The 42,333-nt window shown below is 71.2% G+C and carries 42 protein-coding genes; 23 read left to right on the top strand and 19 right to left on the bottom strand.

The window, feature by feature from the left end:
• Positions 1-128 precede the first annotated feature (128 nt).
• The 5 genes from ACZ6C6_RS00210 to ACZ6C6_RS00190 all read right to left on the bottom strand — a co-directional run bounded on the left by ACZ6C6_RS00210 (position 129) and on the right by ACZ6C6_RS00190 (position 4,954).
• Positions 129-884 (bottom strand): SDR family oxidoreductase, encoded by a 756-nt coding sequence (locus tag ACZ6C6_RS00210; protein ID WP_469197547.1) that lies wholly within the window; start codon positions 882-884, stop codon positions 129-131.
• Positions 885-888: 4 nt separating this feature from the next.
• Positions 889-2,715 (bottom strand): glycoside hydrolase family 15 protein, encoded by a 1,827-nt coding sequence (locus ACZ6C6_RS00205; RefSeq protein WP_469197545.1) that lies wholly within the window; start codon positions 2,713-2,715, stop codon positions 889-891.
• Positions 2,716-2,777: 62 nt separating this feature from the next.
• On the bottom strand, positions 2,778-3,581 hold the full coding sequence (locus ACZ6C6_RS00200) for an SURF1 family cytochrome oxidase biogenesis protein (protein WP_469197544.1): 804 nt from the start codon (positions 3,579-3,581) through the stop codon (positions 2,778-2,780).
• 71 nt (positions 3,582-3,652) lie between these two features.
• The gene (locus tag ACZ6C6_RS00195) at positions 3,653-3,886 is read right to left on the bottom strand and encodes a hypothetical protein (RefSeq protein WP_026171732.1); all 234 of its coding nucleotides are present in this window, start codon (positions 3,884-3,886) and stop codon (positions 3,653-3,655) included.
• A gap of 63 nt (positions 3,887-3,949) precedes the next feature.
• Entirely contained in the window at positions 3,950-4,954 is a 1,005-nt protein-coding gene (locus tag ACZ6C6_RS00190) for a DEDDh family exonuclease (RefSeq protein WP_469197541.1), read from the bottom strand.
• Between the two features lie 81 nt (positions 4,955-5,035).
• On the opposite strand from ACZ6C6_RS00190, the gene ACZ6C6_RS00185 reads away from it, so the two are divergent.
• Positions 5,036-5,749, top strand: coding sequence for a VIT1/CCC1 transporter family protein (locus tag ACZ6C6_RS00185; RefSeq protein ID WP_330311493.1), 714 nt, complete (start codon positions 5,036-5,038; stop codon positions 5,747-5,749).
• A 4-nt stretch (positions 5,750-5,753) separates the two neighbouring features.
• Here ACZ6C6_RS00185 and ACZ6C6_RS00180 read toward each other — a convergent pair whose 3' ends face one another.
• On the bottom strand, positions 5,754-8,858 hold the full coding sequence (locus ACZ6C6_RS00180; protein ID WP_469197539.1) for an NACHT domain-containing protein: 3,105 nt from the start codon (positions 8,856-8,858) through the stop codon (positions 5,754-5,756).
• 146 nt (positions 8,859-9,004) lie between these two features.
• On the opposite strand from ACZ6C6_RS00180, the gene ACZ6C6_RS00175 reads away from it, so the two are divergent.
• Genes ACZ6C6_RS00175 through ACZ6C6_RS00165 form a run of 3 tightly spaced genes read left to right on the top strand, consistent with a single transcriptional unit; the run spans position 9,005 to position 11,619 of the window.
• Entirely contained in the window at positions 9,005-9,898 is an 894-nt protein-coding gene (locus ACZ6C6_RS00175; RefSeq protein WP_469197537.1) for a sterol desaturase family protein, read from the top strand.
• Complete coding sequence (locus tag ACZ6C6_RS00170; RefSeq protein ID WP_469197535.1) at positions 9,895-10,554, top strand: lysoplasmalogenase; 660 nt, start codon at positions 9,895-9,897, stop codon at positions 10,552-10,554. Before ACZ6C6_RS00175 ends, ACZ6C6_RS00170 begins: the two co-directional genes overlap by 4 nt.
• A gap of 21 nt (positions 10,555-10,575) precedes the next feature.
• Positions 10,576-11,619: a zinc-dependent alcohol dehydrogenase family protein gene (locus ACZ6C6_RS00165; protein ID WP_469197533.1), complete on the top strand. Its 1,044-nt coding sequence runs from the start codon at positions 10,576-10,578 to the stop codon at positions 11,617-11,619.
• 57 nt (positions 11,620-11,676) lie between these two features.
• Here ACZ6C6_RS00165 and ACZ6C6_RS00160 read toward each other — a convergent pair whose 3' ends face one another.
• Positions 11,677-13,215 carry a S8 family peptidase gene (locus ACZ6C6_RS00160; RefSeq protein ID WP_469197531.1) on the bottom strand — a complete coding sequence of 513 codons (1,539 nt, stop codon included), beginning with the start codon at positions 13,213-13,215 and terminating at the stop codon, positions 11,677-11,679.
• Between the two features lie 286 nt (positions 13,216-13,501).
• On the opposite strand from ACZ6C6_RS00160, the gene ACZ6C6_RS00155 reads away from it, so the two are divergent.
• From ACZ6C6_RS00155 to moaA, 3 genes are all read left to right on the top strand, one after another.
• Complete coding sequence (locus ACZ6C6_RS00155) at positions 13,502-13,867, top strand: DUF485 domain-containing protein (protein WP_469197529.1); 366 nt, start codon at positions 13,502-13,504, stop codon at positions 13,865-13,867.
• On the top strand, positions 13,864-15,495 hold the full coding sequence (locus ACZ6C6_RS00150; protein ID WP_469197527.1) for a solute symporter family protein: 1,632 nt from the start codon (positions 13,864-13,866) through the stop codon (positions 15,493-15,495). Before ACZ6C6_RS00155 ends, ACZ6C6_RS00150 begins: the two co-directional genes overlap by 4 nt.
• A 150-nt stretch (positions 15,496-15,645) precedes the next feature.
• Complete coding sequence (gene moaA, locus ACZ6C6_RS00145) at positions 15,646-16,635, top strand: GTP 3',8-cyclase MoaA (protein ID WP_469197525.1); 990 nt, start codon at positions 15,646-15,648, stop codon at positions 16,633-16,635.
• A gap of 10 nt (positions 16,636-16,645) precedes the next feature.
• Here the strand turns inward: moaA and ACZ6C6_RS00140 are convergent, their stop codons facing one another.
• Both ACZ6C6_RS00140 and ACZ6C6_RS00135 read right to left on the bottom strand, forming a co-directional pair.
• Entirely contained in the window at positions 16,646-16,885 is a 240-nt protein-coding gene (locus tag ACZ6C6_RS00140) for a hypothetical protein (RefSeq protein ID WP_018104718.1), read from the bottom strand.
• A 197-nt stretch (positions 16,886-17,082) separates the two neighbouring features.
• Positions 17,083-17,451 carry a DUF3099 domain-containing protein gene (locus tag ACZ6C6_RS00135; RefSeq protein ID WP_469197523.1) on the bottom strand — a complete coding sequence of 123 codons (369 nt, stop codon included), beginning with the start codon at positions 17,449-17,451 and terminating at the stop codon, positions 17,083-17,085.
• A gap of 197 nt (positions 17,452-17,648) precedes the next feature.
• Between ACZ6C6_RS00135 and ACZ6C6_RS00130 the strand changes: the two genes are divergently transcribed.
• Positions 17,649-17,924: a GlsB/YeaQ/YmgE family stress response membrane protein gene (locus ACZ6C6_RS00130; RefSeq protein WP_383298628.1), complete on the top strand. Its 276-nt coding sequence runs from the start codon at positions 17,649-17,651 to the stop codon at positions 17,922-17,924.
• A 75-nt stretch (positions 17,925-17,999) separates the two neighbouring features.
• Here the strand turns inward: ACZ6C6_RS00130 and tyrS are convergent, their stop codons facing one another.
• The 3 genes from tyrS to ACZ6C6_RS00115 are packed head-to-tail and all read right to left on the bottom strand — an operon-like array spanning position 18,000 to position 22,233.
• Positions 18,000-19,268, bottom strand: coding sequence for a tyrosine--tRNA ligase (gene tyrS, locus ACZ6C6_RS00125; protein WP_469197521.1), 1,269 nt, complete (start codon positions 19,266-19,268; stop codon positions 18,000-18,002).
• A gap of 50 nt (positions 19,269-19,318) precedes the next feature.
• Entirely contained in the window at positions 19,319-20,713 is a 1,395-nt protein-coding gene (locus tag ACZ6C6_RS00120; RefSeq protein WP_469197519.1) for a metallopeptidase TldD-related protein, read from the bottom strand.
• Positions 20,710-22,233, bottom strand: coding sequence for a TldD/PmbA family protein (locus tag ACZ6C6_RS00115; RefSeq protein ID WP_469197517.1), 1,524 nt, complete (start codon positions 22,231-22,233; stop codon positions 20,710-20,712). Before ACZ6C6_RS00115 ends, ACZ6C6_RS00120 begins: the two co-directional genes overlap by 4 nt.
• 222 nt (positions 22,234-22,455) lie before the next feature.
• On the opposite strand from ACZ6C6_RS00115, the gene fabG reads away from it, so the two are divergent.
• The 3 genes from fabG (at position 22,456) to ACZ6C6_RS00100 (ending at position 24,500) form a co-directional block, all read left to right on the top strand.
• The gene (gene fabG, locus ACZ6C6_RS00110) at positions 22,456-23,175 is read left to right on the top strand and encodes a 3-oxoacyl-[acyl-carrier-protein] reductase (RefSeq protein WP_469197515.1); all 720 of its coding nucleotides are present in this window, start codon (positions 22,456-22,458) and stop codon (positions 23,173-23,175) included.
• Between the two features lie 5 nt (positions 23,176-23,180).
• The gene (fabI, locus tag ACZ6C6_RS00105; protein ID WP_073864775.1) at positions 23,181-23,948 is read left to right on the top strand and encodes an enoyl-ACP reductase FabI; all 768 of its coding nucleotides are present in this window, start codon (positions 23,181-23,183) and stop codon (positions 23,946-23,948) included.
• 168 nt (positions 23,949-24,116) lie between these two features.
• Positions 24,117-24,500 carry a hypothetical protein gene (locus tag ACZ6C6_RS00100; RefSeq protein WP_469197513.1) on the top strand — a complete coding sequence of 128 codons (384 nt, stop codon included), beginning with the start codon at positions 24,117-24,119 and terminating at the stop codon, positions 24,498-24,500.
• On the opposite strand, the gene ACZ6C6_RS00095 is transcribed toward ACZ6C6_RS00100, so the two are convergent.
• Complete coding sequence (locus tag ACZ6C6_RS00095; protein WP_469197511.1) at positions 24,497-25,171, bottom strand: FadR/GntR family transcriptional regulator; 675 nt, start codon at positions 25,169-25,171, stop codon at positions 24,497-24,499. The two genes, ACZ6C6_RS00100 and ACZ6C6_RS00095, sit on opposite strands and share 4 nt — an antisense overlap.
• 100 nt (positions 25,172-25,271) lie before the next feature.
• Here ACZ6C6_RS00095 and ACZ6C6_RS00090 point away from each other — a divergent pair, with 100 nt between their 5' ends.
• The 4 genes from ACZ6C6_RS00090 (at position 25,272) to ACZ6C6_RS00075 (ending at position 27,644) form a co-directional block, all read left to right on the top strand.
• Entirely contained in the window at positions 25,272-26,570 is a 1,299-nt protein-coding gene (locus tag ACZ6C6_RS00090; RefSeq protein ID WP_469197509.1) for a CynX/NimT family MFS transporter, read from the top strand.
• A 26-nt stretch (positions 26,571-26,596) separates the two neighbouring features.
• Positions 26,597-26,707: an SGM_5486 family transporter-associated protein gene (locus ACZ6C6_RS00085; protein WP_260697003.1), complete on the top strand. Its 111-nt coding sequence runs from the start codon at positions 26,597-26,599 to the stop codon at positions 26,705-26,707.
• Positions 26,708-26,852: 145 nt separating this feature from the next.
• Positions 26,853-27,053 (top strand): hypothetical protein, encoded by a 201-nt coding sequence (locus ACZ6C6_RS00080; RefSeq protein ID WP_469197507.1) that lies wholly within the window; start codon positions 26,853-26,855, stop codon positions 27,051-27,053.
• 72 nt (positions 27,054-27,125) lie between these two features.
• The gene (locus ACZ6C6_RS00075; protein ID WP_469197505.1) at positions 27,126-27,644 is read left to right on the top strand and encodes a SixA phosphatase family protein; all 519 of its coding nucleotides are present in this window, start codon (positions 27,126-27,128) and stop codon (positions 27,642-27,644) included.
• A gap of 78 nt (positions 27,645-27,722) precedes the next feature.
• Here the strand turns inward: ACZ6C6_RS00075 and serB are convergent, their stop codons facing one another.
• Positions 27,723-28,979, bottom strand: a complete 1,257-nt coding sequence (gene serB, locus ACZ6C6_RS00070; protein ID WP_469197503.1) for a phosphoserine phosphatase SerB — start codon at positions 28,977-28,979, stop codon at positions 27,723-27,725.
• A gap of 228 nt (positions 28,980-29,207) precedes the next feature.
• On the opposite strand from serB, the gene ACZ6C6_RS00065 reads away from it, so the two are divergent.
• Positions 29,208-31,751 carry an ABC transporter ATP-binding protein/permease gene (locus ACZ6C6_RS00065; protein ID WP_469197501.1) on the top strand — a complete coding sequence of 848 codons (2,544 nt, stop codon included), beginning with the start codon at positions 29,208-29,210 and terminating at the stop codon, positions 31,749-31,751.
• 85 nt (positions 31,752-31,836) lie between these two features.
• Here the strand turns inward: ACZ6C6_RS00065 and ACZ6C6_RS00060 are convergent, their stop codons facing one another.
• Complete coding sequence (locus ACZ6C6_RS00060) at positions 31,837-32,592, bottom strand: transglycosylase SLT domain-containing protein (protein ID WP_469197500.1); 756 nt, start codon at positions 32,590-32,592, stop codon at positions 31,837-31,839.
• A gap of 437 nt (positions 32,593-33,029) precedes the next feature.
• Here ACZ6C6_RS00060 and ACZ6C6_RS00055 point away from each other — a divergent pair, with 437 nt between their 5' ends.
• Both ACZ6C6_RS00055 and ACZ6C6_RS00050 read left to right on the top strand, forming a co-directional pair.
• A complete protein-coding gene (locus ACZ6C6_RS00055; protein WP_469197497.1) occupies positions 33,030-34,175 on the top strand; it encodes a GAF domain-containing sensor histidine kinase in 1,146 nt (381 codons plus the stop codon).
• Entirely contained in the window at positions 34,168-34,812 is a 645-nt protein-coding gene (locus tag ACZ6C6_RS00050) for a response regulator (protein WP_469197496.1), read from the top strand. The genes ACZ6C6_RS00055 and ACZ6C6_RS00050 overlap by 8 nt, the downstream gene beginning before the upstream one ends.
• Positions 34,813-34,854: 42 nt before the next feature.
• On the opposite strand, the gene ACZ6C6_RS00045 is transcribed toward ACZ6C6_RS00050, so the two are convergent.
• Positions 34,855-35,634, bottom strand: coding sequence for a hypothetical protein (locus tag ACZ6C6_RS00045; protein ID WP_469197494.1), 780 nt, complete (start codon positions 35,632-35,634; stop codon positions 34,855-34,857).
• A gap of 154 nt (positions 35,635-35,788) precedes the next feature.
• Here ACZ6C6_RS00045 and ACZ6C6_RS00040 point away from each other — a divergent pair, with 154 nt between their 5' ends.
• From ACZ6C6_RS00040 to ACZ6C6_RS00025, 4 genes are all read left to right on the top strand, one after another.
• Positions 35,789-36,586 carry an ABC transporter ATP-binding protein gene (locus ACZ6C6_RS00040; protein WP_469197492.1) on the top strand — a complete coding sequence of 266 codons (798 nt, stop codon included), beginning with the start codon at positions 35,789-35,791 and terminating at the stop codon, positions 36,584-36,586.
• 57 nt (positions 36,587-36,643) lie between these two features.
• Positions 36,644-37,075: an NfeD family protein gene (locus ACZ6C6_RS00035; protein ID WP_469197490.1), complete on the top strand. Its 432-nt coding sequence runs from the start codon at positions 36,644-36,646 to the stop codon at positions 37,073-37,075.
• Between the two features lie 74 nt (positions 37,076-37,149).
• Positions 37,150-38,079, top strand: a complete 930-nt coding sequence (locus tag ACZ6C6_RS00030) for an SPFH domain-containing protein (protein ID WP_365685898.1) — start codon at positions 37,150-37,152, stop codon at positions 38,077-38,079.
• A gap of 61 nt (positions 38,080-38,140) precedes the next feature.
• Entirely contained in the window at positions 38,141-38,908 is a 768-nt protein-coding gene (locus tag ACZ6C6_RS00025; RefSeq protein WP_469199247.1) for a sulfite exporter TauE/SafE family protein, read from the top strand.
• A gap of 61 nt (positions 38,909-38,969) precedes the next feature.
• Here ACZ6C6_RS00025 and ACZ6C6_RS00020 read toward each other — a convergent pair whose 3' ends face one another.
• From ACZ6C6_RS00020 to ACZ6C6_RS00010, 3 genes are all read right to left on the bottom strand, one after another.
• Complete coding sequence (locus ACZ6C6_RS00020) at positions 38,970-39,476, bottom strand: HNH endonuclease (RefSeq protein ID WP_073968443.1); 507 nt, start codon at positions 39,474-39,476, stop codon at positions 38,970-38,972.
• A 149-nt stretch (positions 39,477-39,625) separates the two neighbouring features.
• Positions 39,626-40,165 carry a YbhB/YbcL family Raf kinase inhibitor-like protein gene (locus tag ACZ6C6_RS00015; protein ID WP_469197487.1) on the bottom strand — a complete coding sequence of 180 codons (540 nt, stop codon included), beginning with the start codon at positions 40,163-40,165 and terminating at the stop codon, positions 39,626-39,628.
• Positions 40,166-40,208: 43 nt separating this feature from the next.
• Positions 40,209-40,991 (bottom strand): sporulation protein, encoded by a 783-nt coding sequence (locus ACZ6C6_RS00010; protein ID WP_469197485.1) that lies wholly within the window; start codon positions 40,989-40,991, stop codon positions 40,209-40,211.
• A gap of 73 nt (positions 40,992-41,064) precedes the next feature.
• On the opposite strand from ACZ6C6_RS00010, the gene ACZ6C6_RS00005 reads away from it, so the two are divergent.
• Positions 41,065-41,706, top strand: coding sequence for a DNA-3-methyladenine glycosylase (locus ACZ6C6_RS00005; protein ID WP_469197483.1), 642 nt, complete (start codon positions 41,065-41,067; stop codon positions 41,704-41,706).
• Positions 41,707-42,333: the final 627 nt, after the last annotated feature.

Below are 42,333 nucleotides of genomic sequence, written 5' to 3'. Positions count from 1 at the left end.
CCGCCGGCCCCCCGGCGGGCCCCCCCCCCCCCCCCCCGGGGCGCCCCCCCCCGCCCCCCCCCCCCGGGGGGGGGGGGGTGGGGGGGGGGGGGGGGGGGGGCGCGCCCCCCCCCCCCACCCCCCGCGGCTCAGAACCCGTGCCGGTGGCCGCCGTCGACCGGCACCATGATGCCCGTCAGGTACGAGGCGGCGGGCGACAGCAGGAACGCGGCCGTGCGGCCGAACTCCTCCGGGGTGCCGTAGCGGCGCAGCGGGATGTTCGCCTCGTTGGCGGTACGCGCGGCTTCCGCGTCGCCCGACAGCGCGTCCAGCTCCCGCACCCGGTCCGTGTCGATCCGGGCCGGCAGCAGACCCACGACCCGGATGCCGCGCGGGCCGAGCTCGTCGGCCATCGACTTGGCGACGCCGGCCAGGCCGGGGCGCAGCCCGTTGGAGATGGTCAGCCCGGGGATCGGCTCGTGGACGGAGCCGGAGAGCACGAAGCCGATGACCCCGCCCTCGCCGAGCGCCGCGGCGGCGGCCCTGGCCAGCCGTACCGCGCCCAGGAAGACGGACTCGAAGGCCGTCTGCCACTGCTCGTCGGTGTTGTCCGCGATCCCGCCCGGCGGCGGGCCGCCGACGCTGATGAGGATGCCGTCGAGCCGGCCCAGGCCCTCCCGGGCGGCCTCCACCAGCCGTTCGGCCGCCGCCGGGTCGGCGTTGTCGGCGGCGAGCCCGACGGCGTCCGGGCCCAGGTCGGCGGCGGCCTGCTGGGCGCGCTTCTCGTCCCGGCCGGTGATGACCACCTTCGCACCGTCCGTCACCAGGGCCCGCGCGGTGGCGTAGCCGAGCCCGCGCGTCGCTCCGGTGACGATGTACACACGGTCCTTCAGTCCAAGATCCATGGCCCTATCCTGCCGTGCCGTCCCCGGTGCCGTCCTCGGTGGCCCGTGCTTCGGCGGGCTGTGCCCCGGCCAGCGCGACCGCCGTGCCGACCAGGCCGATGTGGCTGAACGCCTGCGGGAAGTTGCCGAGCTGGCGCCCCGCCGCCGTGTCGTACTCCTCGGCCAGCAGGCCCACGTCGTTCCGCAGGTCCAGCAGCCGCTCGAAGAGCGCGGTGGCCTCCTCGTCGCGCCCGGTCAGGCGCAGGGCGTCGGCCAGCCAGAACGAGCAGGCGAGGAACGCGCCCTCGCCGCCCGGCAGTCCGTCGATCGAGCCGCCGTCCGTGCTGTAGCGGCGCACCAGGCCGTCGCTGCCCAGCTCCTCGCGCACCGCGTCCACCGTGCCGATCACCCGCGGGTCGTCCGGCGGCAGGAAGCCGGTCCGGGCGATCAGGAGCGTCGCGGCGTCCAGCTCCCGGGAGCCGTACGACTGGGTGAAGGTGTTGCGCACCGGGTCGTAACCCTTCTCGCACACCTCCCGGTGCACGGCGTCCCGCATCGCCCGCCAGCGGTCGGCGTCCCCGGCCAGCGAGGGGTCGTCCTCCAGGCTGCGCACCGCCCGGTCTGCCGCGACCCAGGCCATCACCTTGGAGTGCACGAAGTGGCGCCGCTGCCCCCGGATCTCCCACAGCCCCTCGTCCGGTTCGCGCCAGGTGGACTCCAGGAACCCGAGCAGGCTGAGCTGGAGGCTCCAGGCGTGCGGCTTGTCGTCCAGGCCCGCGTCACGGGCCAGCCGGAGCGAGTCGATGACCTCCCCGTAGACGTCCAGCTGGCGCTGGCGCACCGCCGCGTTGCCGATCCGGACCGGGGCGGAGTTCTCGTAACCGCGCAGCCAGGGCAGCTCGGACTCGGGGAGTCTGCGCTCACCGGCCAGCCCGTACATGATCTGCAGGTCCGCCGGGTCGCCGGCGACCGCCCGCAGCAGCCAGTCCCGCCAGGCGGCGGCCTCCTCCAGATAGCCGGCCGAGACCAGCGCGCCGAGGGTGAGCGTGGAGTCCCGCAGCCAGCAGAAGCGGTAGTCCCAGTTCCGTACGCCGCCGATCTCCTCCGGGAGCGAGGTGGTCGGGGCCGCCACGATGCCGCCGGTCGGGCCGAAGGTGAGCGCCTTGAGGGTGATCAGCGAGCGGATCACGGCGTCCCGGTACGGCCCCTGGTACTTGCAGCGGGCGGACCACTCGGCCCAGTCGCTCAGGGTGTTCTCCAGCGCCTCGTAGGGGTCGACGCGCTTGGGCCGGGGCGAGTGCGAGGGGTGCCAGGTGAGGACGAAGGCCACCTTCTCGCCCTCGGACACGGTGAAGGACGAACAGGTGGAGAACTGCTGGCCCCATGTCTTGACCGGCGGTTCGCTGCGCAGCCAGGCGGAGTCCGGCCCGGCGACCGCGACCCGGTGGCCGTCGGAGCGGCGCATCCAGGGCACGATGGACCCGAAGTCGAAACGCAGCCGGATCACGGACGACATCTCGACGGTGCCGCTGACCCCCTCGACGATCCGCATCACGTCCGGCTCCTTGTCGCGCTGCGGCATGAAGTCGACGACCTTGACGGTGCCCGTGCGCGTCTCCCAGTACGTCTCCAGGACGAGGGAGTCGCCCGCGTAGCCGCGCCGGGTGCAGGTGTCCGCGCCCTTGGGCGCGATCCGCCAGTGGCCGTTGTCCTCGTCGCCGAGCAGGGCGGCGAAGCAGGCGCCCGAGTCGAAGCGGGGCAGGCACAACCAGTCGACAGAACCGTTTTTGCCGACCAGGGCCGCGGTCTGGAGATCGCCGATGAGGGCGTAGTCCTCGATGCGTGGGGTCACGTTCAGGCGTCTTCCCGAACCCGGCCCCCGTTAAGCGGACTGTGTGCCGGGAGAGGCAGGAGTCACGCCTGGGCGGGCTCGGGCTCCGGTGCCGCGTCCTCGGCCGCGGCCGCCTGTGCCGCCGCGACCCGGTCGCGCTTCTCGCGCCGGGCCAGGACCACGAAGCCCACCGGGACTCCGGCGGCGAAGAGCCACCACTGCACGGCGTATGCCATGTGCGGGCCGATGGAGCTGTCGTCGGGGGCCTCGATCGGCTCGGGCGAGCCGTTCTTCGGGGCCGGGGCGGTCAGCTCGATGTAGCCGCCGAGCACCGGGCGGTCGAGCAGCCGGGCCTGCTGGGCGCTGTTGATCAGCATCACCTGACGGTCCGGAAGGTCCGAGATGTCCTTGATGCCGCTCGCGCCGGTCGTCTCGTCGGCCTTGAGCCGCCCGGTGACGGTCACCTCGCCCTTCGGGGCGGCCGGTACGTCGGGGAAGGCGTGCTGGTCGTCGGCGGACGGGACCCAGCCCCGGTTGACCAGCACCGTGCCGCCGCCCTTGAGGTCGAACGGGATCAGCACATGGACGCCGATGGAGCCGTCGGTGGCGGTCCTGCGGCGGACGACGACCTCGTGCTTCTCGTCGAACGTCCCGGTGGCCGTCACGGTGCGCCAGTAGTCCGAGCGCGGGACGGTGTGGCCGGGGGAGGTGAGCGCGGACACGGCGACCGGGTCCGCCTTCAGATTGCGCGAGATCAGGGCGTTCTGCGCGACCTTGTGCTCGTGCCGGTGCAGCTGCCAGAAACCCAGCTCGATCATCGTGGGGATGAGCACGAGCGAGAGGAGGGCGAGGATCAGCCACTGCCGGGTCATCAGGAAGCGGTACACCCCACGACGGTACAACCGGCCGTGGGGCGTCTCGCGCACGGGGTGGCCGAAGGGGTGGCCGCCCCACCTCCTCAGACCCGGTCGACGATGCCCACCTTCCCCTCCGCGCGGGCGCAGTGCCCGCCGCAGAACCAGTGCCCGTCGACCTCGACGCCCTGGCCGATGACCTGGACCCGGCAGTGCTCGCAGATGGGCGCCATGCGGTGGATGGCGCAGGCGAAGCAGTCGAAGACGTGCACCGCGCCCTGCGCGTGCACCTCGAAGGACATCCCGTAATCGTTTCCGCAGACCTCACAACGTGCCATGCGCCACAGGGTGGGACGCGGAAGCGGCGGCGGGTGGCCGGCGGGCGGCGAGTCGCCCCCGGTTCACTCCGATGACGGCGTGGGCGCCGGCACCTTCGCGACGGCCGGGGCGACATCGCGCAGCAGGTGCGTGAAGGCGCTCTCGTCCAGGATCGGGGTGCCGTACGCCTTCGCCTTCACCGTCTTCGACGTCGGCGAGTCCGGGTCGTTGGTGACGAGCAGGCTGGTCAGCCGGGAGACGCTGGTCGCCACGTGCAGCCCCGCCTCCACCGCGCGGTCCTCCAGCAGCTCCCGGTCGATCGAGGTGTCCCCGGAGAACGCCACCCGCATGCCCTGCTTGAGCGGTTTGTCCTTCTCGTACCGGCCCGGGTTCGGATACGGGCAGGCCGGACGCTTCCGCGAGGCGCGCCAGGTGGCGTGCCCCCCGTACGAGGAGGATCCGGACCGCGGGGTCACCGGCGAGTGCGACCACTCGGTCAGCGGCCGGCACTCCAGGAGCGGCAGCCGCACACCGCCCCGTGCCGCCGCGTGCAGGCTCGGGCGGAACGCCTCCGCCAGCACCCGCGCGTCGTCCAGCGCGTGGTGCGCGCGCTGCTGGACCACGCCGAAGTGCTCCGCGAGGGACGCCAGCTTGTGGTTGGCCAGCGGCAGCCGGAGCTCCTTGGCCAGCGCGATGGTGCACAGCCGCTGCCGCACCGGCGCGGTGACCGAGGCCCGCGCGTACTCCCGCGCCAGCATCGACCAGTCGAACGCGGCGTTGTGCGCGACGAGCACCCGGTCCGCCAGCCGTTCGGACAGCTCGGCGGCGATCTCGGGGAAGAGCGGCGCCCCTTCCAGCACGTCGCTCGTCAGCCCGTGGATCCAGACGGGGCCCGGATCGCGCTCCGGATTGACCAGCGTGTACCAGTGGTCCTCGACTTCGCCCCGCGCGTCCAGGCGGTAGACCGCGGCGGACACTATCCGGTCGTCCCGGGCGAGCCCGGTGGTCTCCACGTCGACAACCGCGTACCCCTGCGGGTAGGCGGCCGGCCAGGGCGCTGCGGTCTGCGGGTCGTCGAGCATGGTCACAGAGAATACGGGCCGTGTCGGACAGTCCCCTATTCGGTGCGGGTGCGTGCCCGGTGGCGCCGCGGGTGAGACCATCCCGGGATGACGCGAGCGCCTGAGCACGACGAACCTCACGGTGCCGGGCTGGGCGCCCGGCTCAACTGGCTGCGGGCCGCCGTGCTCGGGGCGAACGACGGCGTGGTGTCCACCGCCGGACTCGTCGTCGGTGTCGCCGGGGCCACCGACGACCGGGGTGCCCTGCTGACGGCCGGGCTGGCCGGGCTGCTCGCCGGGTCGCTGTCGATGGCGGCCGGCGAATACGTCTCGGTGTCCACCCAGCGCGACTCGGAGAAGGCCGCGCTGGCCACCGAGAAGCGGGAGCTCCAGGAAACCCCGGAGGCGGAACTCGCCGAGCTGACCGGGTTGTTGGAGGGCAAGGGGCTGAGCCGCGAGGTCGCCCATGAGGCCGCCGTCCAGCTCACCGAACGGGATGCGCTGCGCGCCCACGCGGAGGTGGAACTCGGCATCGACCCGGACGACCTCACCAACCCCTGGCACGCGGCGGGCGCCAGCTTCCTCGCGTTCACCGTGGGCGCGCTCCTGCCGTTGCTCGCGATCGTGCTGCCCCCGGCCACCGCCCGGGTCCCGGTGACCGTGCTCTCCGTCCTCGCGGTGCTGGCCGTGACGGGTTGGTGGAGCGCCCGCCTGGGCGAGGCGGCCCCGGGCCGTGCGGTGCTGCGGAACATGGGCGGGGGAGCGGTGGCCATGGCGGTGACGTACGCGGCGGGTCATTTGCTGGGGGCGGCGGGGGTTTAGGGCCTCAGCGCAGGCGCTTGATCCGGTCGGGCGGGAAGTGCTCCTCGCCGGTGGTGGGTGTGTCGGTGCCGAGGGCGATGGTGAGCCGTTCGAGACCGGCCAGAGGCGTCAGGTCGTAGACCCCTTGGGCATCGGGATTCTTCGGGTGGGAGAAGAGGGAAAGGCCGGTCAGCTCGGTCAAGGGCTCCAGGCCCCGGGAGAGCCCGCAGCGGTAGAGGCTGAGTGAGCCCAGGGACGACGCACCACACAGCAGCGTCAGGTCGAGCTCGTCCAGGCCGTCGAGAGCGAGGTGACGGAGACCCTGGAGAGATGTCGAACCGCTCAGGTACCGCAACTGGGCCGTGCTTTCGAGGTGGAGGGATTCCACCCCGGGCCACTGCTCGATTCCCTCCAGACTCAGGTCACCGGTCTGTGCCAGGAGGAGCAGGGTCTTGAGGCGGCTGCTCAGCGGCAACTCGCCGATGCATCCGACGGGGAAGCGGTGGCCCAGGACGAGGTAGGAAGCTTCCGTGAACGGCGCCAATTGCTCTGCCGGTAGATCCGGATGGAGCTGGACCACGGAAAGCCACGTCAGGGGCAGGCCGTGCAGGGGACTGAGATCGCGGACTCCGGGACACAGGCTGAAGCCTGCCTCGGCAAGCGAGGCGATCGAGGCCAACGGGGAGAGATCCGTCAGGTCGTCGTTGTCGAAGACGAAGAGCCTCTTCAAGCCGCGGCGGGAAGCCAGCGGAGTCAGGTCGGGCCGGATGCCCTGCAACCGTACCGAGGCGGCCTCCGGGACATGACGCAGAGCCGCGAACTGCTCCGCAGTGGCCGCAGAGAGGTAGTGCGCGTCCCAGCGTCGTGCCGCCAGGATCTCCTGGGCGTACGTGACGGTGTCGAAGGAGCCCCACGCCTCGCACAGCTCGGAACCCACCCAGACCCGCTCGTCCTCGCGATAGCGCCGGATGACCTCGAACGCCGCGTCCCCGCCCACCAGCCCGGCCGTTCGCACGACGTACCCCGCGGCATACTCGCTCTCCACCTCGTCCGGCCCCGGCAGCAGCTCCAACACCAGCTCCCCGACAGCCGCCAGCGCCTCCGCCTCCTCGCGGCTGCGGGGCGGCAGCAGCGCCTCCGTCCGGTCGCGGATGTCGGCCCGCAACGCGGGCCCCAGCTCCGGGGCGTGCTCCGCGCTCGCCGCAGCCAGCAGGACCAGGCGGTGACGGTGCCGGGGCGCTCGGTCCGCGCGCCGCAGCAACTGCCGCAGCAGCCGCTCCCGTTCGTCCGGCCGGGCGTGGCCCACCGCCATCTGGATCACGTCGTGCCACTGGTCGTCGTGCGCGTTCTTGACCAGGACGCCCAGGTCGCGGGCCTCCACCGCGGCCTTGGCACCCAGGTAGTCCTGGAACGTGCGGTGCACGAACCCGACCGCCCCCGGCGCGGGTTCGCGGAGCAGGCCGCTCCTGATGAGGAGGTGGGAGAAGACGTCCTCCGGGGTCGCCCGGATCTGGGACATCGCCGTCAGCCACTCGGTCACCAGATCGAGGGCCTCGCCCCGGTCCGCCTCCGCCAGGCCGTTGCGGATCAGCCAGTACGCCAGCCGTTGCAGCAGCGCGGTCTGCTCCTCGCGGGTCAGGTCGACGCCCTCGACGCCGGTGATCTCGCGTTCCGTGTCGCGGCGCACGAGGAGCATGTCCAGCGCGGCGTCGTACAACTCCTTCCGGGCCCTCGGCAGCTGCATGCGCCGGTCGCGGTTGAGCGCGCACAGCAGGGCGCACATCAGCGGGTTGGTGGCCAGCCTGCCCAGATCGCGCCGGGTGACCACGGCGTGCCGCAGCGCCTCCTCGTACGTGTCGAGCCGGTCGCGCTCCTCGTCGGACGCGCACTCCAGGCGGGCGGCCCGGTGCCAGTGCTCGATGAAGGCGCGGATGTCCTTCCCCCGCATCGGCAGCAGCGAGTGCGCCTCGAAGCCGGAGCCGGACAGCCAGCTCTCCGGGACCGCTGAGGGCCGGGTCGTCACCACGTACCGGGAGCGGGGATACGCGGTGATGAGGTCCTTCAGCCACCGCTCCGTGCGCTGCCGCAGCCGTGCCGGGACCTCGTCCACCCCGTCCACCAGGACGAGGCCGCGCCCCTCCGACAGCAGCCGGTCCGCCCAGCCCGCGGGCGCCGAGCCGTGCAGCGGGACGCCCGCCGCGCGCAGGAAGTCCTCCGGGCCCGGCAGCCGGTCGTCCGAGGTGAACGCGCGCAGGCGCAGGACGAACGGTACGCAGCGGTTCCAGTCCGCCAGCTCGCCGCCGAAGGACTGCCGGGCGGCGTTCACCGCGAGCCACTGCACCAGGGTGCTCTTGCCGGACCCGGCCGGCCCCCGCAGCAGCAGCCGCTCGCTCCCCGCGAGGCACTGCTCCACCTTGACCGTCACCCGCTCCGGACCCCCGGCCTCCCACCACTCCGGCACGCTGTCCTGGGAGCTCACCGCCAGGCTGATGTAGGCCGTCTCCAGCGGCCAGTCGCCGGCCGAGCGGCCCAGCGTGAGCCCGAACAGCTCCATCCGGCTGTGCGCCTGCGCGACGAACCGCGCGTAACGCCCCTCGAAGTCCAGGGCGGCGGCGTCCGGCGCCGGGCCGAGCCGTCGGCGTACGTCCTCCACCAGTTCCCGGGTGTGCTCCGTGGCGCGGGTCTGTTCCACGGCGGCACGCGCCAGGAACGAGGGCTCGGCGGTCAGTTGCTCGATCAGATGCGCGCAGCACCGGTCCAGCAGCTCCCCGTACAGGCTCCTCGCCCGCTCGGAGAGCCCCGGGTCCGGCGCCGGGAGCGTCGCCGCGAGCCGTTCCGGGTCGAGGCCCACGGCGAACAGCCGGTCCGCCGTCACCCCGTCCCCGGCCGCGAACGCGTCCCGTACCGCGTCCACGGCGGCCAGGCGCTCGTGACCGGGGAGATCCGCGTACGCCTCCGCCAGGCGTCCCCCCAGCACCTTCGCCAGCCGGTCCGGCTTCGCGGGGCGGGGGAGCGGGCGGACCGGGTCGGGGACGAGGCCGGCGCCGGGCTTCGGCGCCAGCAGTGACCTGGTCACCGTGCCGATCACCGTCGTCGCCAGCCTCAGCAACGCAACTTCCAGTCCCTGCACGGTAGTTCCTCCCCCAAGTCACGCCGGTTGAGCGATCGTACGTCGCCTCCCTGTCGGAAGGTGCCAAAGAGTGCTGACAGCCGGTCTCACATACTTGTTGGTAACAACATCTGGTCCCCGGCCGACCCCGGCCCTACCGTGCAGGCATGCCGACGAACCTGCCCGATGTAGTGCTCTGGTCCATACCGGCCTTCGTCCTGCTCACCGTCCTGGAGATGGCGCTGCACCACTTCCATCCCGACGAGGACGCCGCCGGGTACGAGGCGAAGGACGCCGCCACCAGCATCACCATGGGGCTGGGCAGCCTGGTCTTCGACCTGCTGTGGAAAGTGCCCATCGTCGCCCTCTACACCGCGGTGTACGAGCTGACGCCGCTGCGCGTCCCGGTCCTGTGGTGGACGGTCCTGCTGATGCTGCTCGCGCAGGACTTCTTCTACTACTGGTCCCACCGCGGCCACCACGTCATCCGCATCCTGTGGGCCTGCCACGTGGTCCACCACTCCAGCGAGAAGTTCAACCTCTCCACCGCGCTGCGCCAGCCCTGGACCTCGCTGACCTCCTGGCCGTTCTATCTGCCGCTCATCGCGTGCGGGGTGCACCCGGCGGCACTCGCGTTCTGCTCGTCGGCCAACCTCGTCTACCAGTTCTGGGTGCACACCGAGCGGATCGACAAGCTGCCCCGGCCCTTCGAGTACGTGCTCAACACGCCCTCCCACCACCGGGTGCACCACGCCTCGCAGGGCGGCTACCTCGACCGCAACTTCGGCGGCATCCTCATCGTGTGGGACCGCTGGTTCGGCTCGTTCGCCCAGGAGACGGTGCGGCCGGTCTACGGACTCACCAAGAACATCCGCACGTACAACCCGCTGCGCGTCGCCACCCACGAGTACGCCGCCATCGCCCGCGACGTCCGCGCCGCGAGCGGCTGGGGCGAGCGGGCCGGGCGGATCTTCCGCGGCCCGGGCTGGCAGCCGGCCGCGGCCCGTACCGCCCCGGCCGCCGCCCCCGTCGCCGCTCCCGCCCCGGAGGGCACCGCATGAACGAGCGGTACGCCCGGCCCCTGCTGATCGCCTTCCTCGTCGCGTGCGCCGTCGACCTCGTCGGCGTACTCACCGGACCCGGCTGGCTCCACCTCGGCGCCAAGCCGCTCCTGATGCCGCTGCTCGCCGGGTACGCCCTCGCCCGGCGAGGGCCCCGGCTGCTGATCGCGGCGCTGCTGTGCGGCTGGGCGGGCGATGTGTTCCTGCTGGCCGACTCCGACCTCGCGTTCCTCGTCGGGATGGCCGGGTTCGCCGCCGGGCACGTCTGCTACCTGGTGCTGTTCGGCCGGGCGCGCGGGGCGCTGCTCCCGGCGCTCGCGTACGCCGTCGTGCTCACCGCGTTCCTCGTCCTGCTCTGGGACGGGCTGCCGGGCGGGCTGCGGATTCCGATGGCCGGCTACAGCCTGCTGCTGACCGCCATGGCGTACCGCTCCGGCGTCCTCGGCCGGTACGCGGCCACCGGCGGGGCCCTCTTCCTCCTCTCCGACGCGCTGATCGCCACCGGCATCGCGGACCGGCCGCAGCCCCCGGCCCCCGGCTTCTGGGTGATGCTCACCTATGCCGCCGCGCAGCTCCTGCTCACCCTGGGGGTACTGGCCCCGGCCCGGGAGAAAGCCGGCCCGGGGGCGTACCGTGAAGGGAGTATCAGCATCTGAGATCAGCAAGGACCCCCACGCATGCGCGCCACCGTCATCCACGCCCCCCACGACATCCGCGTGGAGGAGGTGCCCGACCCGGTCATCCAGCAGCCCACCGACGTGGTGCTGAGGGTCCTGCGGGCCTGCATCTGCGGCAGCGACCTGTGGGCCTACCGGGGGGAGTCCGCCCGGCAGCCCGGTCAGCGCATCGGCCACGAGTTCCTGGGCATCGTGGAGGAGGCCGGGTCCGAGGTGCGCGGGTTCTCCGCCGGGGACCTGGTCGTCGCCCCGTTCGTCTGGTCCGACGGCACCTGCGCGTACTGCGCCGAGGGCCTGACCACCTCCTGCCCGCAAGGCGGCTTCTGGGGCTCGGTCGGCTCCGACGGCGGGCAGGGCGAGGCCGTCCGCGTGCCCTTCGCCGACGGCACCCTGGTCGCCCTGCCCGCCGCCGCGGCCTCCGACGACCGGCTGCTCACCGGGCTGCTGGCCCTGTCCGACGTGCTCGGCACCGGCCACCACGCGGCGGTCGGCGCGGGCGTACGGGCCGGATCGACCGTCGCCGTCGTCGGGGACGGGGCCGTCGGGCTGTGCGGCGTGCTGGCCGCCAAGCGCCTCGGCGCGGAGCGGATCATCGCGCTCGGCCGGCACGCGGCGCGCACGGACATCGCCCGTGACTTCGGCGCCACCGACGTCGTCGCCGAGCGCGGCGACGCGGCGGTCGCGGCCGTACGGGAGCTGCTCGGCGGCGAGGGCGCGCACTGCGTGATCGAGGCCGTGGGCACCGAGCAGTCGATGCGCACCGCCGTCGGCATCACCCGGGACGGCGGGGCGATCGGCTACGTGGGCGTCCCGCACGGCAGCGGCACCGGGCTCGACCTCGGCGACATGTTCGACCGGAACATCGCGCTGCGCGGCGGCGTCGCCCCCGTGCGCACGTACATCCCGGAGCTGCTGCCCGACGTGCTGGACGGCACCATCGACCCCTCGCCCGTCTTCGACCTGTCCGTCGGGCTCGACGGCGTACCGGCCGGCTACAAGGCGATGGACGGGCGCACGGCGCTCAAGGTCCTCATCACGCCGTGAATCGCCGGTGATCCGGCGGTCCGGGGGCCGTGACGCACCGGCCCCCGGACCCCGGGTTCACCAGCGCACGGCGTCCAGCGCGTCGACCACACCGGCCCCGTAGAAGCCGTTGCGGTTCTTGCCGCCTTCGCAGACCGCGTCGGCCGTGCCGTCACCGTCGATGTCGTACGGCTCGTCGCACGCCTTCGCGTCCGCCTCCAGCGCCAGCAGCGCCTTGACCGCGGCGGGCGTCGCGTACGGGTGCTTCGACTTGATCAGGGCCACGACGCCGGCGACGTGCGGGGACGCCATCGACGTACCGGCCTTGTAGCCGTACTTGCCGCCCGGCAGCGTCGAGAGGATGAGGCCGCTCGTCGCCGGGGGCTCGGGGGTCTGGTAGATCGTCGAGTCCCCGCCGGGGGCGGCCACGTCGATGACCCCGTTCCCGTAGTTCGAGTACGACGCCTTCAGGCCCTTCGCGCCCGTCGCCGAGACCGTGACGACGCCGGGCAGCATCGTCGGGATGTCCAGGCACTGGCGCGGGTCGACGGTCCGGCCGCCCGGGGTGGTGTCGTTCGGGCTGGTCGTGTCCTCGATGGAGTCCGCCGCCAGGTCCTCGGCGGAGTTCCCGGCGGCCGCGACGTTGACCGCGCCCTTCAGCTCGGCGTACCGGGAGGCCCGGTACACGGCCTCGACCAGGGCGCCCTGGTCCGGGTCGTTCTTGCAGTTGTACATCCACGGGTCGGTGTAATAGCTGTTGTTCGTGACGTCCACCCCGTGCTCGGCCGCCCAGACGAAGCCGCAGACGACGGACTCGGTGTAGAAGAAGCCGTCCGGGTTGGCGACCTTGATCCCGGACACCTTCACGCCCGGCGCCACACCCGTCACGCCGATGCCGTTCTTGGCCGCCGCGATGGTGCCGGCGACATGGGTGCCGTGGTCGCTCTCGCCGGGCTTCGGGCGCCAGGCGCCGTCCGTCGTGTCCGGGGCGCCCGACACGCAGTTCGCGGAGGCCGCGCGGTCGAAGTTGGGCGCGAGGTCGGGGTGGGTGTCGTCCACCCCGGTGTCGATGACCGCGACCGTCACCTTCGAGCTGCCCAGCGACTTCTTGTGCGCCTGGTCCGCCTTGATCGCCGGCAGGGCCCACTGCAACGGCTCCATCGGGTCCTGGTCCGCCGTCGCCTCCGCCGCCGCGGCCTTCTCCTGCGCGGCCGTCAGGGGCTGCTCGACCCCGATGTCCTTGGTGGCCTGGGGCACGATCGGGTTGGTGCGCGTGGCACCGGCCGACTGGACGCCCCTGACCTCCCGGACCGTCTTCGCGAAGTCCGGGTTCTTCGAGTGGACGACGATGACGCCGATCCGGTCGTAGGCGATCACCACCGTGCCGCCGGCCCGTTCTATCGCCTTGCGCACCTGCTTGACGGTGCCCGGACCGCCCTGGGTGTTGACCACGTACGACAGTTCGGGTCCGTCCGCCGGCACCGCCGCCGCGGGGGCACCGTGCCCCGCCGGGGCGGCGGAGGCGACCCCCGCCGGCAGGAAGCCGAGCGAGGCGGTGAGGGCCAATCCGACGGGCAGCGTCAGTGCGCGCGTCCGTCCGGATCCCAGATGAGCCATGGGGTCTCCACTTCATCCGTGTCAGCCGACCGGACACGGGGCGTGTCCGGTCGCGTACATGACCAGTGAAGCTAGCGCCGATCATCCCGGCACATCAATCGATTCGCACGAACACGTGCACATCGGACCCCCCGAAGGGGTGATGGAGAGAAGGCGCGAACCGAAGTGAACCGCTTCGCCGCGCGTTGCGTGCCGTTGTCAGGGGAAGCGCATCACCACCCCCGAACCCGAGGTCCCCATGCAACCGACCGTCCCCACCACCGCACCCGCGTCGCGAGGAGAATCCGTGGCTACCGATGCACCGCCGCCCGAGGGCAGTACCGAGAAGACCCCCGCCCAGCCCACGACCGAGGCGTTCATCGCGGAGCAGGGCGGCGCGGAGTTCGGCGAACTGCGCCGCTCCTACCGCTCGTTCGCCTTCCCGCTGACCGTCGCCTTCGTCCTCTGGTACCTGCTGTACGTGCTGCTCTCCAACTACGCGGGCGGCTTCATGGGCACCAAGGTGTTCAGCAACATCAACGTGGCCTTCGTCTTCGGCCTCGCCCAGTTCCTCACCACCTTCCTCATCGCCTGGTTCTACTCGCGGCACGCCAACGCGAAGCTGGACCCGAAGGCCGAGGCCATCAAGCACCGCATGGAGGCCGACGCATGAGCGCCGCGTACCACTCCCACACCGCCGTGACCCTCGCCGCCTCGTCCACCAGCGAGCACCGGCCGCTCATCATCACGCTGTTCGCGGTCTTCGTCGCCGCCACCCTCGGCATCACCGTCTGGGCCGGCCGCCAGACCCGCAGTGCCTCCGACTTCTACGCGGGCGGGCGGCAGTTCACCGCCTTCCAGAACGGACTCGCGGTCTCCGGCGACTACATGTCCGCCGCGTCCTTCCTCGGCATCGCGGGCGCCATCGCCCTCTTCGGCTACGACGGCTTCCTCTACTCCATCGGCTTCCTCGTCGCCTGGCTGGTCGCGCTCCTGCTCGTCGCCGAACCCCTGCGCAACTCGGGCCGTTACACCATGGGCGACGTCCTCGCCTACCGGATGCGCCAGCGCCCGGTGCGCACCGCGGCGGGCGTCTCCACCATCATCGTGTCGATCTTCTACCTGCTGGCGCAGATGGCGGGCGCCGGAGCACTGGTCACCCTGCTCCTCGGCATCAGCAGCGACGGCGGAAAGATCCTCATCGTTGCGCTGGTCGGCGTACTGATGATCGTCTACGTCACCATCGGCGGCATGAAGGGCACCACCTGGGTCCAGATGGTCAAGGCGGTCCTGCTCATCGCCGGCGCCCTCCTGATGACCCTCATGGTCCTGTGGAAGTTCGACTTCAACGTCTCGGACCTGCTGGGCACCGCCGCCGAGAAGAGCGGCCACGGCTCCGCCTTCCTGGAGCCCGGGCTGAAGTACGGCGCCACCGGCACCTCGAAGCTGGACTTCCTCTCCCTCGGCCTCGCCCTGGTCCTCGGCACCGCCGGCCTCCCGCACATCCTGATCCGCTTCTACACGGTGCCCACCGCCAAGGCCGCCCGTAAGTCCGTCAACTGGGCCATCGGCATCATCGGCGCCTTCTACCTGATGACCATCGCCCTGGGCTTCGGCGCCGCCGCGCTGATCGGCCCGAAGAACATCGCGGCCCCCGGCAACACCGCCGCCCCGCAGCTCGCCGAATACCTCGGAGGCGTCGGCACCACCGGCGGCGCGATCATGCTCGCCGTCATCTCCGCCGTCGCCTTCGCCACCATCCTCGCCGTCGTCGCCGGTCTGACCCTCGCCTCCTCGTCCTCCTTCGCGCACGACATCTACGCCAACGTCATCCGCAAGGGGCAGGCCACCGAGCAGGAGGAGATGAGGGCCGCCCGCTGGTCCACCGTCTTCATCGGCGCCGCCGCGATCGTCCTCGGCGTCTTCGCCCGCGACATGAACGTCGCCGGACTCGTCGCCCTGGCCTTCGCCGTCGCCGCCTCCGCCAACCTGCCGACGATCCTCTACAGCCTGTTCTGGAAGCGCTTCACCACCCAGGGCGCCCTGTGGTCGATCTACGGCGGCCTGGCCTCCTCCGTGATCCTGGTGCTGTTCTCGCCGGTCGTCTCCGGCAACGAGAAGTCCTCGATGTTCAAGGGCGTCGACTTCGCCTGGTTCCCGCTGGAGAACCCCGGCCTGATCTCCATCCCGCTCGGCTTCCTGCTCGGCTGGATCGGCTCGCTCCTGTCCAAGGAGGAGCCGGACAAGGGCAAGTACGCCGAACTGGAGGTCAAGTCCCTCACCGGCATCGGAGCCCACTGAGCACGTCCGTACGAGGCCGCGTCGTAGAGTCCTACGACGCGGCCTCGCCGCACCTCGTGCCAAACGGGCCCCGCCGCCTCCACCGCTCTCGCGTAGGCTCGAAGGAGTCAGATACCGCGACCGGGAAGTCACCGGGGGAGGGGGCCCACCATGCTCATCGACACCTACGGCCGGGTCGCCACCGACCTGCGCGTCTCGCTCACCGACCGGTGCAACCTGCGCTGCACGTACTGCATGCCCGAGGAGGGCCTGCAGTGGCTGGGCAAGCCCGACCTGCTCACCGACGACGAAATCGTCCGGCTGGTCCGCATCGCCGTCACCACCCTCGGCGTCACCGAGGTCCGCTTCACCGGCGGCGAACCCCTGCTGCGCCCCGGCCTCGTCTCCATCGTCCAGCGCTGCGCCGAACTGGACCCCCGCCCGAGGATGTCCCTCACCACCAACGGCATCGGGCTGAAGCGGACCGCCGCCGCCCTCAGGGACGCCGGACTCGACCGGGTCAACGTCTCGCTCGACACCCTGCGGCCCGAGGTGTTCAAGACCCTCACCCGCCGCGACCGCCACCACGACGTGCTCGCCGGTCTGGAGGCCGCCCGCGAGGCCGGACTCACCCCTGTCAAGGTCAACACCGTCCTGATGCCGGGGCTCAACGACGACGAGGCCCCCGACCTGCTCGCCTGGGCCGTCGACAACGGCTACGAGCTCCGCTTCATCGAGCAGATGCCGCTGGACGCCCAGCACGGCTGGAAGCGCGACGGCATGATCACCGCGGGCGACATCCTCGACTCGCTGCGCACCCGCTTCGACCTCACCCCCGAGGACGACGGCGAGCGCGGCTCCGCCCCCGCCGAGCGCTGGACCGTCGACGGCGGACCGCACCGGGTCGGCGTCATCGCGTCCGTCACCCGCCCCTTCTGCCGGGCCTGCGACCGCACCCGGCTCACCGCCGACGGGCAGGTCCGCACCTGCCTGTTCGCCCGCGAGGAGACCGACCTGCGCGGGGCCCTGCGCTCGGACGCGCCCGACGAGGAGATCGCCCGCGTCTGGAAGCAGGCGATGTGGGGCAAGAAGGCCGGGTCCGGCCTCGACGACCCGAGCTTCCTCCAGCCCGACCGCCCCATGTCCGCGATCGGCGGCTGACCCCGCCCGGTCACGGGGCCGCGGGGCGCGACTCCCACTCCGCCAGCGTCACCACGTCCTTGAGGAAGCCCCGCACCCCGAGGAACGAGGACAGGTGCTCCCGGTGCTCCTCGCAGGCCAGCCACGTCTTGCGGCGCTCCGGCGTGTGCAGCTTCGGGTTGTTCCAGGCCAGCACCCAGACGGCGTCGGCACGGCAGCCCTTGGCCGAACACACGGGGGCGGGATTCTCGGCGGATTCGGGGGAGTTCACGGACCCAACCCTAAGACGCGCCCCCTGCGGCACAAAAGGCGACGCCGGGCAGCCACGGGGGGAGCTGCCCGGCGTCGGTCCGTCGCTCCGACGGGGGATGCGGAGCGCCTACAAAGTATGTCACGCACACCCTGCCGCAGTGCACCGGAACTTCATGATTGATCTGAGCTTTTCTTGAGCTTGGGCCCGTCCTGGGCTCAGTTGTGCTCCGGCCCATCCGAAGACCGGAAATCGCGTCCGGACTGCGGTGAGGGCGTCGCCGCACCGGCTTCGAGAGCCGGGTACGACTGGGGCGGCAGGACGAACGTCGACGGCAGCGCCGGGCTGGTCTCGCGGCCCGCGTTGGCGATGACGACGGCGACGTACGGCAGCAGCACCCCGAGGCCCAGGGCCACGAACGCGATGTGCCGCTCCACGTTCCACAGGAGCGCGGCGGCCACCACCGACACCGTGCGCACGCTCATCGAGATCACATAGCGGCGCTGTCTGCCGCGCACGTCCTCGGCGAGCCCCTGCCGGGCGCCCGTGATCCGGAAGACCTCCGCACCACCCTGTTTGCGCACCACGTCCCCACCAACCTTCCCCGGACCCGGACCGGCCGCTCCTACGCTACGCCCGGCCTTCTCCCCGTACGAGACCGGGGCGCGCCGTATGCGTACATTCCGCTCACCGGCCCGCACGGACCCGCACGACGTGCGGAGCACCGCCACTGCACCGAGACTGGGCGGGACATGCGCGACACCGCGTCGCTCAAGGAGGCAGCATGGGCTGGTTGTGGGCAATCATCGTGGGCCTGGTGCTCGGACTGATCGCCAAGGCGATCCTGCCGGGCAAGCAGCAGATCCCCCTCTGGCTGACGGTCATCTGCGGCATGATCGGCAGCATCCTCGGAAATGCTGTCGCCACGTGGATCGGCGTCAATGACACCAAGGGCATCGACTGGACACGCCATGTGCTCCAGCTCATCGGCGCGGTGGTGGTGGTCGGTGTCGGCGACATGCTGTACGCCTCGCTGCGCGGCAACAGACAGCGCACCTGAAACCGCCGGAAGCGACGACAGCGGCCGGGCACGCACCACGCGCGCCCGGCCGCTGTCCTGCGGTACGAGTACGGCTCAGCCGGCCGTGACCTCGATCGCCGCCAGGTTCTTCTTGCCCCGGCGCAGCACCAGCCAGCGCCCGTGCAGCAGCTCCTCGCGGGCCGGGACCGCCTCGCCGTCGACGGCCTTCACGTTGTTCACGTAGGCGCCGCCCTCCTTGACCGTGCGCCGCGCCCCCGACTTGCTCGGGGCCAGACCGGCCTCCACCAGCAGGTCCACCAGCGGGCCCAGCTCGGTGACCCGGGCGTGCGGCACCTCGGACAGTGCGGCGCCCAGCGTCGCCTCGTCCAGCTCGCCCAGCTCCCCCTGGCCGAACAGGGCCTTCGACGCGGCGACGACCGCCGCGCACTGGTCCGCCCCGTGCACGAGCGTCGTCAGCTCCTCGGCAAGCGCGCGCTGCGCCGTCCGCGCCTGCGGGCGCTCCTCCGTGACCTTCTCCAGCTCCTCAAGCTCGGCCGGGGTCCGGAAGCTCAGGATGCGCATGTAACGCGAGATGTCCCGGTCGTCCACGTTCAGCCAGAACTGGTAGAAGGCGTACGGCGTCGTCATCTCCGCGTCGAGCCAGACGGCCCCGCCCTCCGACTTGCCGAACTTGGTGCCGTCCGCCTTCGTCATCAGCGGCGTCGCCAGCGCGTGCACCTCGGCGCCCGGCTCCAGGCGGTGGATCAGGTCCAGGCCGGCCGTGAGGTTGCCCCACTGGTCGCTGCCGCCCTGCTGGAGGGTGCAGCCGTAGCGGCGGTACAGCTCCAGGAAGTCCATGCTCTGGAGCAGCTGGTAGCTGAACTCGGTGTAGCTGATGCCCTCGTCGGACTCCAGCCGGCGGGCGATGGACTCCTTGGTCAACATCTTGTTGACCCGGAAGTGCTTGCCGATGTCCCGCAGGAACTCGATCGCGGACATGCCCGCGGTCCAGTCCAGGTTGTTCACCATGACCGCGGCGTTCTCGCCCTCGAAGGACAGGAACGGCTCGATCTGCGAACGCAGCCGGGCCACCCACCGCGCGATGGTCTCCGGGTCGTTCAGCGTGCGCTCGGCGGTCGGCCGGGGGTCACCGATCTGGCCGGTGGCCCCGCCCACCAGGGCGAGCGGCCGCAGCCCGGCCTGCTGGAGCCGGCGCATCGTGAGCACCTGCACCAGATGGCCGACGTGCAGGCTCGCCGCGGTGGGGTCGTAGCCGCAATAGAAGGTGACGGGACCGTCCGCGAGAGCCTTGCGCAATGCGTCCTCGTCGGTGGACTGGGCGAACAGCCCGCGCCACTTCAGCTCGTCGACGATGTCCGTCACGGTTCCAGTGCTCCTTAAAGCGATACGTTTTACGTGTCAGTCTAGGCGGGTCAGACGCCCCGGCTGACCGAGCTCATGTTGAAGTCCGGGATGCGCAGTGCGGGCATCGCGGCCCGGGTGAACCAGTCGCCCCACTCGCGCGGCAGCGTCTTCTCGGTGCGGCCCGCCTCGGTGGCCCGGGACAGCAGGTCGACGGGGGACTCGTTGAACCGGAAGTTGTTCACCTCGCCCACCACCTCGCCGTCCTCCACCAGATAGACCCCGTCCCGGGTCAGCCCGGTCAGCAGCAGCGTGGCCGGGTCCACCTCGCGGATGTACCAGAGGCAGGTCAGCAGCAGCGCGCGGCCGGTCGTGGCGGCGACCATCTCCTCCAGCGACCGTTCGCCCCCGCCCTCCAGGAGGAGGTTGTCGACCGCCGGGGCGAGCGGCAGCCCGGTAAGGGCCGCGGTGTGCCGGGTCGTCGTCAGCTGCTCCAGGCGGCCGTCGGCGATCCAGTCGGTCCGGGCCAGCGGCAGCCCGTTGTCGAAGACCGAGGCCCCGTCCCCGGAGGAGTGCGCGATGACGAAGGGCGCCGACTCCAGGCCCGGCGCGTGCGGGTCGCTGCGCAGGGTCAGCGGCAGCGGGGACAGCGTCTCGCCGAGCCGGGTACCGCCGCCCGGCTTGGAGAACACCGTCCGGCCCTCCGCCGCGTCCCGCGCCGTGGACGACCAGAGCTGGTAGATCAGCAGGTCGGCGACCGCGGTCGGCGGCAGCAGCGTCTCGTACCGCCCGGCGGGCAGCTCGATCCGGCGCTCCGCCCAGCCGAGCCGCCGCGCCAGCTCCTCGTCCATCCCGGCCGGGTCGACGTCCTTGAAGTCCCGCGTGGAGCGGCCCGCCCAGGCGGAACGGGTGCGGTCGGGCGACTTGGCGTTCAGCTCCAGCGTGCCGGTCGGCTGGTCGTGGCGCAGCCGCAGCCCCGTGGAGGTGCCCAGGTAGGTGGAGGTCATCTGGTGGTGGGCGAAGCCGTACAGCTCGCGCCCCCCGGCCCGGGCCCGGGCGAAGGCGTCCCCGAGGGCCGGCGCGAACGCGGCGAACACCTCGGAGTCCGTCTCGGCGGGCGCGTCCGTGAAATCGGGCGACTCGGGCACCGCGGTGACCAGCGGCTGGGCGTCCTCGGCCGGTCCGGCGGAGCGGGCGGCGGCCTCGGCGGCCCGGACCAGCGACGCCAGGTCGTCGGTGGTGACGGCGGACCGGGACACCACACCGGAGGCGGTGCCCTCGGCGCCGTCGACCGTGGCGACGACGGTCAGGGTCCGGCCCCGGGTGACCCCGTTCGTGGTCAGCGCGTTGCCGGCCCAGCGGAGATTGGCCGACGAATCCTCGTCCGCGATGACCACACAGCCGTCGGCGGTGGACAGGTCGAGCGCCCGCTCGACGATCTCGTACGGCTTGCTGACGCGGCTCATCGCCCGGCCTCCTGCGTCGTGTTCAGAATGTTCACGCCCCGGAAGAGGGCGGAGGGGCAGCCGTGCGAGACCGCCGCGACCTGGCCCGGCTGGGCCTTGCCGCAGTTGAACGCGCCGCCCAGTACGTACGTCTGCGGGCCGCCGACCTTCTCCATCGAGCCCCAGAATTCCGTCGTCGTGGCCTGGTACGCCACATCGCGGAGCTGCCCGGCCAGCCGGCCGTTCTCGATGCGGAAGAACCGCTGCCCGGTGAACTGGAAGTTGTACCGCTGCATGTCGATGGACCACGACCGGTCCCCGACCACGTAGATCCCGCGCTCCACCCCGCCGATCAGATCCTCCGTGGAGAGCCCGCCCGGGTCCGGCCGCAACGACACGTTCGCCATGCGCTGTACGGGGACATGGCCGGGGGAGTCCGCGTAGGCGCACCCGTTGGACCGGCCCAAGCCGGTGAGCTTCGCGATGCGGCGGTCCGTCTGGTAGCCCACCAGCGTCCCGTCCTTCACCAGGTCCCAGGACTGCGCCTCGACGCCCTCGTCGTCGTAGCCGATCGTCGCGAGCCCGTGCTCGGCGGTGCGGTCGCCCGTCACGTTCATCACGGGCGAGCCGTACGCCAGCTTCCCCAGCTGGTCGAACGTGGCGAACGACGTTCCCGCGTAGGCCGCCTCGTAACCCAGCGCCCGGTCCAGCTCCGTGGCGTGGCCGATCGACTCGTGGATGGTCAGCCACAGGTTCGACGGGTCCACGACGAGGTCGTACGTCCCCGCCTCCACGCTCGGCGCCCGCATCTTCTCGGCCAGCAGCCCGGGGATGCGCTCCAGCTCACCGGCCCAGTCCCAGCCCGTCCCGGTCAGGTACTCCCAGCCACGCCCCACCGGCGGCGCGATGGTGCGCATCGAGTCGAACTCGCCGGTCGCGGAGTCCACCGCCACGGCCGTGAACTCGGGGTGCAGCCGGACCCGCTGCTGCGTGGTGACCGTGCCCGCCGTGTCCGCGTAGAACTTGTTCTCGTGCACGGTCATCAGCGAGGCGTCCACATGCGCCACGCCCTCGGCCGCCAGCAGCCGCGCGCTCCACTCGGCGAGCAGCCCGGCCTTCTCCCCGGCCGGTACGTCGAAGGGGTCGACCTCGTACGCCGAGACCCAGGTCCGCTCCCCGTGCGAGGGCTCGTCCGCCAGCTCCACCCTCTCGTCGGAGCCCGCCGCCGCGATCACCTTGGCCGACAGCTTCGCCATCGCGACGGCCTGCGAGGCCACCCGGGCCGCCGCGTCCATCGTCAGATCGACGCCCGAGGCGAACCCCCAGGCACCGCCGTGCACGACGCGGACCGCGTAACCGAGGTCGGTGGTGTCGGAGCCCCCGGCGGGCCGGGCGTCCCGCAGCCGCCAGGTGGCACTGCGCACCCGCTCGAACCGGAAGTCGGCGTGCGCCGCCCCGAGCGCCCGCGCCCGGGCGAGCGCCGCGTCGGCGAGGGCCCGTAGCGGAAGCGCCAGGAACGACTGATCTACCTCATGGGGCACGGGCGGGCTCTCCTTCGCGGTCACATACCCTCGGATCGTTTACGAGGCAGTGAAGCACGGCCCGCGTCCCGTCACGGACGATTTCCCCGGGCCGGCCCGGACCCCGGACTGTAGGAACCCGACAGTGCCCGGCCGGAGGCGCTGTCAGGGGCCGATTCCCCGCCGCGCGGACGGTACCGATAGGTTTCCGAGGTACCAGACCGCTAACGAAAGGGTGATCCGTTGAGCCGCTCGGTTCTCGTCACCGGAGGAAACCGGGGCATCGGCCTCGCCATCGCCCGCGCTTTCGCCGACAACGGCGACAAGGTCGCGATCACCTATCGTTCCGGCGAGCCGCCCGCCGAGCTCACCGAAGCCGGTGTTCTCGCGGTCCGTTGCGACATCACGGACCCCGAGCAGGTGGAGCAGGGCTACAAGGAGATCGAGGAGAAGCACGGCAACGTGGAGGTGCTGGTCGCCAACGCCGGTATCACCAAGGACCAGTTGCTGATGCGTATGTCCGAGGAGGACTTCACGTCCGTACTCGACACCAACCTCACCGGCACCTTCCGGGTCGTCAAGCGCGCCAACCGCGGCATGCTGCGCGCCAAGAGGGGCCGCGTCGTCCTGATCTCCTCGGTCGTCGGCCTCCTCGGCTCGGCCGGCCAGGCCAACTACGCCGCGTCCAAGGCCGGTCTGGTCGGATTCGCCCGGTCCCTGGCGCGCGAGCTCGGCTCGCGGAACATCACTTTCAACGTCGTCGCGCCCGGCTTCGTGGACACCGACATGACACAGGTGCTCACCGAGGAGCAGCGCAAGGGCATCGTGGCCCAGGTGCCGCTCGCGCGTTACGCGCAGCCCGAGGAGATCGCCGCCGCGGTGCGCTTCCTCGCCTCCGACGACGCGTCGTACATCACTGGAGCCGTCATCCCCGTTGACGGCGGATTGGGCATGGGTCACTGATCACCATGAGCGGAATTCTCGACGGCAAGCGCATCCTCATCACGGGTGTGCTGATGGAGTCGTCCATCGCGTTCCACGCCGCCAAGGTGGCGCAGGAGCAGGGCGCGGAGGTCATCCTGACCGCGTTCCCGCGGCCCACGCTGACCGAGCGCATCGCCAAGAAGCTCCCCAAGCCCGCCAAGGTCATCGAGCTGGACGTGACCAACCAGGAGCACCTGGACCGCCTCGCCGGCCTGGTCCGCGACGAGCTGGGCTCGCTGGACGGCGTGGTGCACTCCATCGGCTTCGCGCCGCAGGACGCGCTCGGCGGCAACTTCCTCAACACCCCGTTCGAGTCGGTCTCCACGGCGATGCACGTCTCGGCGTTCTCGCTGAAGTCGCTCGCCATGGCGTGCAAGCCGCTGATGAGCGAGGGCGGCTCGATCGTCGGCCTCACCTTCGACGCGCAGTTCGCCTGGCCGCAGTACGACTGGATGGGCCCGGCCAAGGCCGCCCTGGAGGCCACCTCCCGCTACCTGGCCCGTGACCTGGGCCCGGACGGCATCCGCTGCAACCTGATCTCGGCCGGACCGCTGGGCTCCATGGCCGCCAAGTCCATCCCGGGCTTCGACGGGCTCGCCGACGTGTGGAACACCCGCGCGCCGCTGGCCTGGGACATGAAGGACCCGGAGCCGGCCGGCCGCGGCATCGTCGCGCTGCTCTCGGACTTCTTCCCGCGGACCACCGGCGAGATCATCCACGTCGACAGCGGCGTGCACATGATGGGCGCCTGACCTCGGGCCGTACGCTCCGCCCGCGCACCGTCCCCGGAATCCCGGAGGCGGTGCGCGGGCGTTTCCGCGTCCGGTACGCCTCGGCGGCGCTCAGGTCGAAAAGCCGGACGATCCACCGCAGAATGTGGAGGAACCGGACTTCCGGTCAGGCGTGGGGAGGAGGCCGCTGTGCGTCGCACACCTCACCGAACCCGTTCCCTGCTGGCCTCCGGCGCGGTCGTCGCCGCGCTGCTCGTCCCGGCCGGCCTGTACGCCGCCGGGCACGTCGGAGCCGCCGCCGGTGCGGCCGCGCCGCCCGCGCCCAGCCCCGAACCCGCCGGCTCCGAGTGCCGTACGACCGTCGAGGGCTCCCGGGTCGTCGCCTACTGCCACAACCCGTACCCCTCGTCCGACCGCGTCCAGCTGCACACCGAGTGCGCCCGCTGGTGGGACGTGGACGCGGACTCCAGGCCGGTGACGGTCGGACCGGGGCGCACCGTGCGCCTGGCCGACCGCTGCTGGAAGGAAGTCGCCTCCGCCTGGGTCACCCACAGCACGGCGCCGAAAGCCTAGACCCGGTCCGCCAGGCAGTTGAACGCGTGGCCCGCCGCCTCCGTCGCCGCCGTCTCCGCGTCGCCCGCCCGGATCGCCTCCACCAGGCGGCTGTGGTCCATGTGGTTCTCCGGCCGCAGCTCCTGGCCGACGTCGCCGCGCAGGTAGTCCCGCAGCAGGTCGCCCAGGTCCGCGTAGAGCCCGGTCAGCACGTCGTTGTGGGAAGCGGCCACCACGGCCAGGTGCAGCGTCGCGTCGGCGGCCACGAACGCCTCGGCGTCACCGGCCGCCCAGGTCTCCTCGCGCCGCCGCATCAGCGCGTCCAGCTGCTTCAGGTCCCGCTCGGTGCGCCGGACCGCGGCCAGCCGCGCCGCCGAGGACTCCAGGGTCGACCGGAGCTCCGCGATGTGGCGCGGGTCCGCCGAGGCGAACCGGCGGTGCATCACCCCGGCCAGCTCGCTGGTGGCGACCACATAGGTACCCGAGCCCTGCCGGATGTCCAGCAGCCCGTTGTGCGCGAGCGCCCGGACCGCCTCCCGGACCGTGTTGCGGGCCACCCCCAGCTGCTCGACCAGCTCGGGCTCGGTCGGGATGCGGGAGCCCACCGGCCACTCGCCCGTGGTGATCTGGTTCCTCAGCTGGGCAATCACCTGGTCGGCGAGAGCCGAACGCCTCGGGGACGTCAGCGCCATGGTGCTCCTCGGTCGCAACTTCTCATGGGCCCGATCCTCTCAGGGTCCGATGGACGGACGGAATGGACAACCAATCATCCCATGATTCTATGATGGCCTCATGCGTGACGAAGAGACGACTCCCCAGACCGCGACCGGGACCCTGAGTCCCGGCGCCCCGGCAGCCACCCGCGCCGACGCCCCCGCACCGCGGACCGGCCCCTCGCCGTGGACGCTGCGCCTGGTCGCGATCGGGCTCGTCCTCACCGCGCTCAACCTCCGCCCCGCCATCACCAGCCTCGGCGCCCTCCTCGAAGAGGTCCGGGACGGGCTGCACATGAGCGGCAGCGTCGCCGGGGTCCTCACCTCCGTGCCCCCGCTGTGCTTCGCGGTCTTCGGTGTCATGGCACCGCGCCTCGCCCGCCGGTTCGGCCCCGGTGCGGTGGTCTGCGCGGGCATGGTCGCCATCACGGCGGGCCTGGTGATCCGGCCCCTGGTCGGCGGCACCGCGGGCTTCCTGGCCGCCAGCGCCCTGGCCCTCATGGGCATCGCCGTCAGCAACGTCCTGATGCCGGTGATCGTCAAGCGCTGGTTCCCCGACCGCGTCGGCTCCATGACCGGGCTCTACTCCATGGCCCTGGCCCTCGGCACCTCGCTCGCCGCCGCCGTGACCGTGCCCCTGACCGACGCGATGGGCGGCAGCTGGAAGGCCGGACTCGGTGTCTGGGCCTTCCTGGCCGCCGCCGCGATCGTGCCCTGGATCCCGCTGCTGCGGGACCGGACCACCGCCCACGAGCCGGTCCCGGCCGGCCCCGCCGCCGCGCGGCCGCAGACCCCGGAGCTCCGGATCACCCGCAGCCGGACCGCCTGGGCCCTCGCCTGCTTCTTCGGCCTCCAGGCCACCGCGGCGTACATCACCATGGGCTGGATGCCGCAGATCTTCCGGGACGCCGGGGTCTCGGCCGGTACGGCGGGCGTTCTGCTCGCGGTGACCATGGCCATGGGCGTCCCGCTCGCCTTCGTGATCCCGCGCGTCGCCGCCCGGATGCGCACCCAGGGCCCGATCGTCGTCTTCCTCGGAGCCTGTGGCCTCACCGGCTACGCGGGCCTCTACCTGGCCCCCTCCGGCGGTGCCTGGGCCTGGGCGCTGCTCCTGGGCATCTCGAACTGCGCGTTCCCGCTCGCCCTCACGATGATCGGTATGCGGGCCCGCAGCGGCGCCGGAGTGGTCCGGCTCTCCGCGTTCGCCCAGTCCACCGGCTACCTGATCTCGATCCCCGGACCGCTCCTGGTCGGCGTGCTCTACCAGCACAGCGGCGGCTGGGGCGTGCCGATCGCGCTGATGGCCGCCCTGATGGTGCCGCAGATGGCCATGGGCGTCCTGGCCGGCCGGGACCGGACGATCGAGGACGAATCCTGAGATGCGAGACTGGGGCCATGTCACCTGTGCTCGATCCGAATCCCCAGAACGGTCAGAAGAAGCTGCTCCTCGTCTTCGGAGCCATGCTGCTGATCACGGTCGTCGTCGGCGTGATCGCCGCCATCGCCTCCCCGTGACACCCCGCCCCCGCCGGGGTGGTGCTAGCACCACCATCCCCTAGGGGGCCAGGGTCAGGGTGAACTGGGTGGGTCACCGGATGGGAGCGGCGCCCCCGTTTCCGTAAGTTCTGAGTATCAGAACCGACCACCCACGGAGGCGGACATGCCGGCCCGTACGCACACCACCCGTCCGGAGCCGAGCGGCGTCGACGTACGGCTGCCGTGGTGGGCCATCGCGCTGCCCGCCGTCGCCTTCGCCGCGCTCCTGCTGCTGATCGCCGGACCGGGCCAGGCGCAGGCCGCCACCGGCGAATCGGCGGCCGGCCAGGTGCTGCGGCACGTCGTGGAGCTGCTGACCCGCTGACCTCCGGACCCGGGGGCACGAAGCCTCCAACACCCTGCGCCGCCTGGCGCGTTTCATGCGAAGCTGAAGTGTATGAGCGCCGATACATCTCGCAGGATCGTCCTTCTCAGGCATGCCAAGGCGGAATGGTCGCAGGAGTCCGACCACGAGCGGCCGCTGGCCGAGCGCGGCCGCATGGAGGCCCCCATCGCGGGCCGCAAGCTCGCCGATTCCGGGATCGTCTTCGACCTGGCCCTCTGCTCGACCGCCGTCAGAACGCGTGAAACGTGGAAACTGGCCGTGCACGAGATGCCCGAGCGCCCGCGGACCGTGTACGAGGAGCGGCTCTACGACGCCTCCCTCGGCGAGCTGATCACCCTGGTCAACGAGACCCCGGACGAGGTCGCCGACCTGCTCGTCATCGGCCACAACCCCGGCATGCACGCGCTCGCCGACGCCCTCTCCGGCAGCGGCGAGGGCGACGCGCTCTCCCGGATGGCGCGCGGCGGCTTCCCGACCGCCGCCTTCGCCGTGGTCGGGTTCACCGGCTCCTGGAAGAGCGTCGAGCACGGCGTCGGCCGGCTCGCCGAGTACTGGACCCCCAACGACTGACCCGCGGCCCGTACGGGAAGGGCCCCGGCGCGCACCTCGCGGTGGGTGCCGGGGCCCTTCCCTCAGGAGCGGAGGAACCTACTCCACGAGGCCGTCGGCCGCCTCGACCTCCTCGCGGGTGACGCCGAGCAGATAGAGCACGGTGTCCAGGAACGGCACGTTCACCGCCGTGTGCGCGGCCTCGCGGACCACCGGCTTCGCGTTGAACGCGACCCCGAGCCCCGCCGTGTTCAGCATGTCCAGGTCGTTGGCCCCGTCACCGATCGCCACCGTCTGAGCCAGCGGCACCCCCGCCTCGGCGGCGAAGCGCCGCAGCAGCCGGGCCTTGCCCGCCCGGTCCACGATGTCCCCGGTGACCCGGCCCGTGAGCTTTCCGTCCACGACCTCCAGCGTGTTGGCGGAGGCGAAGTCGAGCCCCAGGCGCTCCTTCAGATCGTCGGTCACCTGAGTGAAACCGCCCGAGACCACGCCCACTTGGCAGCCGAGCCGCTTCAGCGTACGGATCAGCGTCCGGGCCCCCGGCGTCAGCCGGACCTCGGCGCGCACCTTCTCCACCACGGAGACGTCGAGACCCGCCAGCAGCGCCACCCGGGCGTGCAGCGACTGCTCGAAGTCCAGCTCGCCGCGCATCGCCCGCTCGGTCACCTCGGCGACCTCGGCCTCGCAGCCCGCGTGCGCCGCGAACAGCTCGATGACCTCGTCCTGGATCAGCGTCGAGTCGACGTCCATCACGACGAGCCGCTGCGCCCGGCGGCTCAGCCCCGCCGAGACGACCGCCACGTCCACGCCGATGCCCGCGGCCTCCGGCGCCAGCGCGCTGCGCAGCTCCTCGGTCCCCGTACCGGACACCGCGAACTCGACCGCCGTCACGGGGTACTTCGCCAGCCGGAAGATGCGGTCGATGTTCCCGCCGGTCGACGTGATCCGGGCCGCTATGGCCGCCGTGGACTCCGCGGTCAGCGGGTGCCCCAGCACCGTGACGTGGGAACGGCCGACGCCACGCGGCCGGTTGTCGCCGGTGCCGGAGATGATCTCCGCCTGGAGCTTCAGCGACTCCGCCCAGCTGTGCACGGTGGCCCGCAGCTCGCCCTCGGTGGTCCCGCCCGCGGTGGGCGCCGTGACCAGCGCGCACAGGACGATACGGCCCCGGGTCACGACCTGCTCGATGTCGACCACGTCGACCGAGTAGGCGGCGAGGGTGTCGAAGAGGCCCGCGGTGATCCCGGGGCGGTCCTTCCCGAAGATCTTCACCAGAAGGGTCGGTACGTCCGGACCCTGCCGGGACGCGGCGGGCTCGGGAGACAGGGCGGGCTCAGGAGGCCGGGATACGCTCATGGTGCATCCACCGTATCGGTCCCCGAGCGCGTGCGGGCAGCCCGTCCCGAGTGCCGGACACCCCGGGCGCCCGCACCCGGTCCGTCCCCTTTCGCCTGGCCGCGCAGGTCTCGGTGAGGTCACCCTCGGCCGCCCGGCTTTCGTATCCGGGACTGGTCCTGGAATAGTTCCCCACGATGTTCAGCATCCCTAGACTCCCTGCGACGGGGGTAACACGGGGGACAACTAGTGGGGCGCGGAGTGCCGGAACTCGTACTGGAATTGAATGGCAGGACCTGGACGCTCGATCCGTCCAGGACGTACACCCTGGGGCGTGACCCGCAGGGGGACATGACGATCGACGACGCCAGAGTGTCGTGGCGGCACGCCACGATCAGCTGGAACGGGCGCAGTTGGTTCATCGAGGACCACGGCAGCACCAACGGCACGTACGTGCACGGGCAGCGGATCCACCAGATGGAGATCGCGGCCGGCTCCACCGTGAACCTGGGCAACGCCACCGACGGACCCCGGCTGAGCCTGAGCGCCGCGGACGTCTACAGCGGCCGGGCCGCCGGGCCCGCGCAGCCGCAGCAGACCCCGCCGCACCAGCCCCAGCAGGGTGGCCCGGGCTGGCAGCAGCCGGCCCCCCAGCAGCCCGTCCCACCGCAGCAGGGCTGGCAGCAGCCCGCGCCGCAGCAGCCGCACGTGCCGCAGCAGGGCGGGACCCCGGCACCGCCCGGCCCCGGCGCCGGCCCGGCGGGAGCGGCGCCGGTCTACGGGGACCGCAGCCCGACCACGTTCCACCAGCTGGCGCTCGGCCGGGTGATGCGCATCGGTCGTGCGCTGGAGAACGACCTGGTCGTCTCGGACCTCCAGGTCTCCCGCAACCACGCCGAGTTCCACGCGACGCCCGACGGCCGCTTCGAGATCCGCGACCTCGGCTCGCACAACGGCACGTACGTCAACGGCCAGCCGCTCGCCAAGTCCGGCTCGGCGCTCATCGGCCCGAACGACACCGTCGGCGTCGGCCACTCGACGTTCCGGCTCGTCGGCGACCGGCTGGAAGAGTTCGTCGACACCGGTGACGTCTCCTTCGCGGCCCGCCACCTCACGGTCACGGTCGACGGCGGCAAGCAGATCCTCAAGGACGTCTCGTTCGGCGTCCCGGAGAAGTCGCTGATCGGCGTCATCGGCCCGTCCGGTTCCGGAAAGTCCACCCTGCTCAAGGCGCTCACCGGCTACCGGCCCGCCAACCAGGGCGATGTCCTCTACGACAACCGGAACCTCTACAAGCAGTTCGCCGAGCTCCGCCAGCGCATCGGCCTGGTTCCGCAGGACGACATCCTGCACAAGGAACTGACCGTCACCCGCGCCCTGAAGTACGCGGCCAAGCTCCGCTTCCCCGCGGACACCACCGAGGCCGAGCGCCAGGCCCGGATACACGAGGTCCTGACCGAGCTCAAGCTCGACGTCCACAAGGACAAGAAGGTCACCTCGCTCTCCGGCGGCCAGCGCAAGCGCGTCTCGGTGGCGCTGGAGCTGCTCACCAAGCCGTCGCTGATCTTCCTGGACGAGCCGACCTCCGGCCTCGACCCGGGCATGGACCGCGACGTCATGCAGCTGCTGCGCGGCCTGGCCGACGACGGCCGCACCGTCCTGGTCGTCACGCACTCGGTGGCCGAGCTGGCCATCTGCGACAAGCTCCTGGTGATGGCGCCGGGCGGCGCCGTGGCCTACTTCGGCCCGCCGGACGAGGCGCTGAACTTCTTCGGCTACACCACCTGGGCCGACGTCTTCTCGGCGTTCGAGAACTACCGCGACTACGACTGGTCGGGCCGCTGGCGCGGTTCGCAGCACTACCAGATGTACGCCGCCGACATCGACGCCGCCGCCGTGCAGTCCGTGCACATGCCGCCGCCGCAGCAGATGCGCCCGCCGAAGCCGCAGGGCTGGGGCACGCAGCTGTGGACGCTGATGCGCCGCTACCTCTCGGTGATCGGCTCCGACAAGGGCTTCATGGGCCTGATGGTGATCCTGCCCGCGGTGCTCGGCATCGTCAGCGTGGTCATCCCGTCGGACTACGGCCTCGCCCCGCCGAAGCCGCCGCACAGGTTCAACGGCGACGCCGGAACGATCATGCTGATCCTGACGATCGGGATGTGCTTCTCCGGTGCCGCCAACTCCGTACGTGAACTGATCAAGGAACGCGTCATCTACGAACGGGAACGGGCCACCGGTCTGTCCCGCTCCGCGTATCTGATGTCCAAGGTCATCGTCCTGGGCCTGATCACGGCCCTCCAGGGCGTCATCATCTGCGGCATCGGCTTCGCCACCCGCGACCTGCCCGAAGAGGGCCTGATCATGCCGCCGGCCGTCGAGCTGTGCCTGACGGTCATCGCGCTCGGTTTCACGTCGATGATGTTCGGCCTGGTCATCTCCTCGCTGGTGAAGACCGCCGAGAAGACCATGCCGCTGCTGGTCATGTTCGCGATCATCCAGGTCGTCTTCACCGGCATCCTCTTCCAGGTGTACGGCTCGCCCGGCCTGGAGCAGTTCGCCTGGCTGATGCCCTCCCGCTGGGCCATCGCGGGCGCCGGCTCGACGCTGGACCTCGCCCACCTCATGCCGCCGTGGGACCAGAACAACCCCACCGACCTGGACCCGCTCTGGGAGCACTCGGTGAGCCAGTGGGGGATCAACATCTCGGTGCTGCTGTTCATCGGCGTCGTCTGCGGCTTCGCGGTCGCGCGGCTGCTGCGCCGCCACGAGCCCGAGGTCATGCGCAAGTAACCGGCCCGGACACGCGCCGAAGGGCGGCACCCCGTGGGGGTGCCGCCCTTCGGCGTCTGCCGTCTGCGGTACGGATCGCGGTGGATCAGTACGCGCTGTTGACGTTGTCGATCGAGCCGTACTTGTCGGCGGCGTAGTTGGCCGACGCGGTGATGTTGGCGACCGGGTCGTACTGCGTGTGCGGGGTGCCGGACACGTGGTAGTAGTCGAAGGTCGGCTTGATGATCTGGAGCAGACCGATCGACGGCACGCCGTTCTGGGCGTTGATGTCCCAGTCGTTGATGGCGTTCGGGTTGCCGCTGGACTCGCGGATGATGTTGCGGTGCAGGCCCTCGTACGTGCCCGGGATGCCCTTCTCGTGCATGATGTCGAGGGACTCCCGGATCCAGCCGTCCAGGTTGTTGGCGTACAGGTGTGTACGCGCGGAGGAGCGGCTGGAGCGCGACTCGGACTTGTGGGACTTGGCCTTGGAGTGCGCCTTGGCCTTCGCCTTCTTCTTCAGCTCGGTCTTCTTCTCGGCCTTCTCAGCCTTGGCCTCGGCCTTCTCCTTCACCGCGGCGGCCTTCTTGGCCTTGGCGGCGTCGGAGGCCTTGACCAGCTTCTCGGCGGTCGAGTGCTGCTGGATGACGCTGTCCTGGATCGCCCGGGCCTGCTTGGAGCTCGCGGAGTCGAAGATGACCGGGGAGGCGGAGAGAGCCTGCGGTTCGGTCTCGGCCTCGGCGTGACCGGGCACCAGGGACAAGGAGAGTGCAGCGGCGGCGACGGCGGAGACGCCGGCGGCGGAGAGCTTCTGGGTCTTGTTCAGGTTGCGGAGACGGCCGGTGAAGCGGGACGCGGACATACAGGCTTACCTCTTCGAATTCGGGGGGTCCTCACGGAGGACGAAGACGGGAGCGACTGCGCATCTCCGTCGGGGACGAGCTCAATTCTTAGCGGCGGCAAAATGCCGTGGCAAAGGTGTGACGTACGAAGCCGGGTAGTGGAATGGTGGGCGGTTTGCCGGGTTCGCTCCCAGGTCATCCCGCACCAAATCGCCCTTTTCGGTCCACTAGGCGGCTTCGTAAGTGACGTGGGCCCTATGCCTGGCCTCACATCGGGCGGGTAACAGTCTCACCATGTGTTGCTGAAGCAATGCGGAATGCGACGCTCCGGAAGGGTCCGGGACTCTCTCCGGAGCCCCGCACGACGCACCGGCCTCAGGTCCTAGTCCCTCCGCCCCGGTACCCGGCCGCCTCCGGCCCGATACGGGGCTCGGAAGCCGCCGGTACGGTGAGGCGCATGAGCCACCGACCGCCCTCCGGCCTCGCCGCCGTCAGCGCCGCGCTGCTCGCCATGAGCCGCCACCTGGAGGTACGGGACGTCCTGAAGACGATCGTCGCCTCGGCCCGCGAACTCCTGGATGCCGAGTACGCCGCCCTCGGGGTCCCCGACGACCACGGCGGCTTCGCCCAGTTCGTCGTGGACGGCGTCAGCGAAGAACAGTGGAAGGCCATCGGCCCGCTGCCCCGGCAGCACGGCATCCTCGCCGCGATGCTCCACGGCGGGAAGACCGAGCGCCTCGCCGACGTCCGCAAGGACCCCCGCTTCGAGGGCTGGCCCAGCGCCCACCCCGACATGTCCGACTTCCTCGGACTGCCCATCCGGGACGGCGACGAGACCATCGGCGCCCTCTTCCTCGCCAACAAGAGGTGCCCCAAGCCCGAGGGTGTCTGCGGCTTCAACGCCGAGGACGAGGAACTGCTCTCGATCCTCGCCCAGCACGCGGCGATCGCCCTGACCAACGCCCGCCTCTACGAACGCAGCCGCGAGCTCACCATCGCCGAGGAGCGCTCCCGCCTCGCCCACGAGCTGCACGACGCGGTCAGCCAGAAGCTCTTCTCGCTGCGGCTCACCGCCCAGGCCGCGGCCGCCCTGGTCGACCGCGACCCGGCCCGCGCCAAGGGCGAGCTCCAGCAGGTCGCCGCCCTCGCCGCCGAAGCCGTGGACGAACTGCGCGCCGCCGTCGTCGAGCTCCGCCCGGCCGCCCTGGACGAGGACGGCCTCGTCGCCACCCTCCGCACCCAGGTCCAGGTCCTCGACCGGGCCCACACCGCCCGGGTCACCTTCACCGGTGCCGGCGTCCGGGCCCTGCCCGCCGCCCAGGAGGAAGCGTTGCTCCGGGTCACCCAGGAGGCCCTGCACAACGCCCTGCGCCACGCCGACGCGGCCCACGTCGACGTCACCCTCACCCGCCACGACGGTGCCACGCTGCTGCGGATCACCGACGACGGCCGGGGCTTCGAGCCCGCCGCCACCCGCCGGGCCGGGCGCCACCTGGGCCTGGTCTCCATGCGCGACCGGGCGAGCGGCGTCGGCGGCCGCCTCACCGTTGCATCCGCGCCCGGCAAGGGCACCACGATCGAGATGGAGATCCCCGGTGGCTGACAGGATCATCAGGGTGCTGCTCGTCGACGACCACCAGGTCGTCCGCCGCGGCCTGCGCACGTTCCTGGAGATCCAGGACGACATCGAGGTCGTCGGTGAGGCGGCCGACGGCGCCGAGGGCGTGGCCAGGACGGAGGAGCTGCGGCCCGACGTCGTACTGATGGACATCAAGATGCCCGGCACCGACGGCATCGAGGCGCTGCGCCGCCTCCGCGAGCTGGACAACCCGGCCAAGGTGCTGATCGTCACCAGCTTCACCGAGCAGCGCACGGTCGTCCCCGCCCTGCGCGCGGGCGCCTCCGGTTACGTGTACAAGGACGTCGACCCGGACGCCCTGGCGGGCGCCATCCGCTCCGTGCACGCCGGGCACGTCCTGCTCCAGCCCGAGGTGGCCGGGGCGCTGCTCGCCCAGGACGAGCCGGGCGCGGGCACCGGCCGGGGGAGCACCCTCACCGAACGCGAGCGGGAAGTGCTCGGCCTGATCGCCGACGGCCGGTCCAACCGCGAGATCGCGCGCGCCCTGGTCCTGTCCGAGAAGACGGTCAAGACCCACGTCTCGAACATCCTCATGAAGCTCGACCTGGCCGACCGCACCCAGGCGGCGCTCTGGGCGGTCCGCCACGGAGCGGCGGGCTGAGGCGGGGGAGCGGGCCCGTCGAGGACGCGCCCGCTCCCCTCTTCACCGCGCCCGCTCCTCCACATACGCGTTGTACGCCGCCACCTGCGCCCGCCGGGCCACCCGCTCCACCGGCCGCAGCGCCTCGCCCCGCGCCGCCATCTCCGACGCGCTCACCGCGCCGCCGTGCCCGTTCTCGTACGCCACCGAGATCAGCAGCCCGACCCGCTGCGCCAGCTCAAGGACCCGCACCGCCCGCGGCGGATAGCCCGGGGCCAGCACCTCGCGCCCGCGCTCCGCCCGCGCCCGGTACGCGTCCACCGCCGCGTCGGCCACCGGCCCCGAACCGGCCACGTCGAGCCGGGTCAGCAGCGCCGTCGCGTCCCGCAGCGCCTCGGCCAGCTCACGTTCCGCCTCACCCAGCGAGGGCACGTCGGCCGGCGGAGCCTCCCGTACCGCCAGGCAGTGCCACACCACGTCCACGTGCACATCGCCGGCCGGGCCCGCCTCGCGCACCTCGGGCACCAGCCCGTACGGGGCGCCGTGGGTCACCACGGCCTCCTCCGCCTCCAGCGCCCGGGCGTTGAAATCGGCCGGACCGCTCAGCCCCAGGGGATGCCCCGGCACCGGAAGCGCGACCCGGAAGCCGCTCACCCCCAGCGCCCGCAGCCGCCCCAGGGCGAACGTCAGCCCGACCGGGCCGGCCTCACCCGGCAGCCCCTCGACGCGGTGCACCGCGTCCTCCCCGACGATGGCGAGCGCGGCGTCGTCCGGCGACACGAGCCCCGCCAGCAACGCGTTCCCCCAGGCGGCCAGCAGCCCTGAACGTGGTTCCGAAAGCATGCGGACAGCCTAGGGGGTGTCCCGTCGCGCCCGGCCGGGTCCGCGACGGCGGGCCCAGCGCCGCCCGCACTCGCGCGGTGGCGTAGGTTTTCCCTGGGAGCTGTGCCCACAGGCACGCGACGATCTCGACACTGCATGGGGAGACAACGCGCTCATGAGCGATGTACTGGAGCTGGTGGACGTATCCGTGGTCCGCGACGGACGCGCTCTGGTGGACGACGTCTCCTGGTCGGTCAAGGAGGGTGAGCGCTGGGTCATCCTCGGCCCCAACGGCGCCGGCAAGACCACCCTGCTCAACATCGCGTCCAGCTACCTCTTCCCCACCAAGGGCAGCGTCAGCGTCCTCGGCGAGCGCCTCGGCGGCGTCGGCACCGACGTCTTCGACCTGCGCCCCCGCATCGGCATCGCGGGCGTGGCCCTGGCCGAGAAGCTGCCCCGCCGCCAGACGGTCCTCCAGACGGTGCTCACCGCCGCCTACGGCATGACCGCCACCTGGCACGAGAACTACGACAAGGTGGACGAGGACCGGGCCCGCGCCTTCCTCGACCGGCTCGGCATGACCGAGTACCTCGACCGCAAGTTCGGCACCCTCTCCGAGGGCGAGCGCAAGCGCACCCTGATCGCCCGCGCCATGATGACCGACCCCGAGCTCCTCCTCCTGGACGAGCCCGCCGCCGGTCTCGACCTCGGCGGCCGCGAGGACCTGGTCCGCCGCCTCGGCCGGCTGGCCCGCGACCCGTACGCGCCCTCCATGATCATGGTGACCCACCACGTCGAGGAGATCGCCCCCGGCTTCACCCACGTCCTGATGATCCGCCAGGGCAAGGTGCTCGCCGCCGGCCCCATGGAGACCGAGCTCACCTCCCGCAACCTCTCCCTCTGCTTCGGCCTGCCCCTCGTGGTCGAGCACCAGGGCGACCGCTACACCGCCCGCGGACTGCCGCTCGGCTAGGGCCGGTTGACCGTCGCGCCCTGTCCGTAAGGGGGCATACGGTCCTACGATGACCACGTGGACATCGACGCGTGGGTGTGGTGGCTGATCGGCGCGGTGGGACTGGGCATTCCGCTCGTCCTGACCGCGATGCCCGAGTTCGGCATGTTCGCCGTGGGGGCCGTGGCCGCCGCGGTCGTCGCGGCCCTCGGCGGCGGGATCGTCGCCCAGGTCCTGGTCTTCGTCATCGTCTCCGTGGCGCTGACGGCCGTGGTACGCGTGATCGCCGGGCGGCAGCGCGCGGACCGGGCGCCCGTGCACGCCACCGGGATCGATGCCCTGAAGGGCCGTCAGGCCGTCGTCCTGGAACGGGTGGACGGCGGCGGCGGCCGCATCAAGCTGGCCGGTGAGGTCTGGTCGGCGCGTCCCTTCGACCCCGGATTCAGTTACGAGCCCGGCGATCAGGTGGACGTCGTGGACATCGACGGGGCGACGGCCGTCGTCATGTGACCGAACTGCCCCCACGCCAAGGCGCGTTCTGTCAGACTCGATGACGATCATCAACCGAAGGGCACGAGGAAACGATGCAACCGATCATCATCGTCCTGATCATTCTGGTGGTGCTCGTCTTCATCGCCCTGATCAAGACGATCCAGGTCATTCCACAGGCCAGCGCCGCCATCGTGGAACGCTTCGGCCGGTACACCCGCACCCTCAACGCGGGCCTGAACATCGTCGTCCCGTTCATCGACTCGATCCGCAACCGGATCGACCTGCGCGAGCAGGTCGTGCCCTTCCCGCCGCAGCCCGTCATCACCCAGGACAACCTGGTCGTCAACATCGACACCGTCATCTACTACCAGGTGACCGACGCCCGGGCCGCGACGTACGAGGTCGCCAGCTACATCCAGGCCATCGAGCAGCTCACCGTCACCACCCTCCGCAACATCATCGGCGGCATGGACCTGGAGCGGACCCTCACCTCCCGCGAGGAGATCAACGCGGCCCTGCGCGGCGTCCTGGACGAGGCCACCGGCAAGTGGGGCATCCGCGTCAACCGCGTCGAGCTCAAGGCGATCGAGCCGCCGACCTCCATCCAGGACTCGATGGAGAAGCAGATGCGCGCCGACCGCGACAAGCGCGCCGCGATCCTCCAGGCCGAGGGCACCCGGCAGTCCGCGATCCTCACCGCCGAGGGTGAGAAGCAGTCCGCGATCCTGCGCGCCGAGGGTGAGGCCAAGGCCGCCGCCCTGCGCGCGGAGGGCGAGGCCCAGGCCATCCGTACGGTCTTCGAGTCCATCCACGCAGGCGACCCGGACCAGAAGCTCCTGTCGTACCAGTACCTCCAGATGCTGCCGAAGATCGCCGAGGGCGACGCCAACAAGCTCTGGATCGTGCCCAGCGAGATCGGCGACGCCCTCAAGGGCCTCAGCGGCGCCTTCGGCAACCTCGGCTCCGGTGCTCCCGGCTTCAACACAGGCCAGGAACGACGCGAGGAACCCCCGGTCGACTGACGTGTACACCCTCCGTGCATGATGCGTGCAGCAAGCACCGATCAAGCACGGGGGATACGCCATGTCCATCTGGGAGATGCTCGCCGTCTTCGCCGCGGGGATCAGCGCCGGCACGATCAACACGATCGTCGGCTCCGGCACGCTGATCACCTTCCCCGTCCTGCTCGCCACCGGCCTGCCCCCGGTCACCGCCACCGTCTCCAACGCGCTCGGTCTGATCCCCGGCTCGATCAGCGGCGCGATCGGCTACCGCAAGGAACTCGAAGGCCAGCGCTCCCGTGTACTCAAGCTCACCGTGGGCGCCCTCATCGGCGGCCTCACCGGCGCCACCCTGCTCCTGGCCCTGCCCTCGACGGCCTTCGAGACCATCGTCCCGGTCCTCGTCGCCCTGGCCCTCGTCCTGGTCATCCTGCAACCGCGCATCAGCAAGGCCGTCCAGGACCGGCGCGCCCGCACCGGAACACCCGCCCACCCCGACGGCGGCCCCCTGCTCTACATCGGCCTGACCCTCGCCAGCGTCTACGGCGGCTACTTCACGGCGGCCCAGGGGATCATCTACCTCTCCCTGATGGGCATGCTGGTGGACGACACCATGCAGCGCCTCAACGCCGTCAAGAACGTCCTCGCCGCCGTCGTCAACAGCATCGCCGCGCTGTTCTTCCTCTTCGTCGCCGACTTCGACTGGACCGCCGTCGTCCTGATCGCGGTCGGCTCCGCCGTCGGCGGCCAGATCGGCGCCAAGGTCGGCCGCCGCCTCAGCCCGACCCTCCTGCGCGCCCTCATCGTCACCGTCGGCACGGCCGCCATCGTCCAGCTGCTGCTCCGCTGAACGACCGAGGCCCGTCTCCCCCGGGAAGACGGGCCTCGCTCAGATCGTCGGGCGACGGCGGCTACGCCGCGCTCCGCGCCAGCCACTCGGGCAGCGCCGAACGGTCACCGGCCCCCAGCGCCAGCAGCATCGCCTCCGCCGGGGACGGCACGAAGGGCTTCCGCAGCAGCGGCATGCCCGCCTGCTCCGGCGTACGGTCCGCCTTGCGGTGGTTGTCCTCGGCGCAGGAGGCCACCGTATTGAGCCAGGTGTCCTGCCCGCCCTGCGCTCTCGGCACCACGTGGTCGACAGTGCTCGCCCGCTTCCCGCAGTACGCGCACCGGTGCTGGTCCCGGACCAGGACACCTCTTCTGGACCACGGCGCCTGTCTTCGGAACGGCACCCGTACGTACCGGCAGAGACGGATCACCCGGGGCACCGGGATGTCCACATCGGCGCCGCGCATCCGGAGGCCGGGGTGGGACTGCTCGACGACGGCCTTGTCCTGAAGGATCAGCACCACCGCTCGGTTCAGCGTCACCGTCGACAGCGGCTCGAAGCTCGCGTTCAGTACCAGCGTGTCTCGCATCCCGCCCACCTCCCGTGTGCCGGCCGCCCCCTGGCAGGCCCGGATCAACTCTGGCCCCGGCGCGCCGTGATGGACAACGCATTAAAAAATGCCCTGCCCTGATCTCTCCAAGACCGGGGCAGGGCAAACGGGCGCGGACGTTTTGGTGCTCAGGCGTTGTCGGCGGGCTCCGCGTACTCGGTGACCAGCTGGGCCCGGCCCAGGGTGTGGAACCGCAGGTTGAACCCGACGACCGCCGGTGAGGCGTCGCTGTCGGGGCCCAGCTTCTCGGTGTCCACCGCGTACACGGTGAACACGTAGCGGTGGTTCTCCCCGGCCGGCGGGGCGGCGCCGCCGAAGTCCTTGGTCCCGTAGTCGTTGCGCGCGTGCACGGCCCCGGCGGGCAGCCCCTCGAACTTCCCGCCGCCCGCGCCGGCCGGCAGCTCCGTGACGGACGCGGGGATGTCGAAGAGCACCCAGTGCCAGAACCCGCTGCCTGTCGGCGCGTCGGGGTCGAAGCACGTCACGGCGAAGCTCTTCGTCTCCGCCGGGAAGCCCTCCCACCGCAGCTGCGGCGAGGTGTTCCCCGCCGCGTACACCTGTGCGTCGGAGAGCACGGCCCCCGGGGCGATGTCCTCGCTCACCACGGTGAACGAGGGAACCTCCGGATGGAAGTCGTGCGGCAGCGGCGCCCTCTTCGGGTCGGTCACGTCAGCACCTCTCTGTCGGCTCCGTCAGTTGACGCCTCCGACCCTAGAGCCAGTTGCGCTGCCCGCCGACCTGCGCCAGCCACTGGTTCAGATAAGCCGCCCAGTCGGTCTCGTGGAAGTTGTGCAGACCGACCTTGAAGGCGCGGTACGAGTCGCTGCCCTCGCTGAACAGACCCGCCTTCTTGTCCATCTCCAGGATGACGTCCATCTCGCGGTCGTCCGCGACGAACGACAGCTCCACCTGGTTCAGCCCCCGGTACTGCTGCGGAGGGTGGAATTCGATCTCCTGGTAGAACGGCAGCCGCTGCCGCGTACCGCGGATGTGGCCGCGCTCCATGTCGGCGCTGCGGAAGCTGAAGCCCAGCCGGCCGAAGGCGTCGAGGATGGCCTCCTGGGCCGGCAGCGGGTGCACGTTGACCGGGTCGAGGTCGCCGGAGTCCACCGCCCGCGCGATCTCCAGCTCGGTCGTCACGCCGATGTTCATGCCGTGCAGGTGCTGGCCGGCGAACATGGTGATCGGGGTCTCCCAGGGGATCTCCAGGCCGAACGGCACGACGTGCACCGCGCCCGCCTGCACCTGGAAGGCGCCGCCGACGCGCAGCTTGGTGAACTCGATGTCCTGCTTGTACTCCTGGTCCTGACCCTCGACCTCGACCCGGGCCTGAAGGCCCACGGAGAGCCCCTCGATCTGCTGGTCGACGGAGCCGCCCTGGATCCGCACCTCGCCCTGGACGACCCCGCCCGGGACGACGTTGACCTCGCTCAGCTCGGTCTCCACCGAGGCGCCACCTGCACCCATGCTCGCGAGCAGTCGCTTGAAGCCCATGTTTTCTCCTCCTAGGTCCTGACCCCTACATACGCGCGACGACCGTAGTCGGTTCCCAGTAACCTCGAACCTCATGATCGATGGCCCGGACCGTACGCCGCTGACGCGGGACTTCTTCGACCGCCCCGTACTGGAGGTGGCGCCCGACCTCCTGGGCCGCACGCTGGTCCGCGCCACCCCGGAGGGTCCGATCGCCCTGCGCCTCACGGAGGTGGAGGCGTACGCCGGCGAGATCGACCCGGGTTCGCACGCCTTCCGGGGCCGGACGCGGCGGAACGAAGCGATGTACGGCCCGCCGGGCCACGCGTACGTCTACTTCACGTACGGCATGTGGCACTGCATGAATCTGGTGTGCGGTCCCGAGGGCAGGGCGAGCGGGGTGCTGCTGCGGGCCGGCGAGATCCTGGAGGGCGCCGAGCTGACGCGCAAACGTCGAGTTTCGGCCCGTAATGACAAGGAACTGGCCAAAGGCCCGGCCCGCCTCGCGACCGCCCTGGACATCGGCCGTGCGCTGGACGGCACCGACGCCATTGCCCACGAGGGCGCCGAGCTCTTCGTGCTCCACGGCACCCCGCCCGCTCGTGACCAGGTGCGGAACGGTCCGCGGACCGGCGTGGGCGGGGACGGGGCGGCGCACCCCTGGCGGTTCTGGATCGACGGGGACCCCACGGTGAGCCCGTACCGGGCCCATGTGCCGCGCCGCAGGTCAACTTGACTCGCTTGGGCGGCCCCCCTAGTGTTGTCCGAGTCGCTTGACACGGGTACAGCTGTTGGTTCGGTCCATCGGATCGTGAGCCGCGCAGACCTGAAGCGGCCAACCACTACCTACGACTCACCCCAGAGGGTGCGAGTTTCGGCATGCCGAAATTCCTTCCCGCTGACTCGATTATGAGTAAACGGGAGAGTCCGCTAAAGTAGTGGACACGCCGAAAGGCAGCCGAAAGGCAAAAAGAAAGACCCGCTTCGACCGGGAAATTGGACACGAAAGAGTCTGATAGAGTCGGAAACGCAAGACCGAAGGGAAGCGCCCGGAGGAAAGCCCCAGAAAATGTTCTGCGGGTGAGTACAAAGGAAGCGTCCGTTCCTTGAGAACTCAACAGCGTGCCAAAAGTCAACGCCAGATATGTTGATACCCCGGCCTGCTTCGGCAGGTTGGTGGTTCCTTTGAAAGTCCTGCCGGATCCTTTGGATCGGGTAGGCAAAACACAGCGAGGACGCAGTGGACAGCGGGTCATATTCCGACCTTTTTGTTCCGCTCTCGTGATGTGTCTCCCGATTACGGGAAAACATTCACGGAGAGTTTGATCCTGGCTCAGGACGAACGCTGGCGGCGTGCTTAACA

This window comes from Streptomyces sp. NPDC041814 (assembly GCF_055590565.1).
The sequence above is the reverse complement of the archived record's forward strand: the minus strand, read 5'-3'. Positions and strand labels throughout refer to the sequence as shown.

Bases quoted from the DNA above. Each gene is read 5' to 3' on its own strand.
- ACZ6C6_RS00210 (WP_469197547.1), bottom strand. From the start codon at position 884: ATGGATCTTGGACTGAAGGACCGTGTGTACATCGTCACCGGAGCGACG.
- ACZ6C6_RS00195 (WP_026171732.1), bottom strand. From the start codon at position 3,886: ATGGCACGTTGTGAGGTCTGCGGAAACGATTACGGGATGTCCTTCGAG.
- ACZ6C6_RS00185 (WP_330311493.1), top strand. From the start codon at position 5,036: ATGACGCGAGCGCCTGAGCACGACGAACCTCACGGTGCCGGGCTGGGC.
- ACZ6C6_RS00175 (WP_469197537.1), top strand. From the start codon at position 9,005: ATGCCGACGAACCTGCCCGATGTAGTGCTCTGGTCCATACCGGCCTTC.
- ACZ6C6_RS00170 (WP_469197535.1), top strand. From the start codon at position 9,895: ATGAACGAGCGGTACGCCCGGCCCCTGCTGATCGCCTTCCTCGTCGCG.
- ACZ6C6_RS00165 (WP_469197533.1), top strand. From the start codon at position 10,576: ATGCGCGCCACCGTCATCCACGCCCCCCACGACATCCGCGTGGAGGAG.
- ACZ6C6_RS00160 (WP_469197531.1), bottom strand. From the start codon at position 13,215: ATGGCTCATCTGGGATCCGGACGGACGCGCGCACTGACGCTGCCCGTC.
- ACZ6C6_RS00150 (WP_469197527.1), top strand. From the start codon at position 13,864: ATGAGCGCCGCGTACCACTCCCACACCGCCGTGACCCTCGCCGCCTCG.
- moaA (WP_469197525.1), top strand. From the start codon at position 15,646: ATGCTCATCGACACCTACGGCCGGGTCGCCACCGACCTGCGCGTCTCG.
- ACZ6C6_RS00130 (WP_383298628.1), top strand. From the start codon at position 17,649: ATGGGCTGGTTGTGGGCAATCATCGTGGGCCTGGTGCTCGGACTGATC.
- ACZ6C6_RS00120 (WP_469197519.1), bottom strand. From the start codon at position 20,713: ATGAGCCGCGTCAGCAAGCCGTACGAGATCGTCGAGCGGGCGCTCGAC.
- fabI (WP_073864775.1), top strand. From the start codon at position 23,181: ATGAGCGGAATTCTCGACGGCAAGCGCATCCTCATCACGGGTGTGCTG.
- ACZ6C6_RS00095 (WP_469197511.1), bottom strand. From the start codon at position 25,171: ATGGCGCTGACGTCCCCGAGGCGTTCGGCTCTCGCCGACCAGGTGATT.
- ACZ6C6_RS00090 (WP_469197509.1), top strand. From the start codon at position 25,272: ATGCGTGACGAAGAGACGACTCCCCAGACCGCGACCGGGACCCTGAGT.
- ACZ6C6_RS00080 (WP_469197507.1), top strand. From the start codon at position 26,853: ATGCCGGCCCGTACGCACACCACCCGTCCGGAGCCGAGCGGCGTCGAC.
- ACZ6C6_RS00075 (WP_469197505.1), top strand. From the start codon at position 27,126: ATGAGCGCCGATACATCTCGCAGGATCGTCCTTCTCAGGCATGCCAAG.
- serB (WP_469197503.1), bottom strand. From the start codon at position 28,979: ATGAGCGTATCCCGGCCTCCTGAGCCCGCCCTGTCTCCCGAGCCCGCC.
- ACZ6C6_RS00060 (WP_469197500.1), bottom strand. From the start codon at position 32,592: ATGTCCGCGTCCCGCTTCACCGGCCGTCTCCGCAACCTGAACAAGACC.
- ACZ6C6_RS00055 (WP_469197497.1), top strand. From the start codon at position 33,030: ATGAGCCACCGACCGCCCTCCGGCCTCGCCGCCGTCAGCGCCGCGCTG.
- ACZ6C6_RS00045 (WP_469197494.1), bottom strand. From the start codon at position 35,634: ATGCTTTCGGAACCACGTTCAGGGCTGCTGGCCGCCTGGGGGAACGCG.
- ACZ6C6_RS00040 (WP_469197492.1), top strand. From the start codon at position 35,789: ATGAGCGATGTACTGGAGCTGGTGGACGTATCCGTGGTCCGCGACGGA.
- ACZ6C6_RS00030 (WP_365685898.1), top strand. From the start codon at position 37,150: ATGCAACCGATCATCATCGTCCTGATCATTCTGGTGGTGCTCGTCTTC.
- ACZ6C6_RS00025 (WP_469199247.1), top strand. From the start codon at position 38,141: ATGTCCATCTGGGAGATGCTCGCCGTCTTCGCCGCGGGGATCAGCGCC.
- ACZ6C6_RS00020 (WP_073968443.1), bottom strand. From the start codon at position 39,476: ATGCGAGACACGCTGGTACTGAACGCGAGCTTCGAGCCGCTGTCGACG.
- ACZ6C6_RS00010 (WP_469197485.1), bottom strand. From the start codon at position 40,991: ATGGGCTTCAAGCGACTGCTCGCGAGCATGGGTGCAGGTGGCGCCTCG.
- ACZ6C6_RS00005 (WP_469197483.1), top strand. From the start codon at position 41,065: ATGATCGATGGCCCGGACCGTACGCCGCTGACGCGGGACTTCTTCGAC.